Below are 57671 nucleotides of genomic sequence, written 5' to 3'. Positions count from 1 at the left end.
AAGATTATGAATCAGCGGAATATAGGCACGGGCATAACCGCTTTAGAGGCTTCTTCCGATTATTTGTTTGCATTGATTGATAACAGAAAAACGTTGGTCTGGGATGGAGAAAAGGGAATCTTGATTTCCACTACCTATAATTCGGACTTAAACCTCTATTCCTCACTTTTGACGGGAGGGAGTTCCGACGAGCACGTAGGTTATCTATCTGCAGAATTCTTTTGTGAAAAGAAGGAGGATTCAGCGGGAAGTAAGGCTTTATCAGAGTTGGCCGATTCCTTATCTGAGGATGATAATCCCGTGCTCTTTCAGTATCACTTTAAAAAAGATGCAGTGAAGTCACTGATGGAGAAATATAAGTTGTGATCGGATGTTTTTATTCTTTCTCTTCAAGTCTCCGCATACTGAACTCGCAACCGCAATATTGTTGATTGTAGAAGTCATGCTCTTTAAGAAGTTGATTTCGGCGGTCTTGTAATCCTCCTTTCCGCCAGTTTTGCTCCCAGAAGATGGTGCCGGGATAGAGAGCGGCAGCGCGACGACCTGCCAGATTAATCTGGTCGAGACTTTTCCAGCGGGAAGAGGCAAGGGTAGTGGTGAATAGCGTGAAACCATGCTCTGCGGCATAGCGGGCTGTTTCCGTCAGGCGAAGAGTGAAACATTGCAGGCAACGACTCCCACGTTCAGGCTCATCTTCCATCCCTGACATGGAACTGCGCCAAAGCTGATAGTCGTAATCTCCATCGATGAAATCAAGTCCGAGGGCTTTTACATAACGGATAGCTTCGGCTTTTCGGATATCGTATTCTGCCTGAGGATAGATGTTGGGATTATAATAAAATACGGTGGGACGAATGTTGTTGGCGAGCAGACATTCGATAATAGCAGAAGAGCAAGGTGCGCAACAGGAATGTAGCAGTACTTTGTCTTCGTTGTTTGGGGTTTCTATTTTCAACATAATCCTTTTTGTTTTTCTTTTAGGCGCGGATTACGCGAATTACACGGAAATTATTCCTTTCCGATTCTTTGAGAATCCGTATAGTCCGCGTAATCCGCACCTGAAATCCTTTATACTTTCAGTTTTATCTTAATCTTCACCAACAGTCCGGTCAATTGGACAATGATGAGGGAGAATATAAGCGATCTTAATAAGCCCGGAGCACCGGCATTCAATAGCTCTGGATAATGCAAACCCAGCAATTGCTGCACAGCATACCATACGTAAGGAAGGATATAGCATGTCAGTGTAGCTGTTCCGGCAGGTTTGATAATATCGAACCAGGGCGTTTTGCCTTTCACATCCGTCAGCCAATAGAACAAGCCGAACAGCGGGAAGAATGCAGCCAGGCAATAAAACAACCAACTCGGGGTAGCCTGTATCTTGGAAATAATCCAGTGAGGATGCGAGCAGAGTGCAGCAATAAGCATGACAACACCCAATACACAAAGAATTGTGATAAACTTACGCGGATGTTCCCGGTCAGCATATTTCTGCATCAGCAACGAAGTGAGTACACCCGACATACCGAATGCGTGCAGCGTCCAATCGCTGGGGATGAAAGGCAACAGTATGACGCGTAAACCGTATTCTTGTGGTATCAGACTGGAATGACTGATTACTGCAAGCAGCATAACTACCAGCCATGCTATTACATTCTTGCGTAGACTTTCGCGGGTAAACAGATAAATCCCGGCACATACGACATAAGTCCAACCGATAAGTCCCAGAATGCCCCACCAACCCTGATGGAAAGGTTTTCCGTTTAAGTCTTTATATAATACGAGGAATGCCAGCAGGGCCACACCGAGCACCTTCATTGCGATGAATAGGTACTTTTTTGAACCTTCGGCCTTGGGATAGACCGCCCAGACCAGAAAGAAACCTATAACCATCAGTATGCAGAACCATTGATGGGAGATGCCGCCCTCTATGCCGCCGGAGTTGAGTGAGAACAGTCCCATGGCAATCAGAGCCACCGTGCGCCAGAAAATATGAGCGATCACTTGCAAGGTAGTGTCTCCCTTTCGATAGCGGTTCTGGATAGCAAAGGAAACGGACATACCCATACAGAAGAGGAATGCGGGAAAGATTGTGTCGGAAAAACCCAGCATGTCTTCGTGCATTTCGGCATGTTTAAGCCAGTGGGGGATGTTTTTCAGACCGGGGATATCATTTACAAAGAGCATAAGGAACATAGTAAGCGCACGGAATACATCGACCGCCGCCACTCGTTGAGGTGTTAAGTTTTTCATTATAGAATACATTTGGGGGTTAATGCTGCAAATATAGGAAACAAATTTTTTATATTTGTCCCCTATGAAGATAAAACTGCTGATATTTCTAGGTCTGGCTTTAGTTGGCATTCACGGAATGTCGGCTCCGGCCGATGTTCCTGCAATGGATGGCTGGACTGATGCTCTGGACGTAGCCATCGGTAAGCACGAAGAATATGTGGCAGTGCGTGAAGCCCGTATTGAGGCGTTGAGGCAGCAATTGGTACAGGCCGGTTCAGAAACCCCGGAATTCTTCCGGCTGAATGCGGAAATGTATCAGGAATACAAAGCGTACATCTGCGACTCCGCCCTTTACTATCTGAGCCGTAACCTGCGCTGGGCGCAACAGCGCGGTGAGCAGGATGCGGCAGATGAAACCCGTATCCGGAGGGCGCATCTGATGTCAGCGGCAGGTATGTATAAAGAAGCTTCCGAAGATCTGGAAAAGATAAATTCCTCTAAGCTTTCTCCCCGTTTGTTACCCGATTATTATGAATGTTACCGTCATTTATACAATGAATTGGGGGCGTATACGCAGGATACCTTCCGGCGCAGCCGTTATTACGGTTTGTCTGTCGCTTATGGAGACTCTCTGATGCAGGTGCTTTCTCCTGCCTCTGCCCTCTACCTGGAACGTAAAGAGATGAAAGCCGCCGGCTCCGGTCAATTGGAGGAGGCTTTGAAGATGAATGATAGCCGTTTGGCGGGCATACGTCCCGATACCCCGGAATATGCGTTGGTCACTTACCACCGTTCCCAGCTTTACCGTAGTTTGGGAGACAGGCAGCAGGAAAAGTATTATCTGGCTTTGTCTGCTTTGACAGATGTCCGGCTGGCAATTACTGATCATGCTTCCTTGTGGACCTTGGCACAACTGCTTTATGAAGAAGGAGACATTGAACGTGCTTACCGCTACATTCGCTTCTCGTGGGATGAAACTAACCACTACAATGCCCGTAGCCGCAGCTTGCAGACGGCAGGTATTCTGTCGCTCATAGATCTTACCTATCAGGCTATGCAGGAGAAGCAGAACGACCGTCTGCTCTTTTATCTTTGGATGATCAGTATCCTGTCCCTGTTGCTGATTATGGCTGTCATCTGGATATATCGGCAGATGAAGCATCTTTCCATAGCCCGCAGTCATCTGGAACAGGCTAATGAACAGTTGCAGATGTCCAATCATATAAAAGAGGAATATATCGGCCGTTTCCTGAAACTGTGTTCTACCTATATCGACCGTCTGGATGCTTACCGACGCATGGTCAACAAGAAGCTTTCCGGCGGGCAAACGGAAGAACTGCTGAAGATGGTGCGTTCAAGAGATGTGCTTGACACTGATCTGAAAGAACTGTACGAGAACTTCGATACTGCCTTCCTCCATCTTTTCCCTGACTTTGTAGAAAAGTTCAATCAGCTGTTGCAGCCTGAAGAACGGATCATTCTCCGCAAGGGCGAACTGCTGAATACAGAATTGCGTATTTTTGCCTTGATCCGTCTGGGTATTGACGATAGTTCGCAGATTGCCGAGTTCCTTCGTTATTCCGTCAATACAATCTATAATTACCGTGCTAAAGTGAAAAATAAGGCGTGTGTCTCGCGGGATGATTTTGAAATGTGTGTTATGAGGATACGCTAAACATACGCCATTTCTTTCCTGTTCATCCACTTTTTTACTTTCTCACCGCAAACTTATAGTATTGTTATTTAGTCTGTTATCATTCTGCATGCTTTCATCTTATCCACATCTTGATAAACCGGAGGTGCATACTGTCTTTATCTTGCCTACCTTTGGGGAAGATTAATTAACCCTTGGAAAACATACCATGAACTTGAAACTACCTCTTTTATTAGGATGCTGTTTATTCGCTGCCATTACAGCTTGTGCCGAGACTTCCGCTTCATTGGACGAAAATGCGGCAGGAAAGAAGAAAGCAGATGTGTACATCACGACTGCCGACCGTCAGCAAAGCTTTAATCACACTACTCAGAAGCTCTCTAAAACTCCTGCGTTTGAATCCGTAATCACCCTGAATTCGAAGGTGAAATTTCAGGAGATGGACGGTTTCGGTGCTGCCGTAACCGGTTCTACCTGCTACAATCTGATGCAAATGACACCTGCCGACCGTGCGAAGTTTCTTACCGAAACTTTTTCGGATAAAGACGGACTAGGCTTCAGCTATATCCGCATTTCCATAGGCTGTTCCGATTTCTCGCTGAGCGAATATACCTGCTGCGATACGAAAGGCATTGAAAACTTTGCCTTACAGACGGAAGAGAAGGAATACGTGATACCTATCTTAAAAGATATTCTGGCGATTAATCCCACCATCAAGATACTGGGCTCTCCGTGGACATGCCCAAAATGGATGAAGGTGAATAACCTGGAGGAAAAGAAACCCTTCGATTCCTGGACAAGCGGACAACTGAATCCGGATTACTATCAGGATTATGCCACTTACTTCGTGAAATGGATTGAGGCATTTCGTAATGAAGGTATTGATATTTATTCCGTTACTCCACAGAATGAACCGTTGAATAGGGGAAATTCCGCATCTTTGTTCATGGGTTGGAAGGAAGAACTGGCCTTTGTGCGTGACGCTCTTGGCCCTGCTTTCAAGGCTGCCGGACTGGATACGAAGATTTATGCTTTCGATCATAATTACAACTACGATAACATGGCCGATCAGCAACAATACCCCGTTAAGATGTATGATGATGAAGTAGCCGCCGCTTTCCTGACCGGAGCCGCTTACCACAATTATGGCGGCAGGCGCGAAGAACTGAACAATATCCGACAGAAGCGTCCTGACAAGGAACTGATCTTTACCGAAACTTCTATCGGCATGTGGAATGATGGTCGTAACCTGGAGAAACGTCTGATGGAAGATATGCGTGAAGTAGCCCTTGGCACAGTGAACAACTGGTGTAAAGGTGTCATAGTCTGGAATCTGATGTTGGACAATGAACGTGGACCTTGGCGTGAAGGTGGGTGCAAGACTTGTTACGGAGCCGTGGATATCAGTCGTGACGACTATAAAACAATGACTTACAACTCCCATTACTATATCATCGGACATCTGTCTACCGTAGTGAAACCGGGCGCTGTCCGCATAGAAAGCAAAGGCGTTGCAGAGAAGGGATTGATGTACTCTGCATTCGATAATCCCGATGGAACCGTGGCTTTTGTGCTGTTGAATGAGGGTACGAAGGAAGTTCGCCTGACGGTAACGGACGGAAAGAACTGTGTGGATTGTGTGGTGCCTGCCAAGTCTGTAGCATCCTATCGCTGGAAGAAATAATCTTATATTTAGAATACCATGTTGAAATCTATTTTAGTGGGTACATCCCTCTTGGCAGCTTCTCTGATGTTAGGGAGTTGCGGTGAAAAGGCAGAAAAAGCACAGGAACCTGCCGCATTTGTAACAATTCAAGGGCAAGATCTGATAAAGCCCGACGGTACGAAACTCTTTATCATGGGTACCAATCTGGGTAATTGGCTGAATCCGGAAGGATATATGTTCAAGTTCAGTAAGACGAATTCCCCCCGTTTCATCAACGAGATGTTCTGTCAGTTGGTGGGACCCGACTTTACCGCTGAGTTCTGGAAAGCGTTTAAGGACAATTATATCACCCGTGAAGATGTTCAGTTCATTAAGAATACGGGTGCGAATACAATCCGTCTGCCGTTTCACTATAAGTTGTTCACAGATGAGGACTTTATGGGGCTGACTGCCAATCAGGATGGTTTCGCCCGGGTGGACAGTGTGGTGGAATGGTGTCGTGAAGCCGATCTTTATCTGATTCTTGATATGCACGATGCTCCGGGCGGACAAACGGGAGATAACATTGACGACAGTTATGGCTATCCCTGGTTGTTTGAAAGTGAAACCAGCCAGCAGTTGTATTGTGACATCTGGCGTAAGATTGCGGAGCGTTATAAAAATGAACCGGTGATTCTGGGTTATGAGCTTTTCAACGAACCTATTGCTCCGTACTTCCCGAATATGGAAGAACTGAACGGTAAGCTGGAAGATATCTATAAGAAAGGAGTAGCCGCTATCCGCGAGGTGGACACCAACCATATTATCCTGTTGGGTGGTGCACAATGGAACGGTAACTTCAAGCCGTTTACGGATTCAAAGTTCGACGATAAGATAATGTACACCTGCCACCGCTACGGAGGCGATCCTACCAAAGAAGCTATCCAGAGTATTATTGATTTCCGTGACAAAGTGAACCTGCCGATGTATATGGGCGAAATAGGACATAATACGGATGAATGGCAAGCTGCATTCTGCCAGACTATGCGTGACAATAATATCGGCTATACCTTCTGGCCGTATAAGAAGATGGATGGTTCCAGCTTCGTCGGTATTACTCCTCCGGAGAATTGGGCGAATATCGTTTACTTCTCCGAGGCTCCCCGCGCATCCTATAAGGAGGTTCGCGATGCTCGTCCCGACCAGGTAATGGCACGCAAGGCCATGATGGATTTCATCGAGGCTTGCAAGCTGAAAAACTGTGTGGTGCAGGAAGGGTATATTCAATCGTTGGGAATGAAGTAAGAAGTTATTGTTAAATATTTAATCATGTGAGTCAGTAGTTGAGTTTGGTTTATAATGGTATAGGAATGAATAAGACTCACCACAGATTACACAGATTCACACAGATTTATTAATCTAATAATCAGTAAAATAGAATCTGTGTCAATCTGTGTAATCTGTGGTGAATTAATTCATAACCCGTCAGAAAGAAACAAACTTAGCTACTAACCCCATTATCCACTTATTTATATGAAGAAAGTATTATTCGGTTTCGCATTCGCTGTTGCTCTCCCGCTCTTTGCGCAACAGAAACCTGTATATCTGGATGCGAGCAAACCTATGGAAGTAAGAGTAGAAGATGCGTTGAAGCGGCTGACCGTGGAAGAAAAGGTAGCCATGCTGCATGCACAAAGTAAATTCAGCAGTCCGGGTGTACCCCGTCTGGGTATTCCGGAATTTTGGATGACGGACGGTCCTCACGGAATCCGTCCCGAAGTTCTTTGGGATGAATGGAATCAGGCCGGATGGACCAATGACTCTTGTGTAGCTTTTCCGGCATTGACCTGTTTGGCGGCTACATGGAACCCCGAGATGTCCATGCTTTATGGCAAAAGCATTGGTGAAGAAGCACGCTATCGTAACAAGACCGTTCTTTTGGGACCCGGTGTTAATATTTATCGTACTCCGCTGAACGGACGTAACTTTGAGTACATGGGCGAAGACCCGTACCTGGCTTCCCGTATGGTGGTTCCTTACGTGCAGGGCGTACAACAGAATGGGGTGGCAGCCTGCGTGAAGCACTATGCGCTGAACAATCAGGAAATCAACCGCCACACCACCAATGTCATAGTAGACGACCGTGCCCTGTATGAAATCTATCTGCCCGCTTTCAAGGCGGCCGTTCAGGAAGGTAAAGCGTGGTCTATCATGGGAGCTTATAACCTGTATAAAGGTCAGCATGCCTGCCACAACCAATATCTGTTGAACGATATCCTGAGAGGCGAATGGGGCTTCGACGGTGTGGTCGTTTCCGACTGGGGCGGCACGCACGATACTGATCAGGCTATTACAAACGGTCTTGATATGGAGTTCGGAAGCTGGACGGATGGTCTTGCCAATGGCAGCAGCAACGCTTATGATAACTATTATCTGGCTATGCCTTATCTGGAGCGTATCAAATCGGGCAAAGTAGGTACGAAGGAACTGGACGAAAAAGTACGTCGCATCCTGCGCCTGGCATTCCGCACTACAATGGATGTGAATCGTCCTTTCGGCTCTATCCTTTCTCCCGAGCATTACGAGGCTGCCCGCCGCATTGGTGAAGAAGGCATTGTGCTGCTGCAAAACAAAGACGGCGTATTGCCCATCGACTTGAATAAAGTGAAGAAGATTGCCGTTATCGGTGAGAATGCTGTGAAAATGATGACCGTAGGTGGTGGTAGCTCCTCCCTGAAGGTGCAGCGCGAACTTTCTCCGTTGGATGGCATCAAGAACCGCGTAGGAAACAAGGCGGAAGTTGTTTATGCCCGTGGATACGTAGGCGATGCCCGTGGCGAATATAATGGTGTGGTAACCGGTCAGAATCTACAGGATGACCGTACGCCTGAGGAGCTGATTGCCGAAGCCGTAAAGGTGGCTGCGGATGCCGACTATGTGATCTTCATCGGTGGACTGAACAAGAGTAACAATCAGGATTGCGAAGATACCGACCGTGCTGGCTTGGAATTGCCGTACGGACAGGATACTGTCATTTCAGCTTTGGCGAAGGCAAACAAGAATCTTGTAGTCATCAATGTTTCCGGCAATGCGGTAGCTATGCCCTGGATTGCGGAAGTTCCTTCTGTTTTGCAAGCTTGGTTCCTGGGATCGGAAGCCGGAAACTCAATCGCTGCCGTGTTGATGGGGGATGCCAATCCTTCCGGCAAGCTGCCTTTCACTTTTCCTGCCCGTCTGGAAGATGTTCCGGCTCATAGCGTTGGCGAATATATCAGTCAGAGAAGTAAGGATGTGGTAGATATGAAATACAACGAAGGCATCTTTGTGGGGTATCGTTGGGCGGACAAGCAGAAGAAGGTGAAACCATTGTTCCCCTTCGGACACGGGCTGTCTTACACAACGTTTGCTTATGGCAAACCTGCGGCTGATAAGAAAGTGATGTCTGCCGATGATCAGATCAGTTTTACCGTAACCGTGAAGAATACCGGTGACCGCGAAGGACAGGAAGTCGTACAATTGTATATCAGTGATAAGAAATCCTCTCTGCCCCGTCCTGTCAAAGAGTTGAAAGGTTTCAAGAAAGTGAAACTGGCTCCGGGCGAAGAGAAAGAAATTACCTTCACCGTAGATAAAGAAGCTTTGAGCTACTTTGACGATGCCCAACATGCCTGGGTAGCCGAACCGGGTAAGTTTGAGGCTGTTATCGCCGCTTCGGCAGCGGATATCAAAGGGATCGTTCCTTTTGAATTGAAGTAATAACGTTATTAAGTTGACAAGAGGAAGGGTGTAGTCGCAAGATTACGCCCTTTCTTGTTGCCAGTCAGGGAGATATAGGCGCTTCGCCGGGTCTCTATTTGTTCCATTTAGTTTCTTCCTGTTGAAACAAAAGTGCCTTGCCTAAGGAACAAAAGTTTCTTCCTTGAGGAACAAAAGTTTCTTACCTAAGAAACAAGAGTGCCTTCCCTAAGAAACAAAAATGCCAGTAAAGTGAAACGGACATTTCTTCATAATGGGGTGATACCGGATTAGTATCGCCTTCCGAGAGAAGAAAGCATTGGGCTTATTTCCAGAAGCTTACCACTCGTATTGCTCCACGTATTCGTCATATACGGGTTCTTCCTTTATTCCTCTTTTGAGAAACAGTTGACGGATGTATTCCTGTTCTTTGGGTTTAAGAAGTCGTTCCTTGCGGTAACAGCGGTAATAGGTGGTTCGGTTAAGCTCTGCCATCAGTTCTCGTTTGATGCCGAGGGCTTCTTTGTGCGGTACATTATCCAACAGGTGGGTGATGCCGAGTGCGAAACGTTTCTTTTTATCCGCCATGAAGTACGGGCAGGATTCTTTGTGCGAACTAAAATAGTTTGGATTTACGGTGCTGATTACCGGGTAGTTGTCCGGGACATAGGCTGTCACCAGGTAGCGCATACATTTGGCGGAGTGTTTGCACTGCTTGTTGAGGCAGTGGAGGAAGGTGGCCGGTACCTCGCTGTAGTTAAAGTCGGGACTCATAATTGTATTCGTTTATAAGTAAATAATAGCAAAGGTAGTGTTTACTGGGGGAATAATCGCTCAGTCTGCAAGAAAAAGATGACAACTCATTTGTTTTATAATAAAGGCAAGACTATAAAGCATATAATGTAGTAATTAATACAAAATTGTCTTCTATGAAATTTCCTCCCTTTTCCTTTCTAATCGTGGCGAGGAGTGTGTATAGCCTGGGCGAGAATAGTAAAGTTGTATATTCTATCTTGTATTTATTGTATTTAATGATTATTTCTTGCTCTTTCTTATATTAAATAGTTTGGATTAATTTCTTTAGAAAGTTTCGGATATTGAAACAAATAAAATAAAAATATGCGGATAATGGAAATGCAAACTGATATTTTCTCTTTTTTCTTATTTTGGTCATTCTTATTGTGCATACTAGCATTATTAGTTGTGTGGCCTCTTTTTTAGTGCCTATAACAGAACTTGATACGATTTCCAGTCTTCTTTATTTCCACGATATTTGCAATCTGAGATTTTGTCCTTTTTTGGTTTGTTATTCAAGGTTTGAAGGGGATGAAGTCGGGATGCCGAAGCATGGAATAGATGGAGAGTGCAAAGATATAAAATGTTTCTTTAAAGAATGCTCTCCTTCATCAAAGTTTCACGGCATGAAATTGGATTTATAGAATGGTTTTAAAATAAAAAGAAGGAATAAATGAAGAAAATACTAGTCTGCATACTATTCATATTGGGTTTATTGTCGGTTGAAAGTAAAGCTCAAAAGGTTGCCGTAAAAAGTAACCTGCTTTATGATGCCACTACTACTATGAATCTTGGTTTGGAAGTTGCTTTGGCACGCAAGTGGACACTGGATATCCCGGTCAACTATAATCCATGGAAATTTGATGATGCCCGTTTGAAGCATTGGGGTATACAGCCGGAGCTTCGATACTGGTTCTGCGAAAGCTTTAACCGTACGTTCATCGGGTTGCATGCGCACTATGCCGACTTCAATGTAGGTGGATGGCCAGATTGGCCGTTAATCAGCGAGAATATGCAGAACATGCGCTATCAGGGACGTCTCTATGGTGGTGGGCTTTCAATCGGGCATTCATGGATATTAAAGAAGCGTTGGAGTCTTGAGGCTTCTATCGGACTGGGATATGCACGTATTTTATATGATAAATATCCTTGTGCAACGTGTGGCACCAAACTGAAAGATACCAGCAAAAATTATCTGGGTCCTACAAAAGCGAGCTTATCACTTATTTACTTAATTAAATAGATTGAGAATGATGAAAATAAATATGCAATTCATTGCACTGGCACTGGCTCTCTTATTCCTGAATGTGAACGGAGCATCGGCTCAGGACCGTTCATACGAAGGTACTATCAGGATAGAACCTGTGCGGTTGGAACAATCGGGTGAATTCCTCCATATAGATCTGGATGTCATTATGGATGATGTGAAAGTGAAGTCTGCACGTGGAGTGGATTTTATTCCTCAGCTGATTTCGTCTACTACCACCCGCGATCTTCCGAGAATATCTATTAAAGGCCGGAATGAGTATCTGGCCTATGAACGCAGGTTATCGGTAATGAGCCGGAAGCAGAAGGATAGTTATAGACTTCCCTATCTGGTAGAGAAGAATTACAAGAAAAAAAGTGGTGTGCTGCAATACAGATATGCGTTACCCTATGAACCTTGGATGGCAGATGCCCGGTTGAACGTGCAGCGTGACGAATGTGGTTGTGGTGAAAGCACATTGATGAATGTGGAATATGCTTTTGATAAGGTTACGCTTGAACGTATGCTGGTGCCATATGTAGTGACTCCCTATTTGTCTTATGTAGAACCGATGGTGGAAGAGATAAAGAGTCGTGATGTACAAGCTGAATGTTTCCTGGACTTTGTGGTGAACAGAGTGGATATTCGTCCTGAATATATGAATAATCCCAAGGAACTGGGTAAGATACGTGCCATGATTGACGATCTGAAGATTGATGAGAATGTGAATGTGAAGCGCTTGGATATTATTGGCTATGCTTCTCCTGAAGGAACGCTGGAAGCGAATAGACGTTTGTCTGAGGGCCGTGCCATGGCATTGCGTAACTATCTGGCTACGCAGTATGATTTCCCGAAGAACCAGTATCATATCCAGTTTGGAGGTGAAAACTGGGAAGGATTGGTGAAGGCACTTGCTACCGTTGAAATGGATGACAAGGCAGAAGTATTGGATATTATAGCCAGCATCCCGATTGAAAAAGGAAGGGAAACCAAGTTGATGAAGTTAAATGGTGGAGTGCCATATCGGTTTATGTTGAAGCATATTTTCCCGAGTCTGCGTGTCGCGATCTGTAAAGTGAGTTATGATATTAGGAATTTCAATCTGGAAGAGGCGAAAGAAGTGATAAAGAAACGTCCTCAGAATCTGAGTTTGAACGAGATGTTTATGGTGGCTAATACGTATCCGAAAGGTTCGCAGGAGTTTATCGATATCTTCGAAACTGCTGTCCGTATCTATCCGGAGAGTGAAATAGCCAATATGAATGCAGCTACCGCAGCCCTTTCACGCAATGATCTGGTTTCTGCGAAACGCTATTTAGAGAGGGTGAAGTCAGCAGACTATTCACCGGAGTATAATAATGCAATGGGAGTATTACTATTAATGAAGGAGGATTATGAATTGTCAGAGAAACATTTAAAGATTGCCAAAGAGTTGGGGCTGGATGTAGCCAAAAGCAACTTGGAAGAATTAGCTAAGAAGAAAGCTAATGCTATTGAGATCAGGAAAAAGAGTAAATAAACAAATAATAAATAAGAACCGGAAAGTGGTTACTATTAAAGTGAATAATTATATCTATTAATTTCTAATAAATTTTTGTATTATGCTAAAGATTAAATCAATTTTAGTATCGTTGCTGGCCCTTGGGGCAATGGCAAGTTGCTCAACAAATGAGCTGGAAGGAGAAGATACGAGGACGGGGGCCGATTTGGATGTGGCTTACATGTCATTGCGGATTACATTACCTACCCAGAAGGCAAGTACCCGTGCTGCAGGTACTTCTACGGAAAAAGATCCTACCGGACATGAAGGTGATGTCAACTCTCTTTACGTCATTACATTCGACAAGGACCAAAAACTGGTACACCATTCCAGAAAGAATCCTGTTATTGTTTTGGGATCAGGCGATTTGTCGCCCCAAGTTAGCGGTAATCAAGGTACGACAGAGGCGATTCTGGTAAGTGCCAGTACTAAGTATTTGCTCGTTGTCGTTAATCCGGGTACATTGTTGGAGACGAGATTAAGGGCTTTGACTGCCGGTGCTTTATACAATGATATCAACATGGCTATCGTTAAAAGCCTAACAGCTGGCAGCAAACCTGAGACACTTGTAGGTGAAATTGCGGATCCTGCGGATAGTGGTAAGGGTTTTACGATGATCAATGCCGGTTCCTACGATGTTAGTGGTGACAAGTGGAACCAAGGCTGTCTGCTTGACGTAGAAACTAATGTGATTTCTGTTGATGGTACTACCATTAAAGATGAAGCCGCAGCCAAAGAGGAAGCGGAAAAAGTTGGGAACAGAGCGACGCTGAAAATTGAACGTCTTGCTGCAAAAGTGGAAGTAGCTGTTTCATCCAGTCTGACAGTATTGCCTACAGGAGCTAACTTCGAATTCGGTGGTTGGACACTCGATTATTACAATAGCACTTTCTATCCATTTGCAGAGAAATCTAAAACCAAAGCGACCCATACTGCAGCTTTCTATGAGAATAGTTTCTATACTACGGATCCGAACTTTACGGATCCAGGTCACAGAACCGGGATTGTTCTAAACGAAGTCAAGGATCGTGCGCCCCTTGTAACCTGGAAAGCTAAAAGTGAAACTCTAACTCCGGTTTTTGAATATTGTATTGAGAATACAATGGCTGATGCCGACCAGAAGTTTGGTGCAGCTACCCGTGTAGTAATAAAAGGGAAATACGCTCCAAAAGATTTTACACTCGGAAATGACTGGTTCTCTTTCGGTGGCATAAACTATCCGACTCTTACAAATCTTCAGCTTGCGTATTCTACAGCTGGTGCCACGATTAAGGCTAAGGCTGATGAATTGGAATTGGCAGGGGAGGATCCGATCACTGCACTGGCGAATGCAAAGCTCTTCTATCCTGTAGAAACATTGCTTATGGAAGTTTGCGATAACTTCTTAGGTGCGGTAAATACAGCATTAAGTGCCTCAATTGCCGCTTTTGCAGATCTTGATCAAGATACGCATCTTGATAATATCACAGATGGTGGTGAGATTGTGAAAATTGCCAAGTGTATTAAGTGGTATCAGAAGAGTCTTAACTATTACTATTATGAGATTCGCCATGATAATACTGATGATGAATATATGTACTTTGGTAAATATGGTGTAGTACGTAATAACTGGTATAACCTTACTCTGAATAAGGTGAATGGTTCTGGTACTCCATGGTATCCTGGTGATGGACCAGAAGATCCGGATCCGGAAAAACCAATTGATGAAAAGCCCGGATTCCTTGCTTTCGATATTGAAATAGCTCCGTGGGTATACTGGCAAACTGGTTTTGAGATTTAATATACTCTCTATGAAAAAGCGCAGGGCAGTGCAAAACTGCCTGCCCTGTATTTTCTTAATGATATTCCATACGGAAATGAACCGTAGGGAAAAGTAAAATAAGCCGGTGACAGGCTTTCTAAAAACAGCACGGAAACATCTTGGCGCATCAGAAATGCATGGAGTGCAAACCGCGCACCCCCTAAAATGGAAATAACCGGAGATCATTAAGCAGGATCTCTGACAATATAAACGGCAGTCCTCAAAGCACTGCCTCATAAAAGAAAAAAGATATGTTCGGAAAAACCAAATCGCTATTCTTTATTGTCACCTCGCTGTTGTTCATCGCTTCGTGCGATAGTATACGTGAGGATTTGCCTCGGTGCGAACTTTGGCTGGAATTCACATTCGACTACAATATGGAATATGCGGATGCGTTCAATCCGCAGGTTAAGTCGGTAGATGTATTTGTTTTTGATAGTGATGACAAACTGGTTCTCTCTAAAAGAGCGGAATCTACTGAACTGATTGGTGGAAACCGAATGCCGTTGACTGACGAACTGGACTTTGGCAACTATAAAGTGCTGACTGTAGGCGGACTGTCCGACAAATTTAGCGCTTTAGGAAATGGAGGTAGCGGGATGGCTTTGCGGTCGACCACTTATCAGCAAGTCACTTTAGCTCTGAACCGTGAATCGGATATCGTGGATTTTGAGTTTCCGCACCTCTATTTCGGAGCAATTGTGGAAGTGAATCATTTGCCATCCAATACCAGTCACAATGTTTATCAGGTAAACATGGTACGTAACACCAACCGGTTTAATATTGCATTGATGGATTATGAAGGTCGAGAAGAAACTGAGAATCAGTACTCTTTTGAAATCCAGTCGCCTGAAAATGCCATCTATTCCTGGGAAAACGAGCCTACAGGTCAGGGACCGATTACATACGCGTCTCATTATTCAGGACCGGGTGAGACCTCTGAAGTGTTAATGTCAGCGCGTATGAATACTATGCGTCTGTTTAACCGGACGGGATGGGATTACCGTTTTATTATAAGAAATGCGGATACAGGAACAGAAGTGTGGAGCTATGATTTGATGAAACTGTTGAGTATTGCTCGGCCGGAGTACCGTCATGACGGTACGGTGCTTTCTTTTCAGGAGTATCTTGACAGGCAGAGCGAATGGAGCCTGATGTTCTCCGTAGTAGAAAAGCCGGGAGGAGGATTCCTTCAAATCGGTCTTCTTGTAGGACCCTGGGTTTATTGGCTTCATGATATCGAAATATAAGAATGAGGGAAAAAATACTATATATCGTTTGTATGGCCTTCACAGCCCTTTTGTTCTCATGCAGCAAGGATGCGATGGATGATGAACTGCTCCCTGTTACCCGGGCGCAGCTTAGCATCGGACTTGAGGACAAATCGGAAGTGGAGCGGCAGGAGGAAATAAAATCCATCCGGTTTATTGTGTTCAGCAACGCGTCGGGCGACGTGAAGCTGAATGTGAATAAACTTGTTACGTTGGATACTCCGGCCACAGCCACCGATATAACTGCGAAAAACCTCGAAGTGATTCCTAACAACGATATTATGGTTATTGTCATCGCCAATGAGCCGCAAAGTCTTACGAGTAAGCTCAATACTGTCACCAGCCCATGGTTATTGCAGAGCGTGGACTATGATATAGCCAACATATTGGACAGTGACGGAGAGATTGTCTCGACCACCGGTATGCCAATGACTGGGGTAATCAGGGATATATCCGTGGCGTCTGATGAAGTCAAGGCGGTAAAGATGGTTATCGAGCGTGCTGTGGCTCGTGTTGATATCTTCCTTGAAGCTACAGACGGTGGAGCTGTGACAGGATACACAAAGGATGTCACCAGTGTCACTTTACACAACTTCACCCATAACAGTTATTTTGTGATGGGAAATGAGGCCAACTATACGCGTGACAACGCTAACCCCTCGAAGAATTACGGGAAAGTGATGACAAATGCAGTAGATGGTGATTTGCTGACGCAGACTTGGACAGCTGCAACAACTGAAACCTGGGCGTATTCATCTGTAGCTGGAGCCGAAAATAGAAAAAGACTCTGCTCATTTTATGTTGCCGAGCGTATTTTCAGGTCAGATTCTTCCGACCAATTGGCTATTAGCATGGTAAATGTTCTGAAAGGACCTCCAAGTGTTACAGGAATAGCAGAGAAGGTGATAAAAACAATAACAAAAGTCGATAATTCAGGTACTCCGACAGCGCAACCTTTTACGGAGATCCGGAGGAATAATGTGTATCAAATTACAGCTCGGGTTGGCAAAATCGGTATTCAGATAATAACGATAAGTGTGGAAGGATGGGGTAAGGTTCAGGATATTGATCTGGATATGTATCTGTGATGCTTTCGGGCGGATGTTTTTTTAATTGGGAAAGGAATAGGATGATAAAGTTTAATAATAGTATTAGGACGATTGTAACGGCAGTTATTCTTCCGGTCATATTCTCTTCGTGTATCAGAGAAGAAATGACGTGCGGAAATCAGATTGTTGTGCAACGTATTGGAGAAGATGGAGGTGCCGTTACCCGTGGTACGGCTGTCTCTTCCGTATCCGATCTGGAGAATCAATTATTCGGCTTTTCAGCTTCCCTGACACCTGCTGCGTCTGCTACACAAATGTACTTCAACGAAAAAGCCCGGGTGAATGCAGGAGGCATAACGGGTACTATATTGCCGGAACAATACTGGCCGGCCCTGCTGGGAGCCAGCATGAAGTTCTTTTCATGGTATCCATATGAGGGTACGTATGCGCCTGCCGCAACTTTCGCTAACCCTGCACAAATGTTGCTGAATTATACGGCCGATGCTGATGCTGCCAATCATGTGGATGTGATGGCTGCCGTATCTACACCCGGCTGGAATGAAGGCGTGGGTATACATTTTTATCATACTCTGACCAAAGTTACTTTTACGTTTCAAAAGAAGGATCCGGTACCTGATGTGGTAACTATTCAGAAGATTGAATTTCAGGGTGTGCCGAATGTTGGTAAACTTACTGTGGGCACTATACCTGCCAAGACAACAGCGAATGGAAAGCCTGGCTTTGTGTGGAATGACGTCACTACAGGAAATATCGTTTCTACTCTCAGCAGTAATAATACGGTAACAGATGATAAGGTCTTGCTTGGTGACACATTTTTGATGTTGCCTACCGATCAATTCTCCGATGAGGCGAAGATTGTTGTTACCACTAATTTAGGTGAGCGGGAGTTTATGTTCAAGGATATTGTTGCTACCAAACCTCATTCATGGGAATCGGGTGAATACATCAACTATAACATTACAATCTCGAATACAATCTATCAGATATCGGCTACTCCGCTTCCGTGGGATAAAAATCCGGTAATAGATGTGATTTTTGACGGACAGTATTATCTTAAATTGTCACAAGCTAATGTGAGACTGGAAGGGAAAGGTAATACTGTGGATATAGTAGTAAAAACGAACTATAATGCGATACCATACACAGGCTATCCGGCAGGAGCGCAATTAACAGTAACCAATACAGCTTGGTCTGAAGTTAGCCTGCTTAATTCGTCCGAAGCTAATGGTGTATATACTTATACTATTCGTGCCGTGATAAGTGACTATGTCGGTACTGTTGCCGACTTTCGTGATATGAGATTTTATATTACTGCCGGTAACATGAATCTTGGTGTACCTATACAACAGTGGGGTGGAGCTGGCAACTGGATAACCCCGGATATCGTATTTGCCGATAATGATCCCACCACAGAAGGAATCAAAAGACGGCGTAAAATAGTCTTTAACACGACTGCCTTAACTAACTCTACAGACAGTTGGAAATGGAATTGGGAAATAAGCGAAATAAGAGATCCTGATAATATTCTGCTGAATGCTGAAACGATGCTTTGGGCAAATGGCACAGGTGGTGGGTGGCTTTACTTCTATTACAAGGCCAATGCCACAGAGGGCTCTAAAGCCACGCTGGTATTACACAATACGAATGGTGACAATCCGGATGTGGAGATAGAATTAACTGTACCGGACGATGCGTCTGCTACAGCATAGATATATGAACCTTTTTAAGAGAAAATTATAATGAGATATACTGTTTCAATATTCAAAAAGCATTTGTTGATATATACTCTGATGACAGTGGTATGCCTCAGTGGGTGTGTACAAGAGGAGTTTGCGACTCCTCCAAAGAAAACTGAAAACAGCGTGGAATTTAGTCTGTCTGTTTTTGATGTGAAAATGCCGTCAGTAGCTTCACGCTCAATGGTAGGAGTGGGAGAGGCTAATAAAGAAGATGAGGTACAAAGTGTAGATATTCTGGTGTTTGATGCTTCAGTAGAACCTGCTGTTCTTTTGGAATGGGTGGAAGTGGAAAGCCAGAATATTGAGCAGAATTTAGCTGGAGGTAGCTCAAAGGTAGATTTTTCAGCTCCGCTTACTCTCTCTTCCAAGAAAGTGTGCATAGCGGTAGTGGTAAATTGCTCACTTTCCGGTTTAACGAAAGGAACTCCCAAAAATGATGTATTGAACAGTCTGATTTTTCAAAATAGCGGAAAGTGGCTTGCTGATGCTGATAATTACACCGCAATTCCTATGTACGGAGAGATAGAGGTGGCGAAGATAGAACCTTCGGTGAGTATAGCCAACATTGAGATGAAGCGAATGTTGGCGCGTATTGATATACAAAATTCAACTTCTAATTTCAAGATAGAAGATGTGTATCTGGCCAATTTCAATACAAATGGATATGTGTCTCCTGAATGGGATAGTAATGGGAAGATAAACCTGACACCAACTGCCCCCAATATGCCATCCGACCCGGGTAAGACTTTGGGTGCAGAGAATGCTATTAGGTATCAGGTGAATGGCGCTGCCTCTTATATTGGAGAAATCTATGCTCTTGAAGCTTCTGCGGCAATAGATGCCGGTGGAGTGGGTGAGGACGGTAATGCAAGTCGCAAGAATGCGACATGTCTGATTGTAATGGGGAAGATGATTGAAAATGGAGTTGCAGTTGGAGACTCTTACTATTATCGGGTAGATTTTACCCAAAAGGTCACGATAGAGGAAGGAACGAAGGTAGAGTATATGCCTTTGATGCGAAATTACAAATATGTTGTTGACATTAATGAGGTTTCAGGTCCGGGGTTTACTGATAAAGTTGACGCCTTGGCTTCCTATACAGTAATGTCTAACATGAAAACGCGTGTGATTAGCTATAACCGTAATAAAATAAAGGATGTAGTCTACAATGGGCAGTATATGCTTGGTGTGAGCGTAACAGATGTGCAGATATCTCAGTTTCAGATTAGTGAATACGCCGTAGATGTATTTACTGATGTCCCTGGCGGCTGGACAGCTACCGTTACAAATGGGGAGAGTTGGCTCAGAATTAATGATGGTACTTCCGGTGGGAGTGCTACAATGTCTGGTGCATCAAATAGTGATACACAGTTTAAGCTGAGTATGGGGTATTTTGATAATGCGTTAGGAATCGGTGACACTCGTACGGGGACTGTTCTGCTGAAAACGGCGAGGCTTTCCCAGGAGATTACAGTGACGCAGAAGATGATAGAGCCGGGGGTAATCAAGTTTGTGGATGCATACGGAAATGAAATAGAGAATCTTTTCTTTCGTCTCAGAGCAACTAATGTTTCCACTAATACCATTGAGCCGCAATCTGTGTATGTGATGTTTTCTACGGATAGACTTGATGCGCGGCTTGAGCCGGACAGGGATTTTGCGGGCTTAATAGCGTACCCGGATTGGGGAGGTTTAATTCCGGCTCTGAATCCGGATAGAGCAACAGCTACACCATTTTACGGCAGTGTACAGGCTTTTAGTGTAGAGCCGAAAGTTAAAGTGGATGGCGATGAGAAAAGTGATTATTGGCGTGTGGATAAGTTGTTGTTTACTTTGCATAATAAGGAGGGAATATTGTTAGGTGCACAAAGAGAGTTTACTATCGTTCAGGCGTTGTTGGATTTCTCATTTCAGTATTATGAGAGTTTGAGTCCCCGTAGTTATGAAGTACATCTTGGAGCAGAACAATATTTGCAACTCCTTACAAATAATAATTGGGAGATTACCAAGATAGAACAGTTGGATATTATCGGTGATGATGGAACAGGGTTAATAGTGTCTGATTCGGAAAATGATATAGTTGTAGGTAGAAGCAATACGGATAATATTATGTGGGAGCATTCTGTTGTAGATAATCCAGACGAGCTTGGATTTAATCCGTTGAGTATAATTGGTCGTGGATACAATTTCAGATTAAAGCTTCATCCTGGTAAATGGAAGGAAGGGAAAAGTGGAACGATAAGAATTACGTTTAGAAACGTGATGCGTGCTGGGAGTCAGGAATCTTATATAGATTATCCGTTCTACACTACGATTGATTTAAAAATGGTATCGAAGAAAACATCCTATACAGATAGTGGAGAACCTCTTTTCTATCTTTATCCACTTCGGTTCGACAAACGATTATACTATGATGAGAATAGAGCAAACGAGGGACTTAAAAAAGATATTGCTGAGGCCGATAAAATATGTAAGGCTGTGGGGGATGGATGGCGACTTCCTAATGCGAATGAATTGATATTATCCTATGTTTATCGAGATGCTTTGGGGGGAGATGCAACTCAAGGCAACGGCTATGCTGGACAAAATATATTTGGATGGTATGCAGATAGGAATTGGTCTTCATCGGTCGATCCTATTGATTCAAATACACGTTTTACAATAGACTTTTCAAATGGTAGAACTACAACTAATTCTATTTGGGATTGGGATAAACAATACTTCCGATGTGTCAGAAATGGTGCCAGTAGTGGAGGTTATCCAAAAGTCTCGGGAGCTACTATTATTTCACGCGACAATAATGGAGGTGTGAAGTCTTCTATATTGCTTGCTTCAGGTGAATCTCCGGCCCAATATAATAAGGTGGCTCCGAAGTTTGAGGTTGATTTGGTGGATAAGGTAAATACCGGAATGGGCGCAAAGGCCGAATGTGAGGGGAGATCAGGCAATTGGCGATTACCTACTCAAAGGGAATTATTACTAATCTATGGTTTAGGTGGGATGAAAACCTCTTATAATGGTGATGGTTTTACTGTGCCGACTTGGTCAGGTGGATTCGTGAAGGTTGATAATTGGCTATGGTCACAAACCGTTAGTGAATCCGGTAAGTTTTATGTAGTTGGTCCTAGTCCCAATGCTTCGGAAAATGGTCAACTCCAAACACAATCGTGGGATTATACAGACTCTGGTCTGTCTTGGGTTCATTATCGCTGTGTGAGGACTATAGACTAATTTATAAGAAAGGGGATAGTTTAGCTATCCCCTTTCTTATAATACATCAATAATATTCCTCTGTTTCTCAATAAACGCAATCCTCTGTGCCTCTCCGCTTCCCGAAATCAGTGTGGAGTGCCTTTTCAAAGACTGTATCCAGTTTTTTTGTATCTGGCAGATTTGGGGACTTTGTGAGTCCATCGAATTGATAGAATACACTCTGAAAAGGCTGATCTGATAATCCTTCCTGCTAACATAACTGTATGTTGCTTCAAAATCAATGTTCGACAGGTAGATGTATAATTCATGTCCTTCGTTGAATTCACCTTTAATGGATAAGTGCTCCAGATCCGTGAGTAACTGTTGCAACTCATTTTTCAGGTACATGACATCCGATGTGGATATCAGGTTCAATCCGGCAAAGTACTTTATCTCTTTCACGACAGACTGAAAAACATTGCTGTCCCATACAAAGTAGGTTTTTCCTACCTTTCTGATGCTTTCACTCAGCTTTTTGTGAGCGTTGATGATCTTTTCAGGCACATGCATATCACTCAGAGAGTTAGGCGTTTTCATCTTCCCATTCTGATAGATCCACCGGCAAATACGGAATTTGGAAAGATATTCATAAGATGAGTAGAGGGTGAAAGGAATGGTGTTGGTGGCGGAATATGTCTCACTGTTTTCATCTCCGTTTACAAGCTGGAATATACGCAGATAGCGTTCCACAATCTCATAGTAACTTTCCATCAAGTTGGGTGAATGCAGCAGATTCAAATCAAAAGTGACCCGGTTGGATAAGTGGTTTCCAATAATCTGATCGATAGAGATACCCAGATTATGGGAAATGACGGCTATTTCATCAAAGGTGAATGCAACTTCTCCTCGCAGCCTGCGATAAACCGCTTCTTTTCCCATATATAATGTATCCGTCAGATAATTAGCTAAATTATGTCCCGGAGGAATTCTCTCTTTCATCTGATTAATCAACTCTTTTACAATATAATTCTTTGTCATAGCCTTCTTCTTTTTTATTAATAATCAATTATCATAGAACGTTTTGTGACTTATACAAATATAGAACTTGTATATGAAACTTCTATGTATGATTTCATGTGTGCAAGGCGGAGTTATTTTCTGTTTGAAAAGAATGCTAAGGGAAATAGCTGAAACGTGAAACAAAACAGATAGTCGGTCTATCTGTTTTCAATATAGGATAAATATCTTTGGATATATTTCATTATTCGAAAGAAAGCGCTACAATGTGCTGATGATTTCTCGCTGCTGCTTAAAGAACTGAATGCGTTGCATCTCGCCGCTTTCGGATATCAGGGTTGAGAATTTCTTTAATGATTGAATCCACTCCTTCAATCCGCGGAACATCTCGGGATCCTGTGTCGTAATGGAGTTGATGGAATAGATGCGGATCAGGCTGAGTTGCGTGGAACTTGTCTCCAAATAACTATAGGTCGCTTCGAAGTTGATATTCGAAATATAGATTCTGACGTCGTTGCCTGCTTTGCTTTTCCCTCGGGCGGCCAGTGCTTCCATTTCATCTATCAATACGAACAATTCTTCCTTCAGGAGATTCTTGTCTTCATCCGTAATGAGGTGGATGCTGCAAAAGTATTGGATGTCCGTGACCAGGTGACTGAAAATCATATTGTCCCAGATGTAGTCTACGGAATGGATGCGGGATACCATTCGGGCATACTCCTTTTGTTTGTCTACCATATTCTGCGGAATATTCAATTCATCAAAATGCTTGCATCGGATGTTTTCATTCTGATACATCCATTTGAATAAGCGGAATTTGGAGAGCATGTCATAATTCAGGGAGAGAGTCTGGGGAATGATGTTGGAGGAGGTTCCTATTTCCGAGTTCTCATCTTCCTCGACTGCATGAAACAGTTCTACCTGCTTTTCTAATATGGAATAGTAGGTTTCGAGAGGCTTGTTGCTGCCCACTATATTCATGTCGAATACAGCATTGTCCTGGAAACTTACGCCTATCATCTTATCCAGTGATATACCCAGTTTTCTGGATATAATAGCGGCTTCGGTCAGTGTGAAAGGTACTTCACCCCGTAGCCGGCGATATATAGCTTCTTTGCCTATATAAAGAATGTCCATTAAAGCATTGGCAAGATTGTCTTTGGATGGGAGTTTCTCTCTGACGGCATTTACTAATCCTGTGTTTAACTCGTTTGTTATCATAATCTTCTGTGTGAGTTAGAGATTTGTCTATTGTCTATTTAACACTTTTCGAGGGCTACTTGTTTCGGAAATCGTAACATTTCTTTTTAGAGATACCCCATTTCCGAAAAAAAGTGCCGGTTCTTGTTTACCTCGTCATATATAGAAAACCCGAATGCTTGATCTTTCTTGTTCTTGCCACAAATGTATATGCATTGTGATGTAATTTTGTAGTGCAGTTAAGAAGCTGTTATTACTAACTAATAAGGAATAGAATAAATGATGAAAGATAGAAAGAAAATGGCGGCTGAGCTACACCATAGGAAGCAGGAAGGAAATGGAACTTCGATGATTTTCGGAAGAAAGGTTCCTGTTATTAAGGAAGTGTACGATCCGTTGACGGGTTTGCGTAATGGCACGATTACTCCGAATGCTCCGGTCGTTATTACAGGTGAAAACCTGTGTCTATCTTCACTTGGAACTATTTACCTGGGTCTTTCTCCCGTCTCCGATAAGGGCACATTGATACATGTTAAAAGAGTGTTTAAGTATACCGACACAGAGGTGTTGGTGATCCTGCCTAATTTGGAGCCGGGAGAATACTCCCCGGTAATGATGATTCATACTGGTGATAAGGTAGATTTTACCTATACGTTGCCGGTATCGTGGAAGGTGCTTGATGAAAGGTATGTGAACCTTTTTGTAAGAAGAAGCTGTAGCGATTTGATTTGATATTCTTTAAGCTTGGAATAAAAACATAGAGATATTTGAACGTTGAATATGAAAAAAACGTATCTTTTGAAGGTGAACAAGTGACATATAGTATTGTGTATATGTCCTCCTTCCTCTTTTTATTTTGCGAATGCGGGGTCCTTTAGGTGGCTCCGCATTCTTTTTAGGTTCTGATTCGTACAGAAGTGAAACTCGTTACGCTTTATTCCGGACAAAAAGTAACCGGAATGATTCTTTTAGTGACAGAGGCTTTCCCGAAAATATCCGAAATAGACTCCGGATGCATAATATGCAGAATATACATCCATGTTTTTTGCATAAAACAAGCTGTATATGCAATACGTATGCAAGAAACTATACTTCTTTCACAAAGGAACTATGGATGGGACACGAACAATCTATAGATGGGACATGAATAATCTATATATCTGATGCGAACTATCTATAGATGGGAGACGAACGGTCTATATATGGAAGACAGACCATCTGTTTTCAGCTTACAGACCGTCTGTTTTTCTTTTATTAGAGTTGTATGTATTTCTGTATTGCACTGTCAGCCAGTGAAATGCCGATATTCGCTCGTTTCTTTTTGTTCTTCCCTGTAACGGGACGGAAATATGGCATTCTCGTTATGCATAAAAAGCAAAGTGTCAAAATGAAACTATTGAGTAGGTAGAATAATATAAATTCACCGATAGAATAGTTTATAATTAGTTACGGGCTACAGGCACGAATGATAGGTGCCTTGTAGCCCGTAATTAATAGTATGGACGCGTCAGGTGGTTGAGACTGCTTAATGGGAATCCTTAAAGATAGACTTTGCGATACCCATTTCCAGTCCGCGCAGTTCTGCCAGTCCGCGCAGGCGGCCGATGCAGGAGTATCCCGGATTGGTTTTTTTCTTCAGGTCGTCCACCATCTGGTGTCCGTGGTCGGGACGCATGGGGATGGATACTTGTCTCTTCTGTTGCAGTTCGAGGAAAGCTTTCATGACGTGATACATATCCACATCACCTTCCAGGTGGTTGGCTTCGTAGAAGTTGCCTTCTGCGTCACGCTGTGTGCTGCGGAAGTGGACGAAGTTGATACGGTCACCGAATTGCTTCATCATGCCTTCCAGGTCGTTGGAGCTGCTTACACCGAGCGAACCGGTGCAAAGACAAAGTCCGTTGCTCTTGTTGGGAACGGCATCTATCAGTGCCTGGAAATCGGCAGCGCTGCTCATAATGCGCGGCAGGCCGAGGATGGAGCAGGGGGGATCATCCGGATGGATAACCAGCTCTACACCGGCTTCGTCGGCAACCGGAGTGATTTCCTGCAAGAAGTAAATCAAGTTGGCACGCAGCTTTTCAGGTGTGATGTCTTTGTAGCGGTCGAGTTCCTGCTGGAATTGCTCCAGTGTGAAGCTCTCTTCCGAACCGGGCAGTCCGGCAATCATGTTGCGGATGAGCAGTTGCTTGTCGGCATCCGTCATTTGCTCAAAACGAGCTTTGGCCTTGGCCTTCTCTTCGTCGGTGTAGTCGTTTTCGGCACCGGGACGCTTCAGCAGGAAGAGGTCGAAGGCGATGAAAGCGGCACGTTCGAAACGCAGGGCGCGGCTGCCGTCGGGCAGTTCGTAAGCGAGGTCGGTACGCGTCCAGTCCAGTACAGGCATGAAGTTGTAGGTTACAATGTTCACGCCACACTTACCGAGATTACGCAAGCTTTCTTTATAATTATCGATGTATTTCTGGAAATCTCCTGTCTGAGTCTTGATATGCTCGTGTACAGGCACGCTTTCTACTACTGACCAGCGCAGACCGACAGCTTCGATCATTTCTTTGCGCTTCATGATTTCTTCTACTGTCCACACTTCACCGTTCGGGATGTGGTGCAGGGCGTTCACGATACCGGTTGCTCCGGCTTGTTTGATATCCCACAGGCTGACGGGATCATTAGGACCGTACCAGCGCCAGGTTTGTTCACATAATATCATAATGAATGGGTTTATGAGTTAGTATTAGATAGAGAAGGCGTCAAAACCACCGTCTACTACCGACAGGGCACCTGTCACGAAGGAGGAAGCATCACTGATGAGGTAGTGAATGGTTCCGAACAATTCTTCCGGTTCAGCAAAGCGTCCGCATGGGGTGTGGGCGATGATAGTCTTTGCACGGTCCGTATAAGATCCGTCCGGATTGGTCAGCAGGGCACGGTTCTGGTTGGTCAGCAGGAAACCCGGAACGATGGCGTTTACACGGAGTTCAGGACTGAATTTGGTGGCTAGCTCCGTTGCCATATAGCGGGTGTAGTTGGCAATGGCGGCTTTGGCGGAACCATAACCTACCACGCGTGTCAGAGGACGCAGTGCTGATTCGGAACAGAAGTTTACGATCACACCTTTCTTATTCTTTGCCATAACATCTACAAATGCCATGGTAGGCAGAATGGTACCGAAGAGATTGAGGTCAACTACTTTCTTGAAAGCGTCTACATCCAAGTCGAGTACCGTCTTGTCCGGAGCAATGGTGGCGCCGGGCATATTACCGCCGGCAGCGTTCAGCAAAATGTCGATGGTGCCGAAGCGTTCCAGGATGGCTTTCTTGTTTTCTTCCAGTATTTCCTTGTTCAGAACGTCTGTTACCAGGAACAGGGCTTCCGTCTTCTGGTTGAGTTCTGCTTCCAGTTCTTTACCGATTTCTTCTACACGGTCGAGAATTACGATTTTTGCGCCTTGCTCAGCGAGGTAGTTGGCAATACTTTTACCCAGAATACCGCAACCGCCGGTGACGATAATCACTTTGTCTTTAATGTCGAATAAGTTTTTCATGTCTTTTTCTTTTATAAAAATGATTCTAATATCTCTGTGCTACAAAAATAGTGGAAAAGTAGTTTGCTCACCATACAAAACGTCTCAAAAAGATGAACTACCGTCTCAAAAAGTTCTAATTATTGCTTAAGAGCCTCTTTTCTTGCCAATGCTTCCAGATAATAATAGTCGGCATAGTTGATGGGCACATCAATTTCATCACCTCCCGGATGGTGTCCGGTGGAATGGAGGAGCAGGAAGCCATAAGTTGTTCCCGGCTCGGCCTGATAGTGCCGGTTGAGGCTGTCCACTATCTTGTCGGCAATGCTTTGGTAGCGGTTGCCATCTTCTGCTGAAACGTAAGTGCGGAGTTCATACAGGGCGGAAGCCATGATGGCGGCAGCCGAGGCGTCGCGGGGAATGTCGGGGATGCCGGGAGCTTTCATGTCCCAGTAGGGAACCAGGTCTTCCGGCAGGTTGGGCAGGCCGAAAAAGAAATTTGCAATGTGGCGTGCCTGTTGCAGGTATGCGGGGTTCTTGGTGAAGCGGTAGCACATGGTATATCCGTATAGTGCCCATGCCTGTCCGCGGCTCCAGAAGGAATCGTCGGCATAGCCTTGTGCGGTTTGTCTGGCGCGTACTTCACCGGTTTCCGGATCGTAATCTACTACGTGGAAAGAAGAGTAGTCCGGGCGGAAATGATTCTTCATAGTTGTATTGGCATGATTTACGGCAACCTTCCAGTAGATGGAATCTCCGGTTTCCTGTGTAGCCCAGAATAGCATTTCCAGGTTCATCAGGTTGTCGATGATTACCGGAAACTTCCATTTATCGCGATTATGATCCCACGAACGGATGCTCTTTACTTTCTTATTGTAGCGGGTAATCAGGGTTTTGGCGCTTTGCAGCACCACATCTTTGTAAGAGCGTTCGCCTGTCAACTGATAGGCTTTGCCGAAACTGTTGTTCATCATGAAACCGAGGTCGTGAGTGCCTTTATGCCATTTGGCTTCTTCTATCAGCCAAGTATTGCTGATGGCCTGCTGCCGCCAGAAATCATCGTTTGTATAGGCGTATACCTGCCATAATGAACCGGGAAAGAAGCCTGAGCACCAATCGTGAGGATGTATCATCCGCAGCGAACCGTCTTTGTTGATGCTACGGGGAATTACACGATGCTTGCATTGATTGTCTGCCTCTTTTCGGGCCTTGGCAGCACACTGCATGGCAAATTGCAGTTGTCCGCAGGCAAAGGCATAGGCATTGTCCACATCATCGGCTTCCATCCATAACAGGTTGAAACGGTCTTTCCAGTCGATGATGCGATGGGTTTTATAGAGCTTCAGATAATCTTTGCGTTCGGGGTTCAGCAGGAAAGTGCGGTACAGGTCTTTGCAGAATTCCTGTTGCTTGTATTTCCATTCACTGATCTGCTGGTACGGCCAGGCTTTGACATCTTTTCCAACGTATGGTACCAGAAAGTCCATGGCTTTGTAGAAGCTTCGTCCGTCTTCGGAGGTTGCATTATCAATAGAAATCCCGATCTTCCGGGCCATCATGAAGATGTCAATGAAATGAGACAGATTGAATTGTGAGTAACCGAAAGCGAGAGTGCGGCGTAGTTCATGCGGTTGTTTGCCGTCCGGCTCTATCTGGGTGAAGAGGCGCTTCCGGGGAATGGCATTGATGACTTCCCGGGCTACTTTCATGTTTCCTGCGTACATGGCAAAGGCTATCACTTGTGCATCATGCGCCGTGCTATGGTTATTGGCCTGACGGGCTTCTTCCTGTCCCTGCGGACTATTCAGTATCCACGTCAGCAACTTGCCGAACCAGGTTTTCAGCTGCTTGGCATCCTTGGGCGTAAAGGCTTCCGACTTCTCTAACAACTGTACGGCATCCAGCATCTCTACGAATGAATAAGTGTCTATGACGCCGTAACAACGTCCCTTATTGTTGTTGTGTCCCGGTATCATCTGGGCATACTCCAGGTTTGGATTCATACGCGTATCTTTATTAAAGAACCATACGCGGATAAGTTCCGTTGCCTTTTGGGCATATTTCTCGTCGCCGCTAAAGTACCAGGCAAGGGCAAGAGTAGTTACACGTTGGGCTGTTTCTCCGAGGCGGTTGCGATCCAGCTTGTCCAGTTCGGGGTTCGACTTGCCGTCATGGCTGATGTAAGGCAGGCCATCGGGTTTGGAGGGATCGGGCCAATAATAGCGTGCTTGACTCATGTAGTCGTGCTTGTCTCCGCTACCGGGTGTCTTCTCTTTCAGCATGACGGACAAGGGGCGCACATCCAGTAGCCTGTCGGCACCTGAAATCAGCTCCTGATAGGCGGCCGAAAAGTACGGTTGATGTAATGATTGTTTTACTCTCTCCAGATGTTTCCCATCCCAGATGGACTGTGCATGTATACTGACTACTGCGAGCAACAAACTGGTAATAACTAAGCAAATTTTAGCTCTCATGGTGTTTTTGTTTTGAAGTTAATAAAGTTTCCTGAGCTTTATACCGTTCAGAAAGCTTTTTCCATTCCGAACAGGGAAGCGTATTTCAATTTTATTCCGAAAGTTTGTAATATTGTATCTTTTCCGTAGAGCATGGAAATAACCGCTTTCTCGGCAAGGAGAAAAGTTCTCTTCAACGCTCTCACCATTGATAACTATATCGAAGATATTTTCACGGCTCTCTACACCGGATTCCCGGCCCAACTGGTAAACAGTTGCTGCATTTTCGCGGAAGATATCTGTAAAAAGAAATTCTACCTCGTAGACTCCGTTGGGAACATCGAAACAATACCCTTCAATTTCGTTGCGAAGAGTTTGAAACAATGGGCCGTCGTGGGTATTCTCAACCTGTGTCTGGCTATTTTTGCTTTCTCCGCCGATATATCCCCAACTGCTTTCAGTGTAGGGCTGATCGGGTAGCCACGTGAGCTGGCTTTCATCGGAAGTATAGAAACAGTTGCTGCCTACATTTACGGCAAGTTCCAGATTCCGTAAGTTTGTTTCATTCAGATTTGCAGGGATAGGGGTGAAGTTGATGTGGAGGGCATCTTCTATCATGGAGATGCTTTGATCTGACTCTTTGTTTTCAGCTTGGGCGAAGATGAAGTGCTTTTTCCGGCTGAATGGTACCTGAAATGTAACTGTATAATTCTCTGTTTTCTGTTTGCCTAAGGATTTTCCGTCAATGAAGAGTTCCACTTCCGGAAGATTGGTATATACCTTGACGGGTAGTGGAACCGGAGCCTTTCCATGTTGTACACCGCTACGGTGCGTCCAGTCACGGCTGGCAATGTGTAACACGGGAATGTCTTGACGCCAGGCGGCTTTATAGTAATAGTACACGTCTTTTGGACTGCGGTCTGAGTATACCAGTCCTTTATTGTTGATGCGCGGCATAGATTCATCACGCAATGCAGAAGAGAAATCGATAAAGTTCCAGTGAGTTCCACCACAAATATACGGCGTTTCTTCCAATATCGGTAAGTAGTGTTCCAGGTATTTCTGCTGGTACTCGATACTGAAATCAAAAGCGTGCGGTTGCAGCGAATGTAGACGCTTGTCAGATCCGGCACCGTATTCGCTGACAATCATCGGATGAGAAGGGTGTTTTTTGTGTTGCTCTGTCAGGAAACGTTCGAAGCCTGTGAGATCTCCTCCATACCAGCCTTGGTAAAGATTCCAACCGACAATATCGGTGATGTTACCCAGTCCTACCTCATTGTAGCTGTTGCTGCCATGAAAAGCCATAGTGCTGACACGAGTGGAATCTTCTTCTTTCAGAACTTTCTCCAAACGATTGGCCAGTGACAGTGTCCGTTCCAGCACGGGTTTCAGTTCTTCTTCTTTTTTATAGCGGCGCTGGGTGACGAGTAATATCTCATTCATGTATCCCCAGGTGATGATGGAGGGGTGGTTATAGTGCTGGCGTATCATTTCTCGCAGATTGTTTTCGCAGTTTTCTGCATAGCCGGGAGTGTCGGGCACAATATCAATAATGGGTATTTCTTCCCAAGCTAGCATACCGAGTTTGTCGCACATTTCCAACAGAGCGTCATCTTGCGGATAATGGGAGATGCGGATGAAGTTGGCGCCCATCTCTTTCATTAACTTCATGTCACGACGGTGCATTTCGTCTGTCAGGGCAACTCCGATGGGTTTTTGGTCCTGATGGCGGCAAATACCGCGTAATTTATAAGGTTTTCCGTTGAGGGAGAAGCCGGTCTTACCATCGAAGCTAAACCAGCGGAAGCCTGTATGGTGATTACTGTGGTCGAGGATGGCTTTTGTTTTTTTATCGCGCAGAATGCTTTCTATTCTGTAGAGATGAGGGGCCTCGGGTGTCCATAATCGGGGGGACAGAATAGGGGCGGTTTCGGTGCGGAAAGAGTATAATTCTCCACCTTTTATCTGGATAGACTGTTTCTGGGTCTGGGCAATACTTCCATCGGGATTGTAGATGATATGTTCCAGTTCAAGAGATGCTTTCTGTTCTGCATCGTTCTTTATCTCTCCGCGAATAAGTATTGTGCCTTTTTCTTCGGATACTTGCGGGGTACTGATAAATATTCCTTCTGAACCATAGTTCGTCAAATGGAAATGTTGTTTGGGTACGGCTGTAAGCCATACATCCCGGTAGATACCGCCGAAGAATGTAAAGTCGGCAGAGATGGGGGGAATATCCTGTCGGGCATTATCTACATGGATAGCGAGAGAATTAGGAGCGTCAAATGAACAGAATGGGGTGATATCGAATGTGCAGGCAGTATATCCACCGTTATGCTCACCTATTTTCCGTCCATTCATGTAGATGGCAGCGGCCTTACTGGCTGCATCCAGTTTCAGGAATACCTGTTTGGTTTGCCAATTTTGCGGCAATGTCAGTGTACGGCGATACCAGCCTGTTCCCTGGTAATACTTTTTTTCTGTATATGCATCCGTATTCCATGTGTGCGGGAGATGTATGCTGTTCCACGCACTGTCATCATAGGTTGTTGAAGCGGCAGCTTTGCATTCTCCCTGATAGAATTTCCAACTGTCGTTGATCGTTTTGCTTTCATGTTGTGCGTGTACTTTGGGGAATAGGAACAGAATAGCAGGTATCAGGATCAGGTATGTCCCGATTCGATATTTTTTCTCTTTGCTCATGGTATATTTATTGTTGGTTTATTAGCTGAAAAAGAAAGGAGGCAGTTACCAGGCCGGTTATGCCAGTTTCTGCCTCCAAACCTTCATTCAATCTTTTTACTTATATCCTTCGAAAACTAATCAAAAAAGCTGTCTTTTTTACCATCCGTAATTTTGTGGAATACGTCCGTTGGCCAGTTCTATCACATTCTGATGGATGGGATAGAGGTAGAGTTTGTCTGTCCATTGTCGGTTTTCTACTTTCGTACGCGTGTAGTAAGAAGTTGGTTCGCCCGGAGTCTTGTCTTTTGAACCCTTCATGTTCATTCCGTAGAAACGTGTCTGGTCGCAACCTATTCTGTCCTTGTCACCGCAGATCATCCAACGACGGATGTCGAAATAGCGTTGTCCCTCGCAATAGAGCTCTACATAGCGTTCGTGCTGTATGGCATCGAACTGCTTGTCGTAATTGCCGATTATGCCGGTCTTGATACCGTTATCGTTCATGGTCTGATAGCCTGGGATGCCTGCGCGTTCGCGTACCATGTCGATATACTTGATGATGTCTGGATTACTCGGATCTGTTTCATTGAGTGCTTCGGCATAGAACAGATAGAATTCGGCCAGACGATAGATGATGGAAACACGTTTCCAACTCTGAGTATCGCCGCTGGCATGATTTACGGTACGGTTCTTAAATTTCCCCAGCATATACCCGGTTTTCACGTTGTCACCGTTGGAAAGGTCGTTTCCGCCACCTGCAGAGAAATCTACGATGTAGTTGGGATTACCATTCATCCATTTCTTGAACCAGCTTCTTCCCTGATATACAACGCTTGCGTAGAAACGCGGTTCACGGTTGGCATACATGTTGGAGATATTCTGGTCTGTCTTCTTGTCTTTATAGTCGGGGTCGTAGCAATGGTTTTCTACAGCACCGAATCCGGTTTCGTCATAACCACTGTTTGGGTCATTGATGGCGAGGCCGTTACCCATGAAGAACATGTCTACAGCATCCTGAGACGGGCCGATGGTACCATAGCATGAGTTCACGTCACGCGGGTTAGTGCGTTTCTCCATCTTGTACTGGTCGGAGTAGCTGTTGTTGGTACTGCACCACAGGATTTCTTCATTGTACACCTGGAAAAGGTTGTATACAGAACGGTCGGGTTGCTCTACTCCGTTTGCCATCACGCGATAGAGAGCGTGGTGTTGCGCTTCAGCATAGTCTATCAGATCCTTTACGCGGTCTCTGGCAGTTACCCATTTTTGCGGATCCTTACTCTGTGGGAAGATGTATTCACCTTTAGAGTTCTGCAACTTCTGCAGTCCCTGGTAATATTCGGAACCATCGCCACCATTGAATAACTTGGAGGCAGCATACATCCACAACTTGGCGCGTAGTGCTTTGGCCACTACGATAGTGGGGCGTACTACTTCATTGGTGTTGAAGTTGTATGTATTGTCCGCGTATGATGTGATGACTGATTCGGGCAATTTTGACTGTGCGGGGTCACATAGAGGAGCCAATATGCCATCAATGTGGTTCACCATTTCGTCTACAGTAGCGCGGTCGTAGTCCGTTATGTGCGGTTCGGCAGCGTCGTCTATCTCCGTCACGATGCAGGCAGGGCCATAAAGCTCGAACATGGAAAAGTAATAATAGGCTATCATGAATCGGCATTCGTCTTTCATGCGGGCTATTTCCTCGGCAGTCAGTTTGTTAGTACTGCTGGGATCGCCTACACCTTGGTCGTGGGCGCGTTCAATGAAGATCATAGCTTGGCGTATGTCTTTGTAGAAAGTAGCCCAGCGATGATAGCTTCCGCTGGCTGCCGTGAAACCTGCCATCATAACGTCGCGTGAACTAGCTTTTTCTGAAGCGATTTCACCGCAGAGGTTTGACCATGGATTTTTGAAGGCGTTAACTTCTGATCCGGTTTCTGAATATTCCATCAGATTGCGGTAGATGACCCCGTACCAGTTTCGGGTATAGGTTGCATTGTCCCAAACTTGATCGACTCCCAGACTGGCGTTGAACTCGCCTGATATGTCAAGATAGTCTGAACAAGATGCTGTGCTGAATGCAAGGACGGCAGAGCCGACGGTTGCGTATAGTAAATTTTTCAGTTTCATATCGTTTATTAATTAGATGTTTAGAATGTAACTTCTGCTCCAAAGGTCCAGGTGCTGGAGATGGGGTATTTGGCGCCTGAGTTTGCATCGCCCAGTTCCGGATCCCAATACTTCACGTGATCCCAAGTTTTTAGGTTAGTACCTTGCACGTAAAGGCGCAGGTTGGTGAGACGCAGTGACTTCAGTTGCTTCTTGTTGAACTGGTAACCGAATTCCACGTTCTTCAAGCGGATGAAGCTGGCATCGCGATACCACCAGGTACTCGCTTGCAGGTTGTGTGCAAAGGTGTTGTTACGCAAGCGAGGGTAGAGCACGTTGTCGTTGTAGGGGTCGGATGCTTTCCAGCGGTTCATAGCCTCCATACGCGCAGAAGAAGCGTCCTTGCCTTGGTTGAACGGCATGAAGTTGGATGCTTTGCTCATCAGATTGATGGAACAGCCCGTCACGCCTTGGAAGAAGATACCGGCGAAGAATCCTTTCCATTCGGCATTCAGTGAAAGACCGTACACACTGCGCGGGGTCTTGTCCAGATGACCATTACGGTAGGTCTTGTCATCGTCGTTGATAAGTCCGTCCTCGTTTAAGTCGCGGTACTTGATATCACCGGGTGCCACAGCAGCTCCCGGGTCGGCTATGCCGGGTTTCAGTTGGTAGCTTTCGGCACCGCTCACAGGATCAATGGTAATGTTGAAATCATCGGGTGTATAAAGACCGTCGGCGATGTAGAGGTAAGGAGTCCACAATGACATACCTGTGAGGTCCTGGTAGCTGTATCTATGTTTGATTTCATCTGTTTCTACAATCTTGTTCTTGGCATACGTATAGTTGGCACGGAATGTCAGATTCAGGCCACCCACATGCTGTTTGAAAGTCAGGTTCCCATCCACACCTTTGTTACTTACGATACCATAGTTCTGAGTTGGGTTGGATTGTAAACCGCTCATAGAAGGAACCGTGTTACGGGTAATCAGGATGTCTTTACGACGGTTGGAGAAGTAGTCCATGGAGAGGTCCAACTGTCCGTTCAGCAGGCCGAGGTCGAAACCGATATTGGTTTTATCCTCAATCTCCCAACGCAGGTTGGCGTAGTAGGCACGGTTTTCGCTCAATCCACCGAACCAATTCTGTGCATTACCATTAGAGATGCCTGAGATACCCAGGTTAAGACCGCCGGCATCGGTATTCATGGCTTCCTGATAAGGGAAACGAGTTTCACCTAACTGATCGTTACCGGTCCGTCCGTAGGATGCACGTAACTTCAGTGTACTGATTACTTTCTGCACAGGTTCGAAGAACTTTTCATGGCTCACATACCAGGCTCCACCCACAGCAGGGAAAATACCCCAACGGTGTCCCGGAGCGAAATTCTCACTACCTGTCATACCGAAGCTGCCTTCGATGGTGTAGCGGTTGTCGTAAGTATAAGAACCGCGTCCTACGACGCTTTGCTTACGGTAAGGAAGCAGGTTGAGTCCGCCAACGTTTTGTTTTTGAGTTTCCTTTTGGTTGTATAGCAGCAAGCCTGTAACATCGTGCTTGTCGCTGAAGTTACGCTTATAGTTGAGGGACGCCTCAATGTATATTTTCTTGTTACCACCGGATGAACCGCTTGAGGGGTTACTCAATGCCGAGCCTGACTCCAGTGACTTGAATATCAGGTTGCCATCGGCGTCACGTCCGGTAGCTGTAAAAGTAGCGGGTGACATAGTACGGTTGACATACTGGTTGGAGTTGGCATCGAAACTGACACTACCTCTTATGGAAAGTCCCTTTGTGATGAAATCCAAGTCTTGTTCTAGCAATACCTTGCTTTGGAATGTAGCGTCCCAGCTTTTACTGTATCCACTGAAGTAGAGGAAGTTGTAGGGGTTTTGACGAAGACCTGAATTATCATAGTTAGGATGTTGTGAAGCTGAACCGTCAGAATAGATTTGCGGATAGAGGTGTACAGGTTGCAATGTCATACCACCGAAGATGTCGCTGGCTGTTTTGGAGGGAGCCACACGGTTGATATACTGTCCTGACATATCTACGGACATACGGGTAGTCTTGCTCAATTCGAAGTCAATATTGGAACGAAGGTTATAACGGTCGAAACTGATGTTTGAATCGTAATCGGCGTTCTTCTTCTCCTTGTATACACCGTCTTGTGTGTAGTAGGCACCTGATACGAAGAAGCGTACGCGGTCACCACCACCACGGAAGTTAATGGTGTAGCGCTGGCTGCTGGTGTGATCACGTAGCATACTCATCCAGTCTGCATCCGGATATAGATCAGGATCTACGCCGCTACGATATTTTTCCAGATCAGCGTCGCTCACCGGTGCTGTATAGTTGGCGCGCGGGTTACCGTTGCTATTCCAATCTGCTTCGTTGTATAGGCTCAAATAGTCGTAAGAACTCATGAGGTTGGGCAGGCGGAGCGGTGTCGAGTAGCCGTATTCTGCTGACATACTGACAACTGTTTTTTGTGATTTACCACGTTTGGAAGTAATCAATACCACACCGTTAGCACCTTCGGCACCATACACGGCCGTTGCGGCGGCGTCTTTTAGGATAGAGAATGTTTCAATTTCGTCCACATCGATATCGTTCATCTTACGGGGTACACCGTCCACCAGTACCAATGGGTCTGTTCCACCGGCATACGAACTGATACCACGGATAAAGAATTGTGCGTCATCCCAACCCGGTTCGCCCGAACGTTGTACGGCAATCAGACCTGACAGCTTACCGGCGATGTTGTTGGTAAGGTTGGCACTCTTTACACTCAATTGAGCTGGTCCTACGGTGGACATGGAGCTTACTACGCTCTCTTTCTTCTGTTTACCATATCCCACAACTACTACTTCTTCCGTAGCGATGGCATCCATCTCCATTCGGAGGTTGAAGGTGGTTTCATCAGCTTTCACTCTGTGTTCTATACTGACAAATCCAATATAGCTGAATTCCAGTACTTCGCCGGGAGCAGCTTCGATGGAGTATCGTCCTTCGACGTCACTGATAACACCACGATTGGTAGTACCTTGTACTCTGACGGTGGCACCGATGATAGGGTCACCATTAGAATCGGTCAGCAAACCGCTGATGCGTTGTTTTTGTTGCTGTACAGCCTCAATGCTGTTAGCTTCGTCAGCAGCATTGGCACGTAGGATGGCAGGTTGGGCTACCAAACCAAGGGCAAACATGGCTGCTATGTAATATCTTTTTTTCATATATCTATACTTAATTGTTTATCTATACTTTAAGAAAGTCTGTCATTCACCCATTTCGTATGGGGGTAGTTCGTCCAAAGCTTTCACCCATAGTTCATTCGGGCTGGTGCTGGTTTCTACAGTCATCACCATATATTTTCCGGATGGCCAGGTGGCATTGGCGTTGAAGTTGCCGTCACTGGCATATTTGATATAATCGCCGCCTTCTTTTGCGGTATAGGCTCCGGGACCTTTCCATTCCAGTCCCCATCCCTTCTGTCCGAAAAACTTAAAGTTGACCCCGTTGACATTCTGTCCAACAAGTAGTATCAGTTCATATTTGGTATCGGTGAGCGGAACCAGATTGAATGCTTTGTCCGTATTCCAGTTTATGTTGTTTTGGGCATATGACGGGAATCCTATCTTATCATTACCAATCACCCACATAGCGGTAGCATTCTGTGTACTTGATGAAGAAGCTTTCTCCAACTGTTCCATCATAATTGCATTCATGCCTTTGTTCAGAGTGAGTTTATACTTGCCGTCTCTTCCGCGGAAATGGAGCAGAGTTTCGTCTTCCTTCACGAGGTCAAACCAAGTGGGGTTCTTCCAATAATCAGCATATTCTTCTTTGACACCGCTGATTTTGATGATATCATCCTTCTTAAATTCGGTTTCGATGTAGAAAACATTGCCCGACCCATCGAATTCCAGGAACTTATTCTGCGTGTCGAAACGTACACCGAATTTTGGGAATGGGCTACCTTCGAAAGTCAGGGTATTGAATGTGATTTCATACTTGCCGTCTTCACCGTAACCTGTGTTTTCAAAGCCAATATTCTTGGTGGCATTGAGGACAATTTTTCCATTGTCCATACCAAATTTCAGTTCATTGCCCTGCAAATAAGGATTACCTGTTCCATCGGAATAAGCTGGTGCTACGATAGATGCTTCCATGTCGAGTGGGAAAGCCTCACGTGCTTTGTATTCATATTCTTTACCTGGAACGGGAGTCATGGTATATTCCTTGCCATTGGCAGCCACAAGTTTCAATGTTTGATATTTTGGACGCTCTATAGCAACGGTCATTTCCTTACTGTCATTGCTGAAACGTTCATTTTGGATGCGCAGTATAACCTTTGCTTCTCCGTCAGGCGTGTTTTTCTGGTAGGGAGCCAGCACTTTTCCACTGTATTTTCCGTCGGCTTTCAGACTGTAGAAGGCTTCGGATACCATTTCTTCTCCATAATAGAGCTGAACTTTGGCCTGGTTGATTTTCACGCCTCCGCTCTTCACCTCAAAGTCGAAGGTGATACTATCGCCCATGTAGGCTTTTTCAGTGCCTGCAAAGGATACGATAGTCGAGCTGCCATGATCATCGAACTGGTCAATCTCATCTTTGCATGATGTCATACCTATAAGGCTGAGTGCCATCATGCCGAGCAAAAATCGATTTCTCATAATTTATAAATTTAAAATTAAAAAAGTGATTTATTATGTTTGAATCTCTGTTATTTCCACTTGAAAGAGTTTACTGAGCGCGGCTGCAGAGTGCAACTTGCCGAGTGCTTCTTACCGGCGTCATCGGGGGCGGTAAGTACAATGTTCTTGTCTGAACTGCTTTTGTTGATGATGACAAAGGCATAACTTCCGTCTGTATTCTTGAAAGCACTGTAGGCTATGTCATTGTCTGTGTAGCCGCTTGTACCAATTCGTATGGCACCGGGTCTTACCACTGCCGACAGGTGGCAGATCATATAGTAGTGCGAGTTCATGTAGATAGTTTTAAGATCACTCATGTTTAGGTCTACAGCCCCGAAGCAGGTTTGACATCCGCCGGGGCGGTTAGGTTGTCCACCATTGTTACTGGGTATGCTTCCGTTGAAGTCTGTTTCAAGCATCAGGTTCCAGATGGTCACTGCACTGCAATAGTTATTGATGGTGCCTATACCGATACTTTCCATATTAGAAAGGAGAGTTTTGGTCAAGTCGTGTCCGTTATTCCAGGTGCCGATAGACGATTCTGTGAAAATCAGGTCCTTCTCAGGAGCTCGTTGGTAGACGTTGAGCAGTTCGCTGCGATTACCTCCATAGTCATGGTAGGCTGCTCCTGCTATATACTTAGCGGCTTCGGAATCGTTGTATATCTGGTAGGGATAACCGTTTTGGTCGCTTTTGTTATCATAATTGTAGTTGTGGTCGTAAGCGTATATTTTGGTGGAAAGTCCAGCAGCCTCAAAAGCAGGACCCAGTACTTTCACAAAATCACGTTGTTCTTTCCATTCCATCACCAGTGAGGCTGAGTTCTTGTTGTTGAGTGGTTCGTTCTGTATGGTGATGGCATTGATTGGAATACCAGCTGCCTGAAATGCCTGTATCCACTTCACAAAATAGGTGGCATAGTCAGCATAGTATTCGGGTTTTAGTTGTCCTGCGGTGTATTCCCGATTTTGGTAGACAGGGTATTTCCGGTAGTCTTTCATCCATAAGGGACAAGTCCAGGGTGAACCCAGTATGCGGATGTCCGGGTTGATAGCAATAATCTCCTTTAAGATAGGTATTACGTAATCTGTTTCTTCTGAAGTCAGAGCAAAGTTTTCTATACCCGGTGTGTCACAACAGGTGTATTCTTTCAAGGAGAAGTCGGAACAGCCAATGGCAATGCGTACATAGCTACATCCATAACCTTCAGTTAGCGAATAGGTTCTTTTGAGGAATGCTGTCCGATCTTCCTGTTTCATTAGTTTTAGGCAGAAAGCTGATGATCCTGTAAGTGCCGCTCCGAATCCCTGCATAGTTTGGTAGATCTGCTGTGGATTCAGTAGGATGTTTTTAGGCGACATACTGGCTTGGGGCTCAAATTCCACGGTGGATTCTCTTAAATCATAGGTACGGGTGTCAGTGGTGGTAAGCATGTAGGCTTGTAGACCACTAGGGGAGGACGGAGTTTCACCGCCGGGCGTTTCGGGGAAGTCTGTTTCATTGTGGTCCGATCCGCATGCACTACCGTTGACCAGTAGGCCGAAAAGAAACACATAAGTGAATAGTCTTTTGTTTTTCATGTTAGTACGACTTATATAGGTTTAACAAAATGGTTTTATCCGCTGCAAATATATGCGTATGATGAGGGTGTTTCCTAAAAATACACTACTTCAAAACTTTCTCATTCATTGGTTTTAACTACATCAGAACTTTCTCTTGGATTAATTATTTTGTTGATAATTAAATGTTTATTATAATAATATGGCTACATCTAAAAAATAATTCTTTTATTTGTAGGTAAAATACCCTATCTTTGTTTTCAAAGAATAAAACGTTAACTGCTATGAAACGAAAAGACCTCCTGTTTTATATTCTTCTTCTTTTGATATCTATTCCTGTAAGTGCCGGATGGCAACGTCCGGTGACAAATTATACCCGGCATACATATAAAGCCGGTAATCAGAATTGGAGTATTCAGCAGCATGATAACGGTTGGATATATGTAGCTAACAACAAAGGCTTATTGGAATTTGACGGTGTGGAGTGGAATACATATCCGATTCATAATGCCAAAACACGTGCTGTGAAAGTAGGACATGACGGGCGAATTTATATTGGTGGAATGGAGCAATTTGGCTATTTTACTCCAAATCGTCTTGGTGGGTTGGAGTATACTTGCCTTTCTGATAGTTTATCTCCCAATGTGAATGTCGGAGTCATCTGGAATATCTTATTGGACGGAGAACGGGTGTATTTTCAATCGGACCGTCGTTTCTTTTATTGGGAAGAGGGCATTGTGAAGAAAATAGATTATTCTTCAGAGATCTACACTTCGTTTATCTTGCGTAACAAACTGTATATCACTTCTGCCGAAGGATTGCTAATGTTGAATGGAACAGAGTTTATACCCGTTCTTGGTCCTTTGGGGATAGGAGCGACTGTCAAAGTCGGTGGATTGTTACCTCATCAGGACAGTTTGTTGATGGTAACCCGGGATAACGGATTATTTATTTACGATGGCACTGTTTTTAAGAAATATAATACTGTAGCCGAGGACTTTTGCCGTAAAAATAGAGTTTTCTGTGCTGCATTGCAAGATTCGTTGTTGGCGTTGGGCACTATCCAGGGTGGAGTTTGTCTTTTAAATCTGAAGACGAATGAGATGGAAATCATATCTACGGAAAATGGCTTGCAGAACAAAACTGTGTTGAGTATGCTGTTTGATAAGACTGGCAACCTATGGCTCGGGTTGGATAATGGGATTGACTGCATTCATTTGAAAGCAAGGCTTGCTTCACTTTATGGAGGTAAACCTGTGATTGGTTCGGGATATGCATCTTGTAGTTATCAGGGTAAGTACTATTTCGCAACGAATCAGGGGTTGTATCGCTCTACTCTCCTAGGGCAGTTAAACCAGAGAAATCCCATAGACTTCGTACCGGGTACAGGAGGTCAGATGTGGTCACTTCACCAATATGACGATAAGTTGTTCTGTTGTTCGGATAATGGTATCTTTATTATGGATGGAGATCATATGGAACATCTCAACAATCCCAAAGGAGTATGGGGAATTGTATCGGTGGATGACCGTAAGGATGTGTTGATTGCAGGCACTTATAGTGGACTGTATTTGCTCATGAAGAGAGGGATGAGTTGGAGGGTAGAAAGCTATATAGAGGGGTTTACCCGTTCGTGCAAAGATATGTTGATGGAAGATTCGACTCATATATTGTGGGTTGGAAATAAAGAAAATGGGGTTTGCCGTTTGACTTTGGCAGATGATTTACGAAAGGTGGAAAAGATGAAAGACTATAATAGCATCATCTTTCCACGTGGATATGATGCTTGTTTGTTGCGGGTGAAAGATGAAGTTACTATAGCTTCACATTATGGTCTGTGGCAGTATAATCGGAGCCGTGATACGCTGGAAGCATGTATTTGGCTGGAACAATTATTAGAAGGAAAGGCAGCATATACCTATATGAAGATAGATTCATTGCAAAATATCTGGTATGTAGCAGATGGCGCATTGAAAGTATTGCATTATGATGCCAATAAGCAGGAGTATCGCCGGGTAACTAATGAACAGTTCTTGAAAGGAGCATTGATAGAAAACTTTGAAGATGTAAATCTTTATAAGGCCAACAAGGTAGTGGCAGGAACAGAGGAAGGTTTTTCACTGATCACACTGGATAGCCTGCCGGTGCAACAAATGCCGTTGACATTGCAAATCAGGAAAGTCTACTTGACGGGATTGCGTGATTCGCTTATTTATGGTCGCAGTTATTTGTATGATACAGCACCGATAGTGATTCCTTATTCTCAAAATTCAATGCGAATAGAATATAGTGTAAACAACTTCAATAAGGCACACACAGTGTTATATTCTTATCAGTTAAGTACGGGTGGTGAGAAAGGAATCTGGAGTGAATACAGTGAGAATAATATGAAAGAGTTTACAGGACTGCATGAAGGAAAGTATGTATTCAGTGTGAAATTGCTTACCGACGGCAGCCAGGAACCGGTGGAAACCTCGTTTGCCTTTGAGATATTGCCGCCGTGGTATCGTACATGGTGGAGTTATCTGGTTTATTCGGTAGTGGTAATGTTGCTGTTTTATTATGTGTATTATCGTATCTCAGTAGGGCGTAAGCGCTTGTTAATGCAAAAAGAACTGGAACTCTATCGACAAGAACAAAAATTCCAAAAAGAAAGTGATCTGAAAGATCAGAAGATAGATTCACTGCAAGAAGAAAACCTACAGTCGGAATTGCGTCATAAATCGGAGGAACTGATTCGTACTACTTTGAACATCGTACGTAAGAATGAAATTCTATTGGATATAAAAAAGGAAGTGCTGGGCATTTCCCATTCTATCAGCGAAGAGAATCTGGTTTCTCTTCGCCGGAAAACACTTCGTCTGTTGGGACAGATTGATACGAACATTGAGCATGATGACGATTTACAGGCATTCCAAAGTACCTTTGATTCGGTACATCATGATTTCTTCAAAAAATTGGAAGAAGCATATCCGGAACTGAACAACAAGGAAAAGTTACTTTGTGCTTATATCAAGATGAATTTGCTTTCTAAAGAGATTGCTCCATTGTTGAATATTTCTTTGCGCGGGGTAGAAATAAGTCGTTATCGCTTGCGTAAGAAGCTGGGACTGGAAGAAGGAGCGAATCTTGCGGAATTTTTGCAGAAGTTCTCAAAATGACTACTGCAACACAAGTAAGCTCTCAGGTCCCATGTTGAAAAGAAGATCGACGATACTCAGATTCGGCAGGAAGCCGAGACGTTCCTGGAAAACCTGATAATAAGGCCGGACTATGAAGTCCGGATCTTCTTCTTTGTAATTCTTTTTGGGATGGATACGCTCGCGGAAATCATCTTCATTGGGTGCAAAACTGCTCTGGAATGAAGTAGTACGTTCCATGTCCGGCTGTATATCTATCAGTGAACAGACCAGATGACACAGTTCTTCGTTGAAATCGACTAAAAACTCATATTTCTTCTCGTAGAAAGGTTGGAAATCATCTCTATAATATTCGAAAAAAGGAGTATGGTTATAAGCCGATGATAAAGCATTCCAGTGTAGATGACGCCAATTGCCGTGATCGGAAATGCGGATATCTTTTAGGGGACATTTCAGAGTATCGGGTTTGACGGTAGGGATGGAGAGAGCTAATTCGCCATCGGGTGCTGCAATGGTGCAACGGTTACGGTAGGTTTGCTTCACATAATGATCGTGCTGTTCGATAAAGATTTTATCGTATGCCACCAACTTGGCGTAATATTCTACGGGTGCCAGATAGGCGGAAGAGAGGTATATGGTTTTCATGAGATAATTGGTTCTTCGCAATTTGTAATTTATACTTCGTAATTAGTAATTCGTACTTCATTTATCTTACCGTTTTCCACATTCTTTTCCAACGATAACCATTGAACAATCCTGTTTCTGTCTTTTTGGAAAACCAGATGAGCGAAGCTTTACCGATGATGTGGTCTTTGGGTACAAAGCCAAACAAGCGGGAATCAGAGAGATTGATAGAGTTATTAGCACCTACCCAGTAGTAATCCTTGGTGAAATAGCAATGCTGTACAGGCTTCCCGTCAATGTACAAAGTATCGTTCTTTATTTCAGCTTGTTTATTCTCATGCAGTACAAGTGTGTTGCGTAGTAAAGTACGGTTCCACGGATATACACGCACCGGTTTACCTTTGCCGGGAACGATCAACGGGCGCAGGGCTTCTATGGAGTCTCCTTCATTCAGTAACTTTATCCAGCAATTGCCATTCATAGCCTGTTCCAGCAGATAATATTCATAACGGCTGAAGCTACGTACATTTTTTATGCTATCTTGTCCCATCAGGTGGTTGTTGCATATGGACAATAGTGTAAGTAATGAATCCAGCTGTTTTTCTTTTTCTCGTGGATAAGTATATAAAAACTTCTGGTCGGGAGCGTTTTTTTCTGATGGAATTACGGAGAACAGGGAGTCTATCAATAAGGTATCTCCCGGTACGCCGATGCATCGACTGATGAATGTTTCGCGCCGGGAAATAACAGGCTCTGACAGATTAGCCGGATTATTGAAAACAATGATATCCTCTTTTTGTACAGGGCTGTCTGCCCAACGGTGATAATTCCACAATGCCATAAGGGGAAGACGCAGACCGTAACTCCATTTATTTACCAGAATACGCTCTCCCTGAAATAAGGAATTCTCCATACCCGAAGAAGGAATAAGATAGGAAGTCATAACACAACCCCGAAGTAACACCACAACGAGTATTATTCCGATGATTGCTCCCGTTATTTTCCAAGCCTTATTCATGTCGAAATTAATAATTAAAGAATTAATAATGAATACGTTCTCACCTATTTCATTATTAATTCTTTCATTCTTTCATTTGGTATCATTTTACCCACTTGAATATCCGGTTCCAACGGATTTTTCCATCAAACCAACCACGATCCTTATCGAGTGATAACCAGACAACAATTGGCTTACCTACAATATGGTCTTCCGGCACGAAACCCCACGAACGGGCATCGGCTGAGTTGTGGCGGTTATCGCCCATCATCCAGTAATAATCCATTTTGAAGGTATATTCGTCCGTCTTCTTGCCATTAATATAGATGCCGTCTTCTTTTACTTCCAGTGTATTACCTTCATAAGCTCTGATAGGGCGTTCGTAGATCGGCAGATTGTCCTCAGTCAGCTTGATGGTGGCACCTTTTTTCGGTATCCAGATCGGGCCGTAGTTGTTGCGGTCCCATTTGGTGTAAAGGTTCAACGGATACATTTGGCCGGAGAATATTTCCGGTTCCATAACGATGCTGCTGACGAGTTTCTTATTGGCAGACAGGGTTTCATACATTTTCTTCGTCAGTGGTAAGTCATAGGCCGGAGCCAGGCGACCTTGTGCGTCACGGTGAGTCAAGCCCATTTCCATTAATAAACCTTCGTTGCTGATTAATGTTTGGTCGTCCTTGCTGATACCCAGTTCGCGGAACATATCTTCAGTAATGTAGGGTCCTGTAGTCTGTACGAAGTAGTTGAGCTGCATTTCTTCAGGGTTTTCGAGAGGTTTGCCATCGATATATACCTGTGCATCTTTGATTTCCAGTGTGTCTCCGGGTAAGCCAACGCAGCGCTTTACGTAATTTTCCCGGCGGTCTACGGGGCGGACAACGATATCACCGTACATCTTGGGATTGGAACGTATCAGATTTCTTCCGGCATTATAATACAGATCGTAGACAGTGCGTTGTTGCTTGCGCGTCAAACTGTCCATATTTACCGGATTCGGATAGAGGCGTTGTCCTTCGTTGTAGGCAAGGGTGTAGAAATCCGTTTGCTGGAAGTTAGTGGCTACGGTGTCTCCGGCAGGGAAGTTGAATACTACGATATCATTCCGCTTCACTTTACCCAGACCCGGAACACGTTTATAGTCCCATTGGGGCCACTCGATGTATGATTTTGTATTCACTAGCGGCAAGGTGTGTTGTGCTAATGGCATAGACAGTGGTGTGTTTGGCACACGCGGACCATAACTCAACTTGCTGACATAAAGATAATCGCCTACCAGCAAAGATTTCTCCAGAGAAGAAGAAGGTATCTGATAGTTCTGAAATACATAGATGTTGACGAAATAAACAGCTACCAGTGCAAACACGATAGCATCTACCCAACTCATAACACTGCGTACAGCCGGATTCTCTGATTTCTTCCAGAAGCCCCAGGGAATTTTCTTGCTGATGTAGATGTCGAAGATGAAAGGTAGGACAATCAGCCCCAACCAGCTTTTTACCCATATCAGGAAAGCGAGGTAAAGCACGGTGACGATTGCGAATTTAACCCATTGGGCGCGAGTAGCTTTTCTCATTATTATATTATTTTTGTTGTTCACCACAGATTTTGTTGTTCACCACAGATAACACAGATTCACACAGATTTTTTTTAATACTAAAATTTAATTCTGCTCTCTTTCATCTGTGTGAGTCTGTGTAATCTGTGGTGAAGCGTGTTTATTATTTTAAGAACGGGAACAAGTCACTCATTCCCAGATAACCTTGCTTGTCAGCAGTATATTCGGCAGCAAGAACGGCACCCAGTGCAAAACCTTTTCGATTCTTGGCATCGTGTGTCAGGATGATGCTGTCTGCTTCCGATTCGTAACGGATCACATGAATGCCCGGTACTTCACCTTCGCGGATGGAGCTGACAGGAATTTCATCTGCTGCACATTCGGCAGAACCGGAAACACTTCCGTCCGGTGCCTGCAAAGTTCCCTTTACCCAATGATCTTTACGGTCGATATTTTCCAGAATTTCTTCGGCAAGCGTGATGGCCGTACCGCTTGGTGCATCCAGTTTATGAATATGGTGTGTCTCGCTCATCGTCACGTCGTAGGCAGGAAACTGGTTCATAATCTTTGCCAGATACTTATTCACGGCAGAGAAGATGGTCACGCCCAAGCTGAAATTGGATGCCCAGAACAGCGTTTTACCTCCTTGGGTACAAAGTTTCTTGATTTCCTCACCGTGTTTGTCCATCCATCCGGTACTGCCGGAAACCAACTTCACTCCGGCTTCGAAGGTTTTTATATAATTGGAGTAGGCTACCATCGGATTTGTGAATTCTATGGCAACGTCTGCGCTCTTGAAAGCGTCCGAGTTAAAATCCTCCTGGTTGTTTACGTCGATGATGCTGACAATCTCGTGTCCGCGACTGAGGGCAATCTTTTCGATTTCCTTACCCATTTTACCGTAACCGATTAATGCTATTTTCATTCTTTCTTCTGATTAAATTCACTTTATCAACGTTCTATAGGTCGCAAAGATAATCTTTTTCTTACATTTGTTGCGTACATTAACTTCTTGTTAACAATGGAACTACTATTGCATTATGTCTGGAAGCATAAAATCTTTCCGTTAAAGGTGCTCCAGACCACCACCGGCGAACCGGTTGAAGTGATAGATGCCGGACTACCGAACACAAACGCAGGCCCCGACTTCTTCAATGCCAAACTAAAAATTGGCGGTACCCTTTGGGTGGGAAACATCGAAGTGCATACGTTGGCATCCGATTGGATGAGGCATGGTCACGATAAAGATGCAGCTTATGACAATGTCATTCTGCATGTAGCGGAAACTGTAGATTGCGAAGTGTTTCGTGCAAACGGAGCACCGGTGCCACAACTGCAACTATCCTGTCCTGAATCTGTTCGTCAGCGTTATGATGAACTGGGTCATGCGGAAATCTATCCTCCTTGTTATTCCATATTGTCTTTTCTTCCGAAACTAACAGTCCATTCCTGGCTTTCTGCTTTGCAGGTAGAACGTTTCGAGCAGAAAGCCCATGTGATTGCCGCCCGGTTGGAGCGATGCAATAATCATTGGGAAGATGTATTCTTTATCACCTTGGCCCGCAACTTTGGTTTCGGGCTGAATGGGGATGCCTTTGAAGCATGGGCCAGTCGTCTGCCTTTTCGTGCGATAGATAAGCACCGGGATAATCTCTTTCAAGTAGAAGCCTTCTTTTTGGGGCAAGCCGGGCTGCTGGATGAAGAACTGCCGGATGCAGACGGGTATTATCTGAAGTTGCAGAAGGAATTTCGCTACTTGCAGCATAAGTTTGAACTGCCTGTTCCGATGGCTGCTACTCAATGGCGCTTTCTTCGCTTACGTCCGGGTAATTTCCCTCATGTCCGCTTGGCGCAGTTGGCAAATCTTTATTATAAAGAGCAGTCCTTATTCTCCCGTATTATGGAAGCGGATACGCTGGAAGCTGTCCGGAAACTACTGACTGTCGCTACCTCTCCGTATTGGGAAGAGCATTTCAATTTCCGGAAAGTCTCTTCCTCCTGTGAAAAACAAGTGGGAAAGAATGCCCAGAACCTGATTGTTATTAATACTGTCATCCCTTTTTTATATGCTTATGGCTTGCATAAGGCGAATGAGGAGCTTTGCGAACGGGCTACGGGCTTTCTAGAAAGTCTGAAAGCGGAGGATAATCATATCATCCGCCACTGGAGTGGGGCAGGACTACCTGTATCTACTGCTGCTGATTCGCAGGCTTTGTTGCAGCTTCAGAAAGAGTATTGCGATAAGAAAGATTGCTTACGCTGTCGTTTTGGGTTTGAGTATCTGAGGCAGAAATGAAACATATGATGAAGGGTTACATGATAAGGGTGCAGGATCTATATATCGGATATGTTGCATCTATATATCGGACGCGTTGCATCTATATATCGGTCATGCTGCATCTATAGATGGGACATGCTGCATCTATAGATCCAACACCACCGTATAATATTCTTTTTCCTTTTTATCTCAAATCTGCGGATTTGCATTATCTTTGCGCCTGATTAATAAACCCTTTGACATTGTAACTAAATGAAGGCAATTCACTTTGTATTTTGTCTTTTCGCGGTACTTATGCTGACGACTACGAATGGTCATGCTGCCGCAACTAATGAGGACTTCCAGACATTCCTCAAGAAATTTACTTCCAGTGCTTCTTTCCAGTATTCCCGTATCAAGTTTCCGTTGAAAACTCCCATAGCCTTGTTAGAGGAAGATGGTGAGACGGAGAAGACTTTTCCGTTTACACGTGATAAGTGGGCGTTGCTGGGTGAAGATGCGTTTAAAGAAGAACGTATCACAGACGAAGAGGGCGGAGTTTATGTCTCCCGGTTTACCGTGAACAACCCCAAGCATAAAGAGTTTGAGGCTGGCTATGATGAGTCGGAAGCTTCCCTTCGCGTAGTGTTCGAACTGATTGACGGGAAGTGGTACGTTACCGATTGCTATACTGACTGGTATAATTTCGATCTTCCTATCAGTGAACTGCCGGAAACCATCACTACGATAGAAGAGGAGAATAAAGCGTTTGAGGAGATGCATCCTTAAATTACTAAAATATACCTTTTCTGTACGATTTATGTGTCATTTTCTCTAAAAAGTACCGTTTCTTTGCAATGTGGAAATATTGTAAACGAAACTAATACCGGAAATGACACATTCATCTTTCATACAAATTCTGTGGAAATGTCTTTTTCTTTTCCTGCCCTGTACCGTATTGGCACAGGATCGGCTCTCATTGGGCCATTGGATAGCCGAAGACCAGTCGGGAATAATGGACTTCACCATTCGTGAAGATACTCTTGAATTGATTGTCCCCGAAGGACTTACTTTATGGTATAAAGATCGCCTGACCGGCGATTACGAGATCAGTTACCATATCTGTATGGTAATGAATGGCGGTAAACACGACCGTCTGAGTGATATGAACTGCTTCTGGGCTGCAAACGACCCGAAACATCCCGGCAAACTCTTGGCACGTTCCACTTGGCGAAACGGTGTCTTCCGCAACTATAATACATTGAACCTTTTTTATGTAGGCTATGGTGGTAATGATGATACCACTACCCGTTTTCGTCGTTACTACGGTCAGTTTTATGATGTAGACGAGGCCCGTATCAAACCTCTGATTAAAGAATATACCGACCCGGCTCATCTGTTGAAGCCTAATCAATGGTATTATATTCAGATCCGCGTTCAGGACAATTGCACAACTTTTCTTGTAGATGGTGAGGAACTTTTCCGTCTGCCTCTCGAAGCCGGTGCAGGCGATGGACATTTTGGCTTACGCCTTCTTCAAAATCATGTCCGCTTCACGAATTTCCGTATCGAACACTTGAATTAACTCTATTAATATTCTCATACCATGATGACGAAACTTAATCTGATGAAACCTATTCTTGCCGCTGTATGCACTGCACTGTTTTCTTTCAGCCTGTCGGCACAGGTTGTAAAGAATGACCGGTTGCTCTCTTTTGAACAACCTGAACTTCCTGCCGGGCTGAGCGCTACGAAGGCCACGCTTGGCATTAGCGACCAACATTATAAAGACGGTACGCATAGTTTGCGCTGGACGTTTGAACCCGGTTCTGTACTAACCCTTCAGCGTGATCTGAAGTTTGAGAAGAAAGACCCTACCGGAAAAGACACTTATCTTTCCGCTTTTATAGTTTGGGTGTACAATGCAAAGGCTCAGGATACTACTATTGAGTTTGAATTCCTGAAAGATGGAAAGAAGTGTACTTCCTTTCCTTTCGGTATTAACTTCACCGGCTGGCGTGCTGCGTGGGTCTGCTACGAGCGCGATATGCAAGGCACTCCTGAACCCGGGATGAATGAACTGCGTATCGTTGCACCTGATGTAAAGGGAGAGTTGTTCATAGACCATCTGATAACTGCCAGTAAAGTGGATGCCCGTCAGCAAACAGCTGATGTGCAGGTGCCTTTCGTTAATAAAGGAACCACCAACCATTGGCTGGTGATTTATGAACACTCCCTGTGGAAACCGGAAATAGCCCTTACTCCGGTTAGCGAGAAAGACAGACAAGATATGCAGTTGATGGAGAAACGTTTCCGCGATATGCTTTATACTCCTTCTAAACTGACAGAAAAAGAGATGAAAAGTATCCGTAAGAAATATGATTTCTATGGGATTACTTATAAAGACGGTGTTGTAAGCGGACTACCCATCTTTATGGTACGCCAGGCTGAAGCTTACGAACGTATGTATCCCAACTGGGACAAAGGCATGTTCACCAAGTTAGGGATGGAGATGAGTGAGTATTTCAATCTGATGCGCCGGATAGCCTATGCCTATAACAACGCTTCGGATACTGTGACAAAGGATGAGCTGAAACAAAAGTTCCTGGCCATGTACGACCACATCACCGATCAGGGAGTGGCTTATGGCAGTTGTTGGGGGAATATCCATCATTACGGATACAGTATGCGCGGTTTGTATGTGGCCTATTTCCTGATGAAAGATGTATTGAGAGAAGCCGGAAAGCTGAACGAAGCGGAACGTACCTTGCGCTGGTATGCCATCACCAATGAAGTATATCCTAAACCCACGGTCAATGGCATTGATATAGATACTTTCAATACGCAGACGCAGGGGCGCATGGCAAGTATCCTGATTATGGAAGATACTCCTGAGAAACTTCAATATCTCCGTTCTTTCTCCCGTTGGATAGATTATGGTTGCCGTCCGGCACTCGGATTGGCCGGTTCTTTCAAAAAAGACGGTGCTTGTTTCCACCATCGCAATAACTACCCGGCTTATGCGGTCGGCGGTCTGGATGGTGCCACGAATATGATTTATCTGTTGAGCGGAACAGGATTCAAAGTTTCTGAAATAGCGCACGAAACAGTAAAGAATGTATTGCTCACTATGCGTTTCTATTGTAATACCAAGCAATGGGCTCTTTCCATGTCAGGACGCCATCCCAATGGAAAGGGACAGTTGATTCCTATACAATATGCTACTTTGGCATTGGCTGGCACTCCCGATGGAAAACAAAAATACGATCCTGAACTGGCTGCTGCTTATCTGCGTCTGGTTTCTTATACGGAAACTCCTGATAAGAATTCTCCTGATTATCTACCGAAAGCATCTACTGCCCATGAACAGAAATTGAAACAACTATTTGAAGTACAGGGATTCCGCCCCGAACCCGATCCGCAAGGTAATTTGGCGTTAGGGTACGGCTGCGTTTCAGTACAGCGCCGGGATAATTGGGCTGCTGTGGTACGTGGGCATTCCCGTTACCTTTGGGCAGCCGAACATTATCTGGATGCTAATTTCTTCGGTCGCTACCTGGCCCACGGAAGTATGCAGATATTGACCGGAAAACCCGATGAAATGGTTACTTTTACAACCAGTGGTTGGCAGGAAGCAGGCTTTGACTGGAACCGTTTTCCCGGTACGACGACTATTCATTTGCCATTCGATCAGCTTCGTGCCAAAGTGATGAATGTAGATACTTTCTCAGGTATGGAAGAAATGCTTTATTCCGACGAGGCTTTTGCAGGCGGTTTGTCTCAGGCAAAATTAAATGGTAACTTCGGCATGAAGCTTCACGAGCATGACAAGTACAACGGTTCACACCGTGCCCGTAAATCTTATCACTTCTTCAATGGAACGATCGTATGTCTGGGAACGGATATTGAGAATACAAATGAAGAGTTCCCGACAGAAACTACCGTTTTCCAGTTGGCAGCCACTACTCCCGAAATGCATGATTACTGGGCAACTTATAAAAGTGACGGACAGACCTATATCGATCCTAACGGAGTAGGATATTATCTGTCGAAAAATACGATGAAAGCGGCGAAATATGAAAGGAATTTCCCACAAGTTACCGTAGGTGAACGTAATCCGAAACCTACTTCCGGTGATTGGGTTTCATTGGTATTAGAGCATGGAAAAGCTCCGAAAGGTGCTTCCTATGAATATGCTGTCCTGCCCCGTACGGATGCAGCTTCCTTGAAAGCTTTCGCAAAGAAACCGTCTTACAAGGTATTGCAACAGGATCGCAACGCTCATATCGTTCGTTCTCTGACTAATAACCTGACTTCATATGTGCTTTTTGAAACACCACAGGCATTGCCCGGGGAGGGATTGCTACAGAAAGCTGATACTTCCTGCCTCGTCATGATACGTGAAGACAGAGATAAGCTCTTATTGACCGTTTCCCAACCGGATCTGGCACTATATCGAGGTCCGAGCGATGAGGCTTTTGACAAGGATGGCAAACGTATGGAACGCAGTATCTATTCGCGTCCCTGGATTGATAATGATAGTGGTGAAATACCTGTAACCGTTACTTTAAAGGGTGAATGGAATGTTGCAGAAACTCCTTATTGCAAAGTGATTTCCAAAGATAAGCAGCAGACTGTTTTGCAATTTACGTGCAGAGATGCCGCCAGCTTCGATGTGGAACTGAAAAAATAATGAAGTTAATCCTTAAAATAGAACTGTGATGAAAGTAAAGAATATAATGTTGTGTGCAACGGCTGTCGTTCCTTCTTTGGCTTGGGCGAAAGAGTTGCCTAATATCATCTACATTGTTACCGATCAGCAGACAGCCTCTGCGATGAGTTGCATGGGAAACGATGACTTGCATACTCCGAATATGGATAAACTGGCACAGGCGGGTGTTCTGTTCCGTAATGCCTATTGTTCTACGCCCCTGAGTGGACCTGCCAGGGCAGCTATGTTTACAGGCTATACTTCGCACGAAGTAGGACTTGCCCGAAATGGTACGCCGATACCGGATTCATTGCGTACCCGGACTTTGGGAACACTGATGCAAAATGCCGGTTATGATTGTATCTATGCCGGTAAATGGCATGTACATACTGCCTCCATGCCGGATAAAGAGTTTGGCTTTACTACTATCCATCCTCATAGTGATAATGGGCTGGCGGAAGCCTGTGGCGGCTTTCTGGAACAAAAACATACCAAACCCTTCTTCTTGGTGGCAGGATTCGATAACCCGCATAATATCTGTGAGTACGCACGTAGCCAGAATTTGCCTTGGGGAAATATAGAAGACCTGCCGCAGAATGAGTGGCCGGGACTACCTCTTAATTTTGCTAAGAATCCCTATGACGCTGATGTTATCAGTTATGAGCAGAGCCTGAATTATTCGGCTTATCCTACCCGTAACTATACTCCGGATGATTGGCGCCGTTACCGGAACCTCTATTACCGTCTGGTTGAAAAGGTGGATGCGGAAATCGGTAAGATTCTGAATGCTATAGATAAACAGGATTTATGGAAGAATACAGTCGTGATATTTACCAGTGATCATGGCGACGGAGTGGGAGCACACCACTGGAACCAGAAATCGGCTTTATATGAAGAGGTGGTAAATATCCCTCTGATTGTAACCTTACCGGGAAAGAAGAATGCCGGCAAGGAGATGCCGCAACTCGTGAATAATGGTGTCGATTTCTTTGCAGCAGTTTGCGACTGGGCAGGCATCCGGCTTCCTGAAGGGCTGCATGGTGTCTCTTTCAGATCGTTGGTAGAGAAAGCTGATCCGTCATTGAAGCATCAGGACTATATCGTAACCGAAACTACTTTCGATAAAGGTGGAAATACACGTGGCTGGGCTTTGCGTACCTCTCGCTATAAATATGTGTTATATGACAAAGGCCGTTACCGTGAGCAACTTTTTGATATGGAAAAAGACCGTGGCGAAATGCGGAACCTCGCCATCGAGGAGAAATACAAAGAGATCCTGTTGCAACACCGTGAGTACCTGCACGACTGGATGAAGTTGCATCATGTAGCGCAGATACGTAAAGATGTACATACGATTCCGGGCGTAAATCCGGAATAAGATGAATGATTACCCCAACAAGCTGCGGACTGCCGCCTGGTAAGTTTCCAGCTTGTTGGACTTATGAATCGCCTTTTTTGCCTTTCGGTCTCCGTCCGGCATCAGATATTCCCAGAAGTTTTTCATTTTCGTCAGCAGTTGTTTGTCTCCCCCTTCCAGAAGATTGCCATACTGGGCAAATACGTCAGCATGGAACAATCTGAGTCTCTCCTGCATATCCTTTTCGGAAAGCGGATGTCCCTGTTGATACTCTAAAGCTAAGGCGGGATTGGCAAGCAGTCCACGACCTATCATGATACCTGCCAGTCGTGGAAAGCGTTCGCTGATAGTCTGTATATCTTCTACTGTAAGTAAATCACCGTTATAAATAAGCGGATGGCTGCATTCGTTGTAGAAGGCTTCAAAACCTTTTAAATCCACTTCCCCTTTATATTGCTGTTTTCCCAATCGGGGATGCATAATGATATGTGTCAGTGGCAGTTCATTCAGAAAGGGTAGCAAAGCCAGACATTCTTCCGGGTTCTCCCAACCCAACCTCATCTTGACAGAGAACTGAAGGTCGGGGTGATTCTTTATGGCAGCAGTCAGCAACTCCCGTACTTCTTCGGGATAAGGAAGCATTCCCGAACCATTGTGCCGTTTAGCCAAAAGAGGGAAAGGACATCCCAGATTTATGTCCACATTCTTATATCCTTTTTCGATGAATAGGGCAATTATCTGCTCCATTTTGTCCACATCGGGAGCAATGAGCTGTGGAATAAGCTGCACGCCACGGTTGTTTTCCAGAGTAATCTCGCGCATGTCTTTTTTTCGGATTTCTCCGTGCTCTACACGTACAAAAGGAGTATAATAGCTCTCTACACCACCGAATATACGGGCATGCGCTTGTCGGTAAATAGCCTCGGTGTAACCTTGCAGCGGGGCAAAATGAATGGGGAGGGTACTCTGCATATCAATTAGTTATTCAATATTTCTGCAAAGGTAACTATTTTAGCGGAATAACCATGTTCCAGGAGTGTGTCCCGTTTTCAAATTCGCCCGGACCATCCATTGTTGCAAAGAATATGAATGTTGGCTTGCCATCCTCAAAAAGAATGAATGGACGCTCCAATTGTCCTTGTTTCGCTATTGTGCCGTCTTCCCACTCTACTGTTTTTGAGTATGCTTTCGGGTCTTTATCAACAGTCCAGTTGATGCCATCTTTGGAATGTGCCATAACACCACCTCCTTTTTCACCTGTAAATTTAGCTACATGATCCTTAAAGATAGCATGGTATCCCTTATCGTCTTTCCAAAGAAAAGGATCTTCCGCTTCTCCTTGTCCGGCTACCTGGAAAATGGGTTGTTCATTGTTTAATACTCGGTAAGGGCCTTCGATAGTCGGAGCATAGGCGATTCCTAAAGCCATATTTGAATACTTCCCGTCCTCCATGTGTCTACGTCCTTTGAAAATCATCATGACAGAACCATCTTCCTGTACCACTGGCGAGGGATTGGAAGTCAGGAAACTAAAGAAAGTATTGGGTTTCGTTTTCAGAATAGGCTCATCCAGACGCTTCCATGGTCCGTATGGTGAATCGGCAACAGCCAGCCCGATGCGCTTGTTGGAGCGTGCTACTGTGCACCAGGGACTGTTGAGTGTTAACTGGTCGTATGTTGGATCTACGAAGGGGTGAGTGGACCCCATATAAATCAGATAGTATTTATGATTGTATTTCAGTATTCGCGGATTGTGTGTAGAACGTCCGTCCCAATACTGTGCACCACGTGCCGGAAGTGCTACTTCACTAAACTGGTAAGGTCCTTGCGGTACATTCGATACGGCATGTACAATCTC

The 57671-nt window shown here is 44.6% G+C and carries 38 protein-coding genes (2 of these 38 cut by a window edge); 19 read left to right on the top strand and 19 right to left on the bottom strand.

The features are described 5' to 3' along the window. Positions 1-366, top strand: the end of a protein-coding gene (locus K429_RS0109305; RefSeq protein WP_231501833.1) for a 6-bladed beta-propeller. Its footprint begins 774 nt before the window's first position; only the last 366 of its 1140 coding nucleotides appear in the window; its start codon lies beyond the left edge, outside the window; the stop codon is at positions 364-366. Positions 367-376: 10 nt separating this feature from the next. Here K429_RS0109305 and K429_RS0109300 read toward each other — a convergent pair whose 3' ends face one another. Further along, positions 377-958, bottom strand: coding sequence for an epoxyqueuosine reductase QueH (locus K429_RS0109300; protein WP_007211057.1), 582 nt, complete (start codon positions 956-958; stop codon positions 377-379). A gap of 110 nt (positions 959-1068) precedes the next feature. Next, positions 1069-2253, bottom strand: a complete 1185-nt coding sequence (locus K429_RS0109295; RefSeq protein ID WP_026366718.1) for a DUF5009 domain-containing protein — start codon at positions 2251-2253, stop codon at positions 1069-1071. Positions 2254-2317: 64 nt separating this feature from the next. On the opposite strand from K429_RS0109295, the gene K429_RS0109290 reads away from it, so the two are divergent. The 4 genes from K429_RS0109290 (at position 2318) to K429_RS0109275 (ending at position 9290) form a co-directional block, all read left to right on the top strand. Beyond that, on the top strand, positions 2318-3910 hold the full coding sequence (locus K429_RS0109290; RefSeq protein WP_026366717.1) for a DUF6377 domain-containing protein: 1593 nt from the start codon (positions 2318-2320) through the stop codon (positions 3908-3910). A gap of 187 nt (positions 3911-4097) precedes the next feature. Beyond that, positions 4098-5573 (top strand): glycoside hydrolase family 30 beta sandwich domain-containing protein, encoded by a 1476-nt coding sequence (locus K429_RS0109285; RefSeq protein WP_026366716.1) that lies wholly within the window; start codon positions 4098-4100, stop codon positions 5571-5573. Between the two features lie 18 nt (positions 5574-5591). Then, a complete protein-coding gene (locus tag K429_RS0109280; RefSeq protein WP_026366715.1) occupies positions 5592-6839 on the top strand; it encodes a glycoside hydrolase family 5 protein in 1248 nt (415 codons plus the stop codon). A gap of 228 nt (positions 6840-7067) precedes the next feature. Next, entirely contained in the window at positions 7068-9290 is a 2223-nt protein-coding gene (locus tag K429_RS0109275; RefSeq protein WP_026366714.1) for a glycoside hydrolase family 3 C-terminal domain-containing protein, read from the top strand. A gap of 318 nt (positions 9291-9608) precedes the next feature. Here the strand turns inward: K429_RS0109275 and K429_RS0109270 are convergent, their stop codons facing one another. After that, positions 9609-10043: a DUF6078 family protein gene (locus K429_RS0109270; protein WP_007216730.1), complete on the bottom strand. Its 435-nt coding sequence runs from the start codon at positions 10041-10043 to the stop codon at positions 9609-9611. 694 nt (positions 10044-10737) lie between these two features. Here K429_RS0109270 and K429_RS0109265 point away from each other — a divergent pair. The 7 genes from K429_RS0109265 to K429_RS0109235 all read left to right on the top strand — a co-directional run bounded on the left by K429_RS0109265 (position 10738) and on the right by K429_RS0109235 (position 21962). Beyond that, complete coding sequence (locus tag K429_RS0109265) at positions 10738-11307, top strand: DUF3575 domain-containing protein (protein ID WP_007211049.1); 570 nt, start codon at positions 10738-10740, stop codon at positions 11305-11307. Positions 11308-11314: 7 nt separating this feature from the next. After that, entirely contained in the window at positions 11315-12829 is a 1515-nt protein-coding gene (locus K429_RS0109260; RefSeq protein ID WP_026366713.1) for a DUF3868 domain-containing protein, read from the top strand. An 82-nt stretch (positions 12830-12911) separates the two neighbouring features. Further along, complete coding sequence (locus K429_RS0109255) at positions 12912-14630, top strand: Mfa1 family fimbria major subunit (protein ID WP_026366712.1); 1719 nt, start codon at positions 12912-12914, stop codon at positions 14628-14630. Positions 14631-14902: 272 nt separating this feature from the next. Further along, on the top strand, positions 14903-15901 hold the full coding sequence (locus K429_RS0109250) for a FimB/Mfa2 family fimbrial subunit (protein ID WP_026366711.1): 999 nt from the start codon (positions 14903-14905) through the stop codon (positions 15899-15901). A gap of 2 nt (positions 15902-15903) precedes the next feature. Beyond that, complete coding sequence (locus tag K429_RS0109245) at positions 15904-17010, top strand: hypothetical protein (RefSeq protein WP_026366710.1); 1107 nt, start codon at positions 15904-15906, stop codon at positions 17008-17010. A 41-nt stretch (positions 17011-17051) separates the two neighbouring features. Next, complete coding sequence (locus K429_RS0109240; RefSeq protein ID WP_007216736.1) at positions 17052-18701, top strand: fimbrillin family protein; 1650 nt, start codon at positions 17052-17054, stop codon at positions 18699-18701. Positions 18702-18731: 30 nt separating this feature from the next. Beyond that, positions 18732-21962, top strand: a complete 3231-nt coding sequence (locus K429_RS0109235) for a hypothetical protein (protein WP_026366709.1) — start codon at positions 18732-18734, stop codon at positions 21960-21962. Between the two features lie 36 nt (positions 21963-21998). On the opposite strand, the gene K429_RS0109230 is transcribed toward K429_RS0109235, so the two are convergent. After that, on the bottom strand, positions 21999-22961 hold the full coding sequence (locus K429_RS0109230; RefSeq protein ID WP_007216738.1) for a hypothetical protein: 963 nt from the start codon (positions 22959-22961) through the stop codon (positions 21999-22001). A 240-nt stretch (positions 22962-23201) separates the two neighbouring features. Next, complete coding sequence (locus K429_RS0109225) at positions 23202-24161, bottom strand: hypothetical protein (protein WP_007216739.1); 960 nt, start codon at positions 24159-24161, stop codon at positions 23202-23204. 258 nt (positions 24162-24419) lie between these two features. Here K429_RS0109225 and K429_RS0109220 point away from each other — a divergent pair, with 258 nt between their 5' ends. Then, positions 24420-24872 (top strand): DUF4469 domain-containing protein, encoded by a 453-nt coding sequence (locus K429_RS0109220; RefSeq protein WP_007211038.1) that lies wholly within the window; start codon positions 24420-24422, stop codon positions 24870-24872. Positions 24873-25665: 793 nt separating this feature from the next. Here K429_RS0109220 and uxuA read toward each other — a convergent pair. From uxuA to K429_RS0109175, 8 genes are all read right to left on the bottom strand, one after another. Further along, positions 25666-26847 carry a mannonate dehydratase gene (gene uxuA, locus K429_RS0109210; RefSeq protein ID WP_007211035.1) on the bottom strand — a complete coding sequence of 394 codons (1182 nt, stop codon included), beginning with the start codon at positions 26845-26847 and terminating at the stop codon, positions 25666-25668. A gap of 24 nt (positions 26848-26871) precedes the next feature. Continuing rightward, positions 26872-27681 carry an SDR family oxidoreductase gene (locus K429_RS0109205; protein ID WP_007211034.1) on the bottom strand — a complete coding sequence of 270 codons (810 nt, stop codon included), beginning with the start codon at positions 27679-27681 and terminating at the stop codon, positions 26872-26874. A 119-nt stretch (positions 27682-27800) separates the two neighbouring features. Next, the gene (locus K429_RS0109200) at positions 27801-30134 is read right to left on the bottom strand and encodes an alginate lyase family protein (RefSeq protein ID WP_026366708.1); all 2334 of its coding nucleotides are present in this window, start codon (positions 30132-30134) and stop codon (positions 27801-27803) included. A gap of 18 nt (positions 30135-30152) precedes the next feature. After that, positions 30153-32819, bottom strand: coding sequence for a glycoside hydrolase family 2 TIM barrel-domain containing protein (locus K429_RS0109195; RefSeq protein WP_026366707.1), 2667 nt, complete (start codon positions 32817-32819; stop codon positions 30153-30155). A 138-nt stretch (positions 32820-32957) separates the two neighbouring features. After that, positions 32958-34934, bottom strand: a complete 1977-nt coding sequence (locus K429_RS0109190) for a RagB/SusD family nutrient uptake outer membrane protein (protein WP_026366706.1) — start codon at positions 34932-34934, stop codon at positions 32958-32960. A gap of 20 nt (positions 34935-34954) precedes the next feature. Continuing rightward, the gene (locus tag K429_RS0109185) at positions 34955-38149 is read right to left on the bottom strand and encodes a TonB-dependent receptor (RefSeq protein ID WP_022208301.1); all 3195 of its coding nucleotides are present in this window, start codon (positions 38147-38149) and stop codon (positions 34955-34957) included. 42 nt (positions 38150-38191) lie between these two features. Beyond that, positions 38192-39589 carry a DUF5125 domain-containing protein gene (locus K429_RS0109180; RefSeq protein ID WP_026366705.1) on the bottom strand — a complete coding sequence of 466 codons (1398 nt, stop codon included), beginning with the start codon at positions 39587-39589 and terminating at the stop codon, positions 38192-38194. Positions 39590-39639: 50 nt separating this feature from the next. Beyond that, entirely contained in the window at positions 39640-41190 is a 1551-nt protein-coding gene (locus tag K429_RS0109175; RefSeq protein ID WP_026366704.1) for a glycoside hydrolase family 30 beta sandwich domain-containing protein, read from the bottom strand. Between the two features lie 263 nt (positions 41191-41453). Here K429_RS0109175 and K429_RS0109170 point away from each other — a divergent pair, with 263 nt between their 5' ends. After that, positions 41454-44330 carry a hypothetical protein gene (locus tag K429_RS0109170; RefSeq protein WP_026366703.1) on the top strand — a complete coding sequence of 959 codons (2877 nt, stop codon included), beginning with the start codon at positions 41454-41456 and terminating at the stop codon, positions 44328-44330. Here K429_RS0109170 and K429_RS28565 read toward each other — a convergent pair whose 3' ends face one another. From K429_RS28565 to dapB, 4 genes are all read right to left on the bottom strand, one after another. Continuing rightward, positions 44331-44954, bottom strand: a complete 624-nt coding sequence (locus tag K429_RS28565) for a WbqC family protein (RefSeq protein ID WP_044096595.1) — start codon at positions 44952-44954, stop codon at positions 44331-44333. Between the two features lie 61 nt (positions 44955-45015). Further along, positions 45016-45951 carry a signal peptidase I gene (lepB, locus tag K429_RS0109160; RefSeq protein ID WP_007211024.1) on the bottom strand — a complete coding sequence of 312 codons (936 nt, stop codon included), beginning with the start codon at positions 45949-45951 and terminating at the stop codon, positions 45016-45018. 82 nt (positions 45952-46033) lie between these two features. Then, positions 46034-47506 carry a signal peptidase I gene (gene lepB / locus K429_RS0109155; RefSeq protein WP_026366702.1) on the bottom strand — a complete coding sequence of 491 codons (1473 nt, stop codon included), beginning with the start codon at positions 47504-47506 and terminating at the stop codon, positions 46034-46036. Positions 47507-47651: 145 nt separating this feature from the next. Continuing rightward, entirely contained in the window at positions 47652-48413 is a 762-nt protein-coding gene (gene dapB / locus K429_RS0109150) for a 4-hydroxy-tetrahydrodipicolinate reductase (RefSeq protein WP_026366701.1), read from the bottom strand. Between the two features lie 96 nt (positions 48414-48509). On the opposite strand from dapB, the gene K429_RS0109145 reads away from it, so the two are divergent. The 5 genes from K429_RS0109145 (at position 48510) to K429_RS0109125 (ending at position 55834) form a co-directional block, all read left to right on the top strand. Continuing rightward, the gene (locus tag K429_RS0109145; protein WP_026366700.1) at positions 48510-49784 is read left to right on the top strand and encodes a DUF2851 family protein; all 1275 of its coding nucleotides are present in this window, start codon (positions 48510-48512) and stop codon (positions 49782-49784) included. Between the two features lie 234 nt (positions 49785-50018). Further along, positions 50019-50534, top strand: a complete 516-nt coding sequence (locus K429_RS0109140; protein ID WP_022208309.1) for a hypothetical protein — start codon at positions 50019-50021, stop codon at positions 50532-50534. 103 nt (positions 50535-50637) lie between these two features. Continuing rightward, complete coding sequence (locus K429_RS0109135) at positions 50638-51330, top strand: DUF6250 domain-containing protein (protein ID WP_026366699.1); 693 nt, start codon at positions 50638-50640, stop codon at positions 51328-51330. Between the two features lie 21 nt (positions 51331-51351). Next, positions 51352-54438 (top strand): chondroitinase family polysaccharide lyase, encoded by a 3087-nt coding sequence (locus tag K429_RS0109130; protein ID WP_155923392.1) that lies wholly within the window; start codon positions 51352-51354, stop codon positions 54436-54438. A gap of 28 nt (positions 54439-54466) precedes the next feature. After that, a complete protein-coding gene (locus tag K429_RS0109125) occupies positions 54467-55834 on the top strand; it encodes a sulfatase (protein WP_044096594.1) in 1368 nt (455 codons plus the stop codon). A gap of 9 nt (positions 55835-55843) precedes the next feature. Here K429_RS0109125 and K429_RS0109120 read toward each other — a convergent pair whose 3' ends face one another. Together K429_RS0109120 and K429_RS0109115 are read right to left on the bottom strand one after the other, a co-directional pair. After that, on the bottom strand, positions 55844-56785 hold the full coding sequence (locus K429_RS0109120; protein WP_026366696.1) for a tRNA-dihydrouridine synthase family protein: 942 nt from the start codon (positions 56783-56785) through the stop codon (positions 55844-55846). Between the two features lie 34 nt (positions 56786-56819). Beyond that, a protein-coding gene (locus K429_RS0109115; protein WP_026366695.1) for a glycoside hydrolase family protein crosses the window boundary here: on the bottom strand, positions 56820-57671 show its 3' portion. 276 nt of this gene lie beyond the right edge of the window; only the last 852 of its 1128 coding nucleotides appear in the window; its start codon lies off the right edge, out of view; it ends in the stop codon at positions 56820-56822.

The sequence above is a fragment of the Bacteroides sp. 14(A) genome, from assembly GCF_000526555.1.
Classification (GTDB): domain Bacteria; phylum Bacteroidota; class Bacteroidia; order Bacteroidales; family Bacteroidaceae; genus Bacteroides; species Bacteroides cellulosilyticus.
The sequence above is the reverse complement of the archived record's forward strand: the minus strand, read 5'-3'. Positions and strand labels throughout refer to the sequence as shown.

Coding starts and splice junctions, on each gene's coding strand:
- K429_RS0109300 (WP_007211057.1), bottom strand. CDS start 958: ATGTTGAAAATAGAAACCCCAAACAACGAAGACAAAGTACTGCTACAT.
- K429_RS0109295 (WP_026366718.1), bottom strand. CDS start 2,253: ATGAAAAACTTAACACCTCAACGAGTGGCGGCGGTCGATGTATTCCGT.
- K429_RS0109290 (WP_026366717.1), top strand. CDS start 2,318: ATGAAGATAAAACTGCTGATATTTCTAGGTCTGGCTTTAGTTGGCATT.
- K429_RS0109285 (WP_026366716.1), top strand. CDS start 4,098: ATGAACTTGAAACTACCTCTTTTATTAGGATGCTGTTTATTCGCTGCC.
- K429_RS0109280 (WP_026366715.1), top strand. CDS start 5,592: ATGTTGAAATCTATTTTAGTGGGTACATCCCTCTTGGCAGCTTCTCTG.
- K429_RS0109275 (WP_026366714.1), top strand. CDS start 7,068: ATGAAGAAAGTATTATTCGGTTTCGCATTCGCTGTTGCTCTCCCGCTC.
- K429_RS0109270 (WP_007216730.1), bottom strand. CDS start 10,043: ATGAGTCCCGACTTTAACTACAGCGAGGTACCGGCCACCTTCCTCCAC.
- K429_RS0109265 (WP_007211049.1), top strand. CDS start 10,738: ATGAAGAAAATACTAGTCTGCATACTATTCATATTGGGTTTATTGTCG.
- K429_RS0109260 (WP_026366713.1), top strand. CDS start 11,315: ATGATGAAAATAAATATGCAATTCATTGCACTGGCACTGGCTCTCTTA.
- K429_RS0109255 (WP_026366712.1), top strand. CDS start 12,912: ATGCTAAAGATTAAATCAATTTTAGTATCGTTGCTGGCCCTTGGGGCA.
- K429_RS0109250 (WP_026366711.1), top strand. CDS start 14,903: ATGTTCGGAAAAACCAAATCGCTATTCTTTATTGTCACCTCGCTGTTG.
- K429_RS0109245 (WP_026366710.1), top strand. CDS start 15,904: ATGAGGGAAAAAATACTATATATCGTTTGTATGGCCTTCACAGCCCTT.
- K429_RS0109240 (WP_007216736.1), top strand. CDS start 17,052: ATGATAAAGTTTAATAATAGTATTAGGACGATTGTAACGGCAGTTATT.
- K429_RS0109235 (WP_026366709.1), top strand. CDS start 18,732: ATGAGATATACTGTTTCAATATTCAAAAAGCATTTGTTGATATATACT.
- K429_RS0109230 (WP_007216738.1), bottom strand. CDS start 22,961: ATGACAAAGAATTATATTGTAAAAGAGTTGATTAATCAGATGAAAGAG.
- K429_RS0109225 (WP_007216739.1), bottom strand. CDS start 24,161: ATGATAACAAACGAGTTAAACACAGGATTAGTAAATGCCGTCAGAGAG.
- K429_RS0109220 (WP_007211038.1), top strand. CDS start 24,420: ATGATGAAAGATAGAAAGAAAATGGCGGCTGAGCTACACCATAGGAAG.
- uxuA (WP_007211035.1), bottom strand. CDS start 26,847: ATGATATTATGTGAACAAACCTGGCGCTGGTACGGTCCTAATGATCCC.
- K429_RS0109205 (WP_007211034.1), bottom strand. CDS start 27,681: ATGAAAAACTTATTCGACATTAAAGACAAAGTGATTATCGTCACCGGC.
- K429_RS0109200 (WP_026366708.1), bottom strand. CDS start 30,134: ATGAGAGCTAAAATTTGCTTAGTTATTACCAGTTTGTTGCTCGCAGTA.
- K429_RS0109195 (WP_026366707.1), bottom strand. CDS start 32,819: ATGAGCAAAGAGAAAAAATATCGAATCGGGACATACCTGATCCTGATA.
- K429_RS0109190 (WP_026366706.1), bottom strand. CDS start 34,934: ATGAAACTGAAAAATTTACTATACGCAACCGTCGGCTCTGCCGTCCTT.
- K429_RS0109185 (WP_022208301.1), bottom strand. CDS start 38,149: ATGAAAAAAAGATATTACATAGCAGCCATGTTTGCCCTTGGTTTGGTA.
- K429_RS0109180 (WP_026366705.1), bottom strand. CDS start 39,589: ATGAGAAATCGATTTTTGCTCGGCATGATGGCACTCAGCCTTATAGGT.
- K429_RS0109175 (WP_026366704.1), bottom strand. CDS start 41,190: ATGAAAAACAAAAGACTATTCACTTATGTGTTTCTTTTCGGCCTACTG.
- K429_RS0109170 (WP_026366703.1), top strand. CDS start 41,454: ATGAAACGAAAAGACCTCCTGTTTTATATTCTTCTTCTTTTGATATCT.
- K429_RS28565 (WP_044096595.1), bottom strand. CDS start 44,954: ATGAAAACCATATACCTCTCTTCCGCCTATCTGGCACCCGTAGAATAT.
- lepB (WP_007211024.1), bottom strand. CDS start 45,951: ATGAATAAGGCTTGGAAAATAACGGGAGCAATCATCGGAATAATACTC.
- lepB (WP_026366702.1), bottom strand. CDS start 47,506: ATGAGAAAAGCTACTCGCGCCCAATGGGTTAAATTCGCAATCGTCACC.
- dapB (WP_026366701.1), bottom strand. CDS start 48,413: ATGAAAATAGCATTAATCGGTTACGGTAAAATGGGTAAGGAAATCGAA.
- K429_RS0109145 (WP_026366700.1), top strand. CDS start 48,510: ATGGAACTACTATTGCATTATGTCTGGAAGCATAAAATCTTTCCGTTA.
- K429_RS0109140 (WP_022208309.1), top strand. CDS start 50,019: ATGAAGGCAATTCACTTTGTATTTTGTCTTTTCGCGGTACTTATGCTG.
- K429_RS0109135 (WP_026366699.1), top strand. CDS start 50,638: ATGACACATTCATCTTTCATACAAATTCTGTGGAAATGTCTTTTTCTT.
- K429_RS0109130 (WP_155923392.1), top strand. CDS start 51,352: ATGATGACGAAACTTAATCTGATGAAACCTATTCTTGCCGCTGTATGC.
- K429_RS0109125 (WP_044096594.1), top strand. CDS start 54,467: ATGAAAGTAAAGAATATAATGTTGTGTGCAACGGCTGTCGTTCCTTCT.
- K429_RS0109120 (WP_026366696.1), bottom strand. CDS start 56,785: ATGCAGAGTACCCTCCCCATTCATTTTGCCCCGCTGCAAGGTTACACC.